This window comes from Streptomyces sp. NPDC058308, from assembly GCF_042880275.1.
GTDB lineage: Bacteria > Actinomycetota > Actinomycetes > Streptomycetales > Streptomycetaceae > Streptomyces.
Genome location: NZ_JBHVZA010000010.1, coordinates 1 through 56,978 on the forward strand (window position 1 = coordinate 1; position 56,978 = coordinate 56,978).

At 71.6% G+C, this 56,978-nt stretch carries 52 protein-coding genes and 4 tRNA genes (1 of these 56 running past the window's edge); 25 read left to right on the forward strand and 31 right to left on the reverse strand.

Features of this window, described 5'->3' with window-relative positions; all coding sequences use genetic code 11:
• Positions 1-179: 179 nt before the first annotated feature.
• Complete coding sequence (locus ACFVYL_RS15575; RefSeq protein ID WP_389716380.1) at positions 180-1,709, reverse strand: helicase HerA-like domain-containing protein; 1,530 nt, start codon at positions 1,707-1,709, stop codon at positions 180-182.
• Positions 1,710-2,045: 336 nt separating this feature from the next.
• Here ACFVYL_RS15575 and ACFVYL_RS15580 point away from each other — a divergent pair, with 336 nt between their 5' ends.
• A complete protein-coding gene (locus tag ACFVYL_RS15580; RefSeq protein WP_003955420.1) occupies positions 2,046-2,342 on the forward strand; it encodes a type II toxin-antitoxin system VapB family antitoxin in 297 nt (98 codons plus the stop codon).
• Between the two features lie 209 nt (positions 2,343-2,551).
• Positions 2,552-3,190: a LytR C-terminal domain-containing protein gene (locus ACFVYL_RS15585; RefSeq protein ID WP_389716381.1), complete on the forward strand. Its 639-nt coding sequence runs from the start codon at positions 2,552-2,554 to the stop codon at positions 3,188-3,190.
• 51 nt (positions 3,191-3,241) lie between these two features.
• Here the strand turns inward: ACFVYL_RS15585 and upp are convergent, their stop codons facing one another.
• On the reverse strand, positions 3,242-3,877 hold the full coding sequence (gene upp, locus ACFVYL_RS15590; protein WP_362375107.1) for a uracil phosphoribosyltransferase: 636 nt from the start codon (positions 3,875-3,877) through the stop codon (positions 3,242-3,244).
• A gap of 117 nt (positions 3,878-3,994) precedes the next feature.
• On the opposite strand from upp, the gene ACFVYL_RS15595 reads away from it, so the two are divergent.
• The 9 genes from ACFVYL_RS15595 to ACFVYL_RS15635 all read left to right on the forward strand — a co-directional run bounded on the left by ACFVYL_RS15595 (position 3,995) and on the right by ACFVYL_RS15635 (position 9,867).
• A complete protein-coding gene (locus tag ACFVYL_RS15595) occupies positions 3,995-4,165 on the forward strand; it encodes a hypothetical protein (RefSeq protein WP_389715902.1) in 171 nt (56 codons plus the stop codon).
• A gap of 216 nt (positions 4,166-4,381) precedes the next feature.
• Positions 4,382-4,936, forward strand: a complete 555-nt coding sequence (locus tag ACFVYL_RS15600) for a hypothetical protein (RefSeq protein WP_389716384.1) — start codon at positions 4,382-4,384, stop codon at positions 4,934-4,936.
• A 195-nt stretch (positions 4,937-5,131) separates the two neighbouring features.
• On the forward strand, positions 5,132-5,563 hold the full coding sequence (tadA, locus tag ACFVYL_RS15605; protein WP_389716386.1) for a tRNA adenosine(34) deaminase TadA: 432 nt from the start codon (positions 5,132-5,134) through the stop codon (positions 5,561-5,563).
• A gap of 84 nt (positions 5,564-5,647) precedes the next feature.
• A tRNA-Ser gene (locus ACFVYL_RS15610) sits at positions 5,648-5,735 on the forward strand.
• A gap of 507 nt (positions 5,736-6,242) precedes the next feature.
• Positions 6,243-6,422 carry a hypothetical protein gene (locus tag ACFVYL_RS15615; RefSeq protein WP_150169725.1) on the forward strand — a complete coding sequence of 60 codons (180 nt, stop codon included), beginning with the start codon at positions 6,243-6,245 and terminating at the stop codon, positions 6,420-6,422.
• A gap of 47 nt (positions 6,423-6,469) precedes the next feature.
• Complete coding sequence (locus ACFVYL_RS15620; RefSeq protein ID WP_389715905.1) at positions 6,470-6,763, forward strand: Dabb family protein; 294 nt, start codon at positions 6,470-6,472, stop codon at positions 6,761-6,763.
• A gap of 301 nt (positions 6,764-7,064) precedes the next feature.
• On the forward strand, positions 7,065-7,889 hold the full coding sequence (locus ACFVYL_RS15625; RefSeq protein WP_389715907.1) for an RNA polymerase sigma factor SigF: 825 nt from the start codon (positions 7,065-7,067) through the stop codon (positions 7,887-7,889).
• Between the two features lie 244 nt (positions 7,890-8,133).
• A complete protein-coding gene (locus ACFVYL_RS15630; protein WP_389715909.1) occupies positions 8,134-8,997 on the forward strand; it encodes an RNA polymerase sigma factor SigF in 864 nt (287 codons plus the stop codon).
• 78 nt (positions 8,998-9,075) lie between these two features.
• Positions 9,076-9,867 (forward strand): hypothetical protein, encoded by a 792-nt coding sequence (locus tag ACFVYL_RS15635; protein ID WP_389715912.1) that lies wholly within the window; start codon positions 9,076-9,078, stop codon positions 9,865-9,867.
• A gap of 303 nt (positions 9,868-10,170) precedes the next feature.
• On the opposite strand, the gene ACFVYL_RS15640 is transcribed toward ACFVYL_RS15635, so the two are convergent.
• Together ACFVYL_RS15640 and ACFVYL_RS15645 are read right to left on the reverse strand one after the other, a co-directional pair.
• On the reverse strand, positions 10,171-10,635 hold the full coding sequence (locus tag ACFVYL_RS15640; protein ID WP_389715914.1) for a hypothetical protein: 465 nt from the start codon (positions 10,633-10,635) through the stop codon (positions 10,171-10,173).
• Positions 10,636-10,708: 73 nt separating this feature from the next.
• Positions 10,709-11,812 (reverse strand): hypothetical protein, encoded by a 1,104-nt coding sequence (locus ACFVYL_RS15645; protein ID WP_389715916.1) that lies wholly within the window; start codon positions 11,810-11,812, stop codon positions 10,709-10,711.
• A gap of 676 nt (positions 11,813-12,488) precedes the next feature.
• On the opposite strand from ACFVYL_RS15645, the gene ACFVYL_RS15650 reads away from it, so the two are divergent.
• The gene (locus ACFVYL_RS15650) at positions 12,489-13,538 is read left to right on the forward strand and encodes an ArsR/SmtB family transcription factor (protein WP_389715918.1); all 1,050 of its coding nucleotides are present in this window, start codon (positions 12,489-12,491) and stop codon (positions 13,536-13,538) included.
• A gap of 84 nt (positions 13,539-13,622) precedes the next feature.
• Positions 13,623-13,988: a DUF6624 domain-containing protein gene (locus tag ACFVYL_RS15655; RefSeq protein WP_389715921.1), complete on the forward strand. Its 366-nt coding sequence runs from the start codon at positions 13,623-13,625 to the stop codon at positions 13,986-13,988.
• Between the two features lie 209 nt (positions 13,989-14,197).
• Here the strand turns inward: ACFVYL_RS15655 and ACFVYL_RS15660 are convergent, their stop codons facing one another.
• Positions 14,198-14,398 carry a hypothetical protein gene (locus ACFVYL_RS15660; RefSeq protein ID WP_389715924.1) on the reverse strand — a complete coding sequence of 67 codons (201 nt, stop codon included), beginning with the start codon at positions 14,396-14,398 and terminating at the stop codon, positions 14,198-14,200.
• A gap of 172 nt (positions 14,399-14,570) precedes the next feature.
• On the opposite strand from ACFVYL_RS15660, the gene ACFVYL_RS15665 reads away from it, so the two are divergent.
• From ACFVYL_RS15665 to ACFVYL_RS15675, 3 genes are all read left to right on the forward strand, one after another.
• On the forward strand, positions 14,571-15,071 hold the full coding sequence (locus ACFVYL_RS15665; RefSeq protein ID WP_389715927.1) for a MarR family winged helix-turn-helix transcriptional regulator: 501 nt from the start codon (positions 14,571-14,573) through the stop codon (positions 15,069-15,071).
• A 13-nt stretch (positions 15,072-15,084) separates the two neighbouring features.
• Positions 15,085-17,637, forward strand: coding sequence for an MFS transporter (locus ACFVYL_RS15670; RefSeq protein WP_389715928.1), 2,553 nt, complete (start codon positions 15,085-15,087; stop codon positions 17,635-17,637).
• A 246-nt stretch (positions 17,638-17,883) separates the two neighbouring features.
• Positions 17,884-18,705, forward strand: coding sequence for a YceI family protein (locus ACFVYL_RS15675; RefSeq protein WP_389715929.1), 822 nt, complete (start codon positions 17,884-17,886; stop codon positions 18,703-18,705).
• A 65-nt stretch (positions 18,706-18,770) separates the two neighbouring features.
• Here ACFVYL_RS15675 and ACFVYL_RS15680 read toward each other — a convergent pair whose 3' ends face one another.
• From ACFVYL_RS15680 to ACFVYL_RS15730, 11 genes are all read right to left on the reverse strand, one after another.
• Entirely contained in the window at positions 18,771-19,544 is a 774-nt protein-coding gene (locus tag ACFVYL_RS15680) for a TetR/AcrR family transcriptional regulator (protein ID WP_389715930.1), read from the reverse strand.
• 112 nt (positions 19,545-19,656) lie between these two features.
• Positions 19,657-21,159, reverse strand: coding sequence for an MFS transporter (locus ACFVYL_RS15685; protein WP_389715932.1), 1,503 nt, complete (start codon positions 21,157-21,159; stop codon positions 19,657-19,659).
• 113 nt (positions 21,160-21,272) lie between these two features.
• Entirely contained in the window at positions 21,273-23,360 is a 2,088-nt protein-coding gene (locus ACFVYL_RS15690; protein WP_389715933.1) for an ArnT family glycosyltransferase, read from the reverse strand.
• The gene (locus ACFVYL_RS15695; protein WP_389715934.1) at positions 23,357-24,697 is read right to left on the reverse strand and encodes a glycosyltransferase; all 1,341 of its coding nucleotides are present in this window, start codon (positions 24,695-24,697) and stop codon (positions 23,357-23,359) included. Before ACFVYL_RS15695 ends, ACFVYL_RS15690 begins: the two co-directional genes overlap by 4 nt.
• 26 nt (positions 24,698-24,723) lie before the next feature.
• A complete protein-coding gene (locus ACFVYL_RS15700; protein ID WP_389715935.1) occupies positions 24,724-26,391 on the reverse strand; it encodes a sensor histidine kinase in 1,668 nt (555 codons plus the stop codon).
• An 18-nt stretch (positions 26,392-26,409) separates the two neighbouring features.
• A complete protein-coding gene (locus tag ACFVYL_RS15705) occupies positions 26,410-27,159 on the reverse strand; it encodes a response regulator transcription factor (protein ID WP_389715936.1) in 750 nt (249 codons plus the stop codon).
• 105 nt (positions 27,160-27,264) lie between these two features.
• On the reverse strand, positions 27,265-28,182 hold the full coding sequence (locus ACFVYL_RS15710; RefSeq protein ID WP_389715938.1) for an amidohydrolase family protein: 918 nt from the start codon (positions 28,180-28,182) through the stop codon (positions 27,265-27,267).
• Complete coding sequence (locus ACFVYL_RS15715) at positions 28,169-28,513, reverse strand: antibiotic biosynthesis monooxygenase family protein (RefSeq protein ID WP_389715939.1); 345 nt, start codon at positions 28,511-28,513, stop codon at positions 28,169-28,171. Before ACFVYL_RS15715 ends, ACFVYL_RS15710 begins: the two co-directional genes overlap by 14 nt.
• A 128-nt stretch (positions 28,514-28,641) precedes the next feature.
• Positions 28,642-29,526 (reverse strand): DUF2797 domain-containing protein, encoded by an 885-nt coding sequence (locus tag ACFVYL_RS15720; protein WP_389715941.1) that lies wholly within the window; start codon positions 29,524-29,526, stop codon positions 28,642-28,644.
• A gap of 107 nt (positions 29,527-29,633) precedes the next feature.
• Positions 29,634-29,706, reverse strand: a tRNA-Arg gene (locus ACFVYL_RS15725).
• Between the two features lie 174 nt (positions 29,707-29,880).
• Positions 29,881-29,971 (reverse strand) — tRNA-Ser (locus ACFVYL_RS15730).
• A 219-nt stretch (positions 29,972-30,190) separates the two neighbouring features.
• Here ACFVYL_RS15730 and ACFVYL_RS15735 point away from each other — a divergent pair.
• Both ACFVYL_RS15735 and ACFVYL_RS15740 read left to right on the forward strand, forming a co-directional pair.
• Positions 30,191-30,613, forward strand: a complete 423-nt coding sequence (locus ACFVYL_RS15735; RefSeq protein ID WP_389715942.1) for an SSI family serine proteinase inhibitor — start codon at positions 30,191-30,193, stop codon at positions 30,611-30,613.
• Between the two features lie 167 nt (positions 30,614-30,780).
• Complete coding sequence (locus ACFVYL_RS15740; RefSeq protein ID WP_389715944.1) at positions 30,781-35,241, forward strand: PAS domain-containing protein; 4,461 nt, start codon at positions 30,781-30,783, stop codon at positions 35,239-35,241.
• Positions 35,242-35,358: 117 nt separating this feature from the next.
• On the opposite strand, the gene ACFVYL_RS15745 is transcribed toward ACFVYL_RS15740, so the two are convergent.
• The gene (locus ACFVYL_RS15745; RefSeq protein ID WP_389715945.1) at positions 35,359-35,934 is read right to left on the reverse strand and encodes a TetR family transcriptional regulator; all 576 of its coding nucleotides are present in this window, start codon (positions 35,932-35,934) and stop codon (positions 35,359-35,361) included.
• 141 nt (positions 35,935-36,075) lie between these two features.
• On the opposite strand from ACFVYL_RS15745, the gene ACFVYL_RS15750 reads away from it, so the two are divergent.
• Complete coding sequence (locus ACFVYL_RS15750; protein ID WP_389715948.1) at positions 36,076-37,413, forward strand: MFS transporter; 1,338 nt, start codon at positions 36,076-36,078, stop codon at positions 37,411-37,413.
• On the opposite strand, the gene ACFVYL_RS15755 is transcribed toward ACFVYL_RS15750, so the two are convergent.
• From ACFVYL_RS15755 to ACFVYL_RS15795, 9 genes are all read right to left on the reverse strand, one after another.
• On the reverse strand, positions 37,400-39,049 hold the full coding sequence (locus ACFVYL_RS15755) for a long-chain fatty acid--CoA ligase (RefSeq protein WP_389715950.1): 1,650 nt from the start codon (positions 39,047-39,049) through the stop codon (positions 37,400-37,402). The genes ACFVYL_RS15750 and ACFVYL_RS15755 overlap by 14 nt on opposite strands.
• Positions 39,050-39,245: 196 nt before the next feature.
• The gene (locus ACFVYL_RS15760; RefSeq protein ID WP_389715953.1) at positions 39,246-39,827 is read right to left on the reverse strand and encodes a SigE family RNA polymerase sigma factor; all 582 of its coding nucleotides are present in this window, start codon (positions 39,825-39,827) and stop codon (positions 39,246-39,248) included.
• 195 nt (positions 39,828-40,022) lie between these two features.
• The gene (locus ACFVYL_RS15765; RefSeq protein ID WP_389715955.1) at positions 40,023-40,889 is read right to left on the reverse strand and encodes a DUF1906 domain-containing protein; all 867 of its coding nucleotides are present in this window, start codon (positions 40,887-40,889) and stop codon (positions 40,023-40,025) included.
• 52 nt (positions 40,890-40,941) lie between these two features.
• On the reverse strand, positions 40,942-42,108 hold the full coding sequence (locus ACFVYL_RS15770) for a lipid-transfer protein (protein WP_389715958.1): 1,167 nt from the start codon (positions 42,106-42,108) through the stop codon (positions 40,942-40,944).
• The gene (locus tag ACFVYL_RS15775; RefSeq protein ID WP_389716388.1) at positions 42,105-42,512 is read right to left on the reverse strand and encodes a MaoC family dehydratase; all 408 of its coding nucleotides are present in this window, start codon (positions 42,510-42,512) and stop codon (positions 42,105-42,107) included. The genes ACFVYL_RS15770 and ACFVYL_RS15775 overlap by 4 nt, the downstream gene beginning before the upstream one ends.
• Positions 42,513-42,556: 44 nt before the next feature.
• Positions 42,557-43,744, reverse strand: coding sequence for an acyl-CoA dehydrogenase family protein (locus ACFVYL_RS15780; protein WP_389715961.1), 1,188 nt, complete (start codon positions 43,742-43,744; stop codon positions 42,557-42,559).
• Position 43,745: 1 nt separating this feature from the next.
• The gene (locus tag ACFVYL_RS15785; protein WP_389715963.1) at positions 43,746-44,696 is read right to left on the reverse strand and encodes a bifunctional MaoC family dehydratase N-terminal/OB-fold nucleic acid binding domain-containing protein; all 951 of its coding nucleotides are present in this window, start codon (positions 44,694-44,696) and stop codon (positions 43,746-43,748) included.
• Positions 44,693-45,946 carry an acyl-CoA dehydrogenase family protein gene (locus ACFVYL_RS15790; protein WP_389715966.1) on the reverse strand — a complete coding sequence of 418 codons (1,254 nt, stop codon included), beginning with the start codon at positions 45,944-45,946 and terminating at the stop codon, positions 44,693-44,695. The genes ACFVYL_RS15785 and ACFVYL_RS15790 overlap by 4 nt, the downstream gene beginning before the upstream one ends.
• A gap of 309 nt (positions 45,947-46,255) precedes the next feature.
• Positions 46,256-46,567, reverse strand: a complete 312-nt coding sequence (locus ACFVYL_RS15795; protein WP_389715969.1) for a hypothetical protein — start codon at positions 46,565-46,567, stop codon at positions 46,256-46,258.
• A gap of 721 nt (positions 46,568-47,288) precedes the next feature.
• Here ACFVYL_RS15795 and ACFVYL_RS15800 point away from each other — a divergent pair.
• Both ACFVYL_RS15800 and ACFVYL_RS15805 read left to right on the forward strand, forming a co-directional pair.
• Positions 47,289-48,146: a bifunctional DNA primase/polymerase gene (locus tag ACFVYL_RS15800; RefSeq protein ID WP_389716391.1), complete on the forward strand. Its 858-nt coding sequence runs from the start codon at positions 47,289-47,291 to the stop codon at positions 48,144-48,146.
• 162 nt (positions 48,147-48,308) lie between these two features.
• Positions 48,309-48,548, forward strand: coding sequence for a chaplin (locus tag ACFVYL_RS15805; protein ID WP_389715972.1), 240 nt, complete (start codon positions 48,309-48,311; stop codon positions 48,546-48,548).
• Positions 48,549-48,690: 142 nt separating this feature from the next.
• Here the strand turns inward: ACFVYL_RS15805 and ACFVYL_RS15810 are convergent, their stop codons facing one another.
• From ACFVYL_RS15810 to ACFVYL_RS15820, 3 genes are all read right to left on the reverse strand, one after another.
• Positions 48,691-49,563 (reverse strand): polysaccharide deacetylase family protein, encoded by an 873-nt coding sequence (locus ACFVYL_RS15810; RefSeq protein ID WP_389715975.1) that lies wholly within the window; start codon positions 49,561-49,563, stop codon positions 48,691-48,693.
• Between the two features lie 117 nt (positions 49,564-49,680).
• Positions 49,681-49,765: transfer RNA gene (locus ACFVYL_RS15815), tRNA-Ser, on the reverse strand.
• A gap of 55 nt (positions 49,766-49,820) precedes the next feature.
• On the reverse strand, positions 49,821-51,314 hold the full coding sequence (locus ACFVYL_RS15820) for a S1C family serine protease (protein ID WP_389715978.1): 1,494 nt from the start codon (positions 51,312-51,314) through the stop codon (positions 49,821-49,823).
• Between the two features lie 211 nt (positions 51,315-51,525).
• On the opposite strand from ACFVYL_RS15820, the gene ACFVYL_RS15825 reads away from it, so the two are divergent.
• From ACFVYL_RS15825 to ACFVYL_RS15835, 3 genes are all read left to right on the forward strand, one after another.
• Positions 51,526-52,362 (forward strand): glycerophosphodiester phosphodiesterase, encoded by an 837-nt coding sequence (locus ACFVYL_RS15825; RefSeq protein WP_389715980.1) that lies wholly within the window; start codon positions 51,526-51,528, stop codon positions 52,360-52,362.
• Between the two features lie 53 nt (positions 52,363-52,415).
• Positions 52,416-53,033, forward strand: coding sequence for an ATP-binding protein (locus ACFVYL_RS15830; RefSeq protein WP_389715983.1), 618 nt, complete (start codon positions 52,416-52,418; stop codon positions 53,031-53,033).
• Positions 53,034-53,180: 147 nt separating this feature from the next.
• A complete protein-coding gene (locus ACFVYL_RS15835) occupies positions 53,181-54,152 on the forward strand; it encodes a DUF5926 family protein (RefSeq protein ID WP_389715985.1) in 972 nt (323 codons plus the stop codon).
• A 292-nt stretch (positions 54,153-54,444) separates the two neighbouring features.
• On the opposite strand, the gene ACFVYL_RS15840 is transcribed toward ACFVYL_RS15835, so the two are convergent.
• Positions 54,445-54,984, reverse strand: coding sequence for a hypothetical protein (locus ACFVYL_RS15840; RefSeq protein WP_389715988.1), 540 nt, complete (start codon positions 54,982-54,984; stop codon positions 54,445-54,447).
• A 55-nt stretch (positions 54,985-55,039) separates the two neighbouring features.
• The gene (locus ACFVYL_RS15845) at positions 55,040-55,717 is read right to left on the reverse strand and encodes a bifunctional DNA primase/polymerase (protein WP_389715990.1); all 678 of its coding nucleotides are present in this window, start codon (positions 55,715-55,717) and stop codon (positions 55,040-55,042) included.
• A gap of 453 nt (positions 55,718-56,170) precedes the next feature.
• On the opposite strand from ACFVYL_RS15845, the gene ACFVYL_RS15850 reads away from it, so the two are divergent.
• On the forward strand, positions 56,171-56,978 hold the 5' portion of the coding sequence (locus ACFVYL_RS15850; RefSeq protein ID WP_389715993.1) for a PP2C family protein-serine/threonine phosphatase. 728 nt of this gene lie beyond the right edge of the window; the window shows 808 of its 1,536 coding nt (coding positions 1-808); its start codon is at positions 56,171-56,173; its stop codon lies beyond the right edge, outside the window.

Here is a 56,978-nt window from a genome sequence, read left to right on the forward strand (position 1 = left end):
AGCCGACGTCCTCTTCGCGATGCTCCGCGACGGCACCTTCTACGAAGCTCAACCCGCCCCAACCCCTTGACCAAAGTCATAGGGGCACCCCCCCGTCGCGCCGGGCGACGGGGCCGCCCTCAAGACACCCCCTCAAGGCACCCCCTCAGGACACCCCCCCCAAGGCGCCCCCGCCAGAATCAGCGTCTGCGCCGAGCCGTCCCGAACACCGACCGCGAGATCTCCCGTCCGATCTGCGTCCCCATGGACCGCAGCAACGACTTGAACATCCCGCTCCCCACCACCTGCTCCACCACGGACCCGTCCCCCCGAGGCTTCGCCCGGGCCCGCGCACGCGCCGTCTTCTCCGCCTCGGCGGCCCGCGTCCCGGCCTCCCGGGCCGTCAGCTTCTCGTACGCCGACTCACGGTCGACCGCGTCCGCGTACCGCGCGTACAGCGGCGACGCACGCACCGCCTGTTCCAGCGCCCCGGCCTCCACCGGACCCATCAGCGACTCGGGCGCCCGCAGCCGGGTCGCCGCGACCGGCGTCGGCGCGCCCCTCTCACTCAGTACTGTCACCACGGCCTCGCCGGTGCCGAGCCCGGTGAGCACCTCCGCCAGGTCGTACGCCGAGTCCGGAAACGTCCGTACGGTCGCCTTCAGCGCCTTCTGGTCGTCGGGGGTGAACGCCCGCAGCGCGTGCTGCACGCGGTTGCCGAGCTGCCCGAGGACGTCCGCGGGCACGTCCTTCGGCGTCTGCGTCACGAAGAAGACGCCGACGCCCTTGGACCGGATCAGCCGCACGGTCTGCGTGATCGCTTCGAGGAACGCCTTCGACGCCCCGCTGAAAAGCAGGTGGGCCTCGTCGAAGAAGAACACGAGCCCCGGCTTGTCGACGTCGCCCACTTCCGGCAGGCCGTTGTAGAGGTCGGCGAGGAGCCACATCAGGAAGGTCGAGAAGAGCTGCGGCTTGTCCTGGACGCCGGCCAGTTCCAGGACGGACACGAGCCCCCGCCCGTCCGGCGCGAGCCGCAGGAACTCGCTCGTGTCGAACTCCGGCTCTCCGAAGAAGTCCGCCATGCCCTGCGCCTCGAAGGCGGTGAGCGCCCGCAGGATGACGCCCGCCGTCGCGGTCGAGAGGCCGCCGATGCCCTTGAGCTCCGGCTTGCCCTCGTCCGAGGTCAGGAAGGTGACGACGGCCCGCAGATCCTTCAGGTCGACCAGTTCGAGCCCCTTCTGGTCGGCGTAGTGGAAGATCAGCGCGAGCGACTGCTCCTGGGTCTGGTTGAGCCGCAGCACCTTGGAGAGCAGGACGGGCCCGAAGCTGGTGATCGTGGCGCGGACCGGGATCCCGGTCCCGATGCCCCCGAGCGCGTAGAACTCGCTCGGGAACCCCGTCGCCGCCCACTCCTGCCCGACGTCCCTGGCGCGCTCGGCGACCTTGTCGCCCGCTTCGCCGGGGGCCGAGATCCCCGAGATGTCGCCCTTGATGTCCGCGAGGAATACGGGGACGCCCTGGGCGGCGAGCTGTTCAGCGATGAGTTGCAGCGTCTTGGTCTTGCCCGTGCCGGTGGCGCCTGCGACCAGGCCGTGCCGGTTGAGCATGGGCAGCGGGATGCGGATCCGCGCGTCGGCGAGGCACTCCCCGCCCCAGAGGAGCGCACCCAGGTCGAGGGCGGGCCCGGCGAAGGCGTACCCGGCGGCGATCTCCCCCGCTTCCCGGGGCAGCGCCCGCCCCGTACCGCCGTCTCCGGCGCCGCCCCCAGCGTCTCTCTCAGCGCCGCCCCCAGCGTCTCTCTCAGCGCCGCCTCCAGCGGCTCCCTCAGCGCCGCCCCCAGCGGCTCCGGAATCCTCGCTTCCGCCCGTCACTCCGACGGCCGTCGCAGACTCGTTCGGGCGGTTCGCACGGCCCGAGGTGGACGGCTTCGGCTGGCTTTCGCTCACTTCGGCCCCTGTTCCCGGCTGGTGCGTTTCCGGTTTGCCCCGCTTTACAGCGTCATTTCCCAGGGTCGCACTCCGTCGCCATGGCTGCGCCCGGAGAGCCTTGACCGGTAGGCTTTCCGTGTGATCTTCAAGCGCATCGGAAACGGCCGGCCGTACCCCGACCACGGCCGGGAAAGCACCCGGCAGTGGGCGGATGTCGCGCCGCGCCCGGTCCGCCTCGATCAGCTCGTGACGACCAAGGGGCAGCTCGACCTCGAGACCCTGCTCGCCGAGGACTCCACGTTCTACGGCGACCTCTTCGCGCACGTCGTGAAGTGGCAGGGCGACCTCTATCTGGAGGACGGGCTGCACCGCGCGGTCCGCGCCGCGCTCCAGCAGCGCCAGGTGCTCCACGCGCGCGTACTCGAACTGGGCTGACGCACCCGGCCTGGGCTGACGCACCCGTTCTGGGGCGACGCACCCGGCCTGGGCCGACGCACCCGTTCCCCGCCCGAACCGGCCCAGGGCCCCATTGCGACCCCATTGACCCTTTCGGGTTGGACTGGGCCCCGGGCAATGATCATTTAGTAGGCATCGCCGCCCCGCCGCACTACGCTGCGCCCATGAGCATGCTCACTCCCCCCGGCATGGGCGGCGAATACCGCATCACGGGGGACAAATATCCACGGATGCGCCGCCCCGACGGGCGCCGCAGGATCGTGCTCGCGGTCATCGCGTCCGCCGCCGTCGTCGGCCTGATCGGCTGGGGCACGCTGCAGCTCATCGACGTCTTCACGGGCGGCCACAAGGCATCCGCCGCGGGCGCCGCGACCGGAGACTGCGACCGCAGGACCGCCGCCTCCTCCGCCCGCGTCCCGGACTCCGCCGCGCAGCCGAAACCGCTGCCGAGGCCGGGCCAGATCACCGTCAACGTCTTCAACGCCACGCCCCGCGGCGGCCTCGCCAAGAGCACCGCGGACGAGCTCAAGAAGCGCGGCTTCGCCATCGGCAAGGTGGGCAACGCGACGAAGGAGTTCGACAAGAAGGTCAAGGGCACCGGGATACTGCTCGGCGCCAGGGCTGCCGCCGACACCGCGCTCCCCGTCCTCGGCACGCAGCTCGCGGGCGCCGAGCGCAAGTCCGACGGCCGCAAGGGCGACGAGGTCGACCTCGTCATCGGGACGCGGTTCAAGAACCTGGCCAAGAAAGAGGACGCCGACAAGGCCCTGGCCGCACTGGCCAAGCCCAAGTCGACGTCCACGCCGTCAGGCAAGAAGAACTGCTAGGACCCGTCGGCCCAGGACCCCGGCACCCCGAGGCCCCGAGGTCCGGGGCTGCTACTCCGCCGCCCCGTACATCCGGTCGCCCGCGTCTCCGAGGCCCGGCACGATGTACCCCTGCTCGTTGAGCCGCTCGTCGACCGAGGCCGTCACGACCGTCACCGGCGTCCCCGCCAGCTCGCGCTCCATGATCTCGACGCCCTCGGGGGCGGCGAGCAGCACCACGGCGGTCACGTCGTCGGCGCCGCGCTTGATGAGCTCCTGGATCGCCGCGACCAGCGTGCCGCCGGTGGCGAGCATCGGGTCCAGGACATAGACCTGGCGACCGGAGAGGTCGTCCGGCATGCGCGTCGCGTACGTCGAGGCCTGCAGGGTCTCCTCGTTGCGCACCATGCCGAGGAAGCCCACCTCGGCGGTCGGCAGCAGGCGCACCATGCCGTCGAGCATGCCGAGACCGGCCCGCAGGATCGGCACGACCAGCGGCCGCGGGTGGGAGAGCTTGACGCCCGTGGTCCGCGAGACCGGGGTGTCGATGTCGACCTGCTCGGTGCGCACGTCCCTGGTGGCCTCGTACGCGAGCAGGGTGACCAGCTCGTCGGCGAGGCGCCGGAAGGTCGGGGAGTCGGTGCGCTTGTCGCGCAGCGTGGTGAGTTTGTGCGCCACCAGCGGGTGGTCGACGACGTGGATCCGCATGACATCAACAGTAACCGGGCCCGGGCCCCGCGCCGCTCCCCGGCCGCATCCTCTCGCTGGCATCAACACCGCCGTCCGAGGGAAGGTGGGGTCGTACGGACTGAGGTGGTGTGGGCCATGGCGGAGCGCAAACCGGAAGACGAGACGGACACCGAGCGCCGCAGGCGGCGCGCTCAGTTCCTGCGCGAACGCGCCGAGGCCATCGAGCTCCGCGACCGCGTGAAGCCGCGCCGCGCCCGGGCGGCACGCATGCGACAGCAGATGCGGATGCGCACGTTCCGCTGGTAGCGGGGCCCGGCGCGACGGCCCTGCGAAAGGCCCGGCGAAGGCCGCCCGGAAACGCGACGCGGAACACAGCGCGCGGAAGACCTCTCCTGACGGCGCCGTTTCTGCCACGATTCCGAATGGGCGGGGCTTGGCAGCAGCATTCCCCGCCCCCCGACCTCGCCGGGGGGATCCCAAAACCGCCAACCGGCACTGCCTATGACCAGTGGGAGAGTCACGGTGTACTTCGCCGCACTGCTCGCGCGCACCGAAGACGGGTGGGAAGCGAGCGACACGGAGCTCGACGATGTGGAGACCCTGTCGGATCTGGCCGACCTGGCCCGTGAGGCCACAGCCGAATACGACGACGACACAGTGCTCGTCTTCATCGAACAGGAAGGCGCCTGGTTCGGCGTCGTCCGGGTGGACGGTGAGGAGGACCCTCGTATCTACGTCTCGGACGCCGCCGCGGCCGCCCGCAGCTCGTACGGGGAGATCCTGCTCACCGACGAGATGCTCGGCCGCGACCCGGACGACGACGAAGGGGTGGTCGATCTGGACGCCCTGGACCTCGACGGCACGGAGGACGGCGAACCCGAGGCGTCCGAAGCCGACCCGGAGCCGGACGGAGACCCCAGCGCTTCGGGGGTGCCGTCCGGGCCGGTGGGCGACCTGAGGATCCTCGCCGACCTGGGCGTGCCCGAGAAGGATCTGCTCGGTCTGGAGAGCGGTGAGGCGCTCAACGAGATCGCCGAGATCCTCGGGGCGGCGGAGGTGCTGGAGACCGTCCGCTAGGTTCCCCGTGTGACCGACCCGAACGACCCGAACGACCCGACTGATCCGACTGATCCGACTGATCCGACTGATCCGACTGATCCGACTGATCCGACTGATCCGAACGACCCGACCGCCCCCACCGACCCTCGCACCGAGACCGGGACCGCCGCCGGTCTCGGACCCGATCCCGTACGCGACCGCTGGCGGGCGCCCATGCGGCTCGCTCTGGCCGAGGCCGGGCTGGCCGCGGCGGGCGGCGACGTCCCCGTCGGCGCCGTCGTGCTGTCCCCGGACGGCACGACGGTGCTCGCGTCGGGGCACAACGAACGCGAGGCGACCGGCGACCCCACCGCGCACGCCGAGGTGCTCGCCCTCCGCAGGGCCGCCGCAGAGATCGGCGCCTGGCGGCTGACCGGCTGCACCCTCGTCGTGACGCTGGAGCCCTGCACGATGTGCGCCGGCGCGCTCGTGCAGTCCCGGGTGGACCGGGTCGTCTACGGAGCCCTCGACGAGAAGGCCGGAGCGGCGGGCTCGCTCTGGGACGTCGTACGCGACAGAAGGCTCAACCACCGCCCCGAGGTGATCCACGGGGTGCTCGCGGACGAGTGCGCCGCGCAGCTGACGGAGTTCTTCCGGAAACGGTGATACGAGCGGCGCCCCGGACGGTGATCCCGGGGGCAGGCCAAACGGATTTCAGAACACGGGCCACTTTGGGCTAGAGTTCCTCTCGGTAGCGTGTCCGAGCGGCCGAAGGAGCTCGCCTCGAAAGCGAGTGAAGGGTAACCCCCTTCCGTGGGTTCAAATCCCACCGCTACCGCTCTTGATACGAAGGGCCCGTCCAGCTGGACGGGCCCTTCGTCGTGTCTACGGGGCTCGGTCGTACCTACGGGACTCGTTCGCGCCTACGGGCTCGGGGGGTGGCGCGGGCGCATGACCGCCCACGAGCTGCGGAAAGCCCGCCGAGCATGCGGAAAGCCCCGGCGCCCACCAGGGCGCCGGGGCTCTCTCCCGCCAGGACGGGGGAAGCGACATCGGGGGGACAAGTCGCTCCCCCCGACGAGGACCGGGCCCTCAAGCCAGCGCCGCCGTCAGGGGGGAAGCAGACGGCGCGGACCCCGCAGTAGGGCCGGTCCCTCGCCCGTGGATTCCTGCCAGATCCGCCGGGCTCACCACCCATCCTGCGCCGCGCGCCGACCCCCCGGCGCAGGCAAAGGGCCTCTGCTGTCGGGCCGTTGGTCCCTAAAAGCCCCATCAGTACGGTCCGGGTTAGACTCACCGCCGTCACAGGGGTCACACGGGGCGCGGGCAAGGGGAGGCCAGGATCGTGGCAGTGCAGTGGAAGAAGCTCGGCCTCTTCGCGGTGGTCGTCTTCGTGCTCTATGTGATCATCACCGACCCGGCCAAGGCCGCGGACTACGTCCAGATAGGGTTCGAAGGCATCTCGAGCGCCGCTCAGAGCATCGGTGACTTCATGACGTGGGTCGCCAACGGAGGCAAGGACTGAGCGGCCGCCAAGGCCGTCAAGCCCCCACCCCTCTCCAAGGAGTGCCCGTGATCCGCCATCTGGTCCTCTTCAAGCTCAACGACGGCGTGCAGCGCGACGAGCCGCGCGTGGTCGAGGGCGTCAAGGCCTTCCGCGCCCTCGGCGAGCAGATCCCGGAGCTCACGTTCTGGGAGTGCGCCTGGAACATCTCCGACCGCCCCATCGCGTACGACTTCGCCATCAACTCGGCGGTCGAGGACACCGATGCGCTGAAGAAGTACCTGGAGCACCCGGCCCACCAGGCGGGCGTCGCCCTGTGGCGCGAGTTCGCCACGTGGGTGATCGCGGACTACGAGTTCTGACCCTCTCCCTCACGGCCCCGCACCGGAACGAACGGTGCGGGGCCGTTTCGCGTCGTGCGCGGGCCTGTCACCCGGTGGCGCCGACCGACTTGACAAGCGACTTGACCCTCAACACGTAGTTATCAGGTGCTTGCACACAGTGCACATGTCTTGTGATGCTATGACCGCTTTTGACGGATGAGTTGACCGAGGTCGACCGAGCTTGACTGTGCCTGTCTGAGAAGGGGTGGCGTTGCCCGTGCCGGCCAGTACTGCGCCCGAAGCTCCACCCGCGAAGGCCCCACCCGTGAAGGCGGCATCCGTGAAGGCGGCATCCGAGGGGACGCCGCCGCCCGCGAAGGTCGCACCCGGCTCCGGAAGCACCCGCGGCGCCGACACCCGCGCCCTCACGCAGGTGCTCTTCGGCCAGCTCAAGGAGCTGGAGCCCGGCAGCCCCGAGCACGGCCGGGTGCGCGGCGCCCTCATCGAGGCCAACCTCCCCCTGGTCCGGTACGCCGCCGCGCGCTTCCGCAGCCGCAACGAGCCGATGGAGGATGTCGTCCAGGTCGGCACCATCGGGCTGATCAACGCCATCGACCGGTTCGACCCGGAGCGCGGGGTGCAGTTCCCGACCTTCGCGATGCCGACCGTGGTCGGCGAGATCAAGCGGTACTTCCGCGACAACGTCCGTACCGTCCACGTACCGCGGCGGCTGCACGAGCTGTGGGTACAGGTGACCGGGGCGACCGAGGACCTCACCACCGCCTTCGGGCGCTCGCCGACGACCTCGGAGATCGCCGAACGGCTGCGCATCACCGAGGACGAGGTGCTCGCCTGCATCGAGGCCGGACGCTCGTACCACGCGACGTCGCTGGAGGCGGCCCAGGAGGGCGACGGGCTGCCCGGACTGCTCGACCGGCTCGGCTACGAGGACCCCGCGCTCGACGGCGTCGAGCACCGCGATCTCGTACGCCACCTCCTGGTCCAACTGCCCGAGCGCGAGCAGCGGATCCTGCTCCTGCGCTACTACAGCAATCTGACGCAGTCACAGATCAGCGCCGAACTGGGCGTTTCCCAGATGCATGTGTCGAGACTCCTGGCCAGGAGCTTCGCACGGCTTCGGTCCGCAAATCGGATCGAGGCGTAACCGTAACGAGTGGAGTGCCGTCGGGGCTGTTCCCGACGGCACTCTCTGTCGAAAAGCCCCAGACCCCCTCTTTCCTGCACGGATGTCACCCTCGTTTGTCGACAAGTAACTACAGCGTGTTGCCGACATGTGACATTCTGCTGGAACCGCGTTTGCCGTAGCCCCACCTCCGGTATTCAGGTGGAGGCTGCGTTCCTCCGACGGGAGCGCCCGCCGCGACCGTCCGCGACCTCAAGGGGGTGGCATGTCCGTAGACCAGGGCAGCTCGAAGGTGCTCACGCTCACGCTCGTCAAGAGCCCGAGCGGATCCGCGCCCGACGCGCTTCACAGCTCACCGAGCTCGGAAGCCATCGACACCCGGACCCTGTCCCGCTCCCTCTTCCTGCGGCTCGCCACGCTCGCCCAGGACAGCCCGGAGCGCGTCTATGTACGCGACACGCTCATCGAGCTCAACCTCCCGCTCGTGCGGTACGCGGCAGCCCGCTTCCGCAGCCGCAACGAGCCGATGGAGGACATCGTCCAGGTCGGCACGATCGGTCTGATCAAGGCGATCGACCGTTTCGACTGCGAACGCGGCGTGGAGTTCCCGACGTTCGCGATGCCGACGGTCGTCGGTGAGATCAAGCGCTTCTTCCGGGACACCAGTTGGTCGGTGCGGGTCCCGCGCCGCCTCCAGGAGCTGCGGCTCGCGCTGACCAAGACCAGCGACGAGCTCGCCCAGCGGCTCGACCGCTCGCCGACCGTGCCCGAACTCGCCGCGGCCCTCGGGGTCTCCGAGGAGGACGTGGTCGACGGCCTCGCGGTGGGCAACGCCTACACCGCCTCCTCGCTCGACTCGCCGACCCCCGAGGACGACGGCGGCGAGGGCTCCCTCGCGGACCGCCTCGGGTACGAGGACACGGCCCTGGAAGGCGTGGAGTACCGCGAGTCCCTCAAGCCGCTGCTCGCCAAGCTGCCGCCGCGCGAGCGCCGCATCATCATGCTGCGCTTCTTCGCCAACATGACGCAGTCGCAGATCGGCGAGGAGGTCGGCATCTCGCAGATGCACGTCTCCCGACTGCTCACGCGGACGCTGGCGCAGCTGCGGGACGGGCTCATTTCGGACTGACCGGCCTCAACGGCGCTGTGCGGGGCCGGTGTTGCTGACGGGGTTCCTAATTGACGGACCGTCAGCCACACTGGCGCGATGCGACGTGGTGTGCGGAACGTGCTCGGCGCGGGTGCCGCCGTGCTGTGTCTCGGCGGCCTGCTGTCCGCCTGCGGCGGTGACAGCGGCGACGGGTACGTGGCGACCGGTGCGGTCCCGGAGCGGGCTCCGGGGAAGACCGTGGGGCCGACCGGCGAGGTGAAGCTGGTGCCGCTCGACGGTCCCGACGGTCCTGGCGGTGCGGATGCGAAGGCGAATGCGGGTGCGCGTACCGAGGGCCGTCGCGGGGGCGGCGCGGGTGGCTCGGAGGGGAAGTCACCTGCCGCTGGGGGAAGTTCGAGCCGTACGGGCAGGACGCCCGGCGGGGGCGCGGGCCCCGGCACGGGCACGGGCACGGGCGCCGGTTCGGGTATTGGTACGGGTACAGGTACAGGTACGGGGTCGAGCCCTGGGAGTCATCCGGGCGGCCCCTCCTCACCGGGTACGCACGAGCCGCCCGGAAACAGCACGCCGCCGCCCAGTGGGCCCGCCGTACTCCGCGTCGGCGACCCGGAACGGGCTCCTGCGGACAAGCGCTGGTGCGAGAAGGTGACCGTCGCCTTCCACAACACCGGGGGGTCCCCGGTGCGCTCCGGGGCGGTGACCTTCGGTACGCACATCATTGGGGCGCTCGGGGTCGACTGGGCCACGATCGAGTCGACCGTGAAGCTGCCGGTTCCGATCGCGTCCGGTCAGAGGAGGGTGAAGACCTGGCCGGTGTGTGTGGAGGCGTGGCGGGTGCCGCTCGGTATGCACGTCGAGACGCGGGACGTGTCGGTGAAGTGGGCGTAGTGGTGGGGCGGGGTGGGGTGGGGCGGGGCGGTGCTCGTCTCCGCTCTTCCGCCTGCGCCGCCGCGGGGGTTGAGCGCGCAGTTCCCCGCGCCCCTGGGCGGAGCCTGAGGTCGTCACTCCACCGCGGGTACACCGCGGTTGCCCGCGCAGTTCCCCGTGCCCCAGCAGCAGCTGGACCACCCGGCCGACCAGGCCACGCCCTCCAGCCAGCGGACACTCACACGGAAACCCGACGCGACCGCCCTGCCACGCACCAGAGGTCGACGTCGATACGCCCTGTGCCCCTGAGGCTGGTTGACGCCTCTATGCCCATGGGCTGCACGCCACCACCTGGTTGGCGTTGTTGACGGTGCAGGCACGGATTTTGACGCCCTTGACGTTCACGTCGGTCTTGGAATGTGCGCTGCTGGACTTGGAGTCGCCTTTTCCTCCCTCGGCCTTGCCGAGAATGCGGGTGGTCCACTCCCAGGTGGCGCCGTTCTGCCAGTTGTAGCCCACCTCCATCCGCACGCCGTAGGTGTCGGCGGCACGGTCCCAGACAGTGCCCGAGAGGCTCGCTTTGTAGCCTTCCCATTCCACGCCGACCGCAGCGTAAGCGCCGAACGTGGCGTCCGTTTCGACATAACGGCTGTTGGCGTACGGGACGTATCCGTTGTCCCAGTGATCCGGGCGCTCCTCCGCTGAGGCTGGGGAGGCAGTCAATGTGAGGGAGAGCGCCGCACTGAGAGCGGCGCCGGCGAGTGTCGGGACTAAGCGGGTCTTCACCATTGTTCCCTTTCCGTGAGGTTCCTGACGGCTAGTACGGGCCACCGAGCGTTCCCTACGCCTTCTGTGCAAGGGTTCAGATATCGGTGAGACGTGCCTTGTAGATCTTTCTCTGCTTGCTTGTTTGCTCTTGGTCTGTGCCCAGTTGGACGGTCAACATCTGCTGCTCCCCCCAGATGAAATTGACCTTGTTGGTGCCAAATCCGTTGTTGGCGGGGTCTGTGGTGAAGATGCCGATGCCGGAGCGGTGCCGGGAAAATGACTTGGCGTGCACTGACGGATAGTCCCAGGTTTTGGATGGATGATCCGCAGCCTTTTCGATTTTGAGCAGATGGCGCGTGCCTGTCGCCCACAAGGTCTGGAGTTCCAGCGGGTCGGGCTGGAGGTCGTGCCCGTTCTCGTAGAAATCCCACCGTATGTCGATTGCCCCATCGACTGGTTCGAGCTTAGTGAACTTCCCGGATCCCTGGACCTCGAAACCCTGGATCTTTTCGCCGCCGTAGATCCACACCCGTTTCTTATTGTTCTGGTCCAGGGTGACGCCATGTGCCTGCCGGAAAGGGAACGGGCCGGGGGCGTTGACCTTCTCGAACCGCTGCAAGCCGTTGGGGGCCGTGAACAGCATGTAACTTCCCCCCGGGGTAATTTCATGACCGGGGGGCGGCATATTCGGCGGTTTTGGCAGACCTTGTGTCTCCAGACCTCGCGTGCCGACGACGATGATGGCGTCTGCCGTCGGCAGGTACTCCAGGGAGTGCGGGAAAAAGTCCGGGATTCCGCTGATGGCTCCTAGCCCTGCCGCATCACTTTGGCGGTGAATCGTCACACGCCCATTCGCGCCGTCTCCGCCGCAAACCATGAAGACGGTCTCACCGGATAGGAGTTTACGAACCTTGCACTCCAGAGGCCTCCAAGCTTCATCTCCAACTCCAGTCGAGAATACAGCCTTCGGCTTCCCGAAATAATTCCTGCCGCCTTCTGCGTTGTATTTTATTTCTCCGGTCGAGTAGTTTTCGACCGTTTTGGTTTGCGCGTCTACCAGGGCCAAAGTGAAGTCCGGGAGCGCGGTCGGGCGGGCAGCTTCAGCACTGTGCGCTGGAACGGTCAGCGCGCCGAGCGGTATGGCCGCAGCGCCGATCCCTAGTGAGTTGCGCAGCAACTTCCGCCTGTCTATGCTCATATTTTTTTCCCTCCCGGAATTTTAGTGTTTTGCCGAAGGCAGCCGGGCGGCGCCCGGGTTGTTCATGCGCGGTATCCCTGCGCGTGAGGCGTTTGAGTGATATCCCTGGAACCGGGTTGCAGATGAAGGGGCGGCTGGAAACTGCCGTTCGGCTGGAACGCAGGGCCACTCCAGATCACCCGGCGAGAGGGTCTCGGCGTCGCCTTCAGGGCCAGGCACACCCACCCGGCGGCAGGGTGCCCCCAGTACCGGCCGAGCAGGAGATAGCGGCTCTACGACAACCAGGACTCTGGGCAGCCGCGGCCGATCCGGCCCGGAAGTCAGCCCGCGCCGGGCAGCTTGCGCTTCAGCAGGCGGGTCTTCCGTGTGCCGACCGGAGCCGCTTCGACCGCCGCAGCGGTGGTCTTAGCCTCGTGCCCCATAGGGGCGACGGCGCCCCGCGGTTCCTCAAAAACCACGGCCTCGAGCGCGCCTCGCAACGAGCGGCCCCTGGTAATTCCCATGTTTCCCCCTGCCACCGGTTCACCGATTGGTGTCGCGCCACCCCCCGCCAGGAACCCGCCAAGTTAAGGGCGATACCTGCGCCGACGCAGCAATGGCACCGCGACAGGTGCCATGCTCACCGCCTCGGCCCCAGCGCCACAATGCTTTCGGTGCTGCCCGAAAGGTGGAGAGGGTGGCGATCACGCCGCACCAGGAGGAAACGATGCTGCGCATACGCTTCACCGCAGAGGATCTGCTGCAGGTCACCGTCGCTGCCCGCCCGGCACCGCTCATGGAAATGGTGCTGGCCTTGGCCACCTCGCGACGCAAGGACCTGCCAGCCTTCTACAGCAAGTGGCAGCGCCACACCCAGCACTCCCTTCCCCGTGCCGCGTATCCTCTGGGCGAACTAGTGGCCGCGACCGGCCGAGGACCTCTGTTTCTCGACCCCATTACCCACGCGCTGGAGGAAGGCGTGGATTTGGTCCGCGGGGCCCCACCCGACTTCGTCCGCGCGGAACTGCGACGCGTATGCACACCCAAAGTCCCGTCGTCATGGGTCCGCGGCCTGGCCGACCAGGACAACGACGCCTGGAAGGTCCTGAGCAAGTCCATCAGCACCGCCCACCACAGCCTCCTGGCACCACACTGGGACCGCATCCGGTCCGGCTTCGATACCGAACGCGCCTGGCGAGTCCGGCAGATGACCGATCACGGCATCCGGTCCGCCTTGACGAGCCTGGTGCCCGGAGCGCACTGGCAGGGCACCAACCTCCTCTTTCCCGCCCCCTACGATTGGGAGGCCAGACTCAACGGACAGGGCCTGCTCCTTTTACCCTCCCTGTTCTGGCACGGCTGGCCCCTGCTCGGAGGGCACCCCGACGCTTCCAGGGTCCTCGTGTACCCGGCCACCACGCCGCTCCCCCTCCTGCACGAGCAGCCCGCGGCAGATCCGCTTGTCGCCCTGCTGGGGCGCACTCGCGCGGCGGCCCTGACCGTCCTCGCCCAGCCACACACCACCAGTGCCCTGGCCCGAGAGCTGAACATCAGCCAGTCCTCGGCATCGGAACACGCCAAGGCCCTGCGCAACGCCCACCTCGTCACCACGACCCGCGACGGCAAAGCCGTCTGGCACTCCTGCACGCTGCTCGGTCGGGATCTTCTCGGCGCCCCCCGCCCCCAGAAGCGCGCCGACCTGCCCGCTCCCGCGCCTTCGCCCGTGGCCTCGGCCTGGCCGACCTGATGTACAGGTGCCCGGCGCGTACGCAATGAGCTCGACGCCGTCCGCCTCGGACAGGGACGGCATACCGACCACGCCAACACCAAGGTGCTGCGCCGCATCCTGGCCGAACACGACTGGCCCGGCCACAGCGACCACGCCCCGGCCTTCCAAGGCGCCGCCACCACCCTGCTGGGACGTGCGGTCCAGGCCGGTGACGCCCCGGTCCAGCACTGGGCGCACCTGCACGATCGCGCCCTCATCACCAGCGGGCGCGACCAGGAGTACGGCACCCAGCCCCTGCTGTGCGCCGACGGCATCGAGCTGTGCCCGCAGCGCACGCCGGAATCCGTCGACGCGCGCAGAGCCACCGTGGGCCTAAGACCGGTCGCCGTCCCTCTGCAGGCCGTGCGCCGCCGGTACACGCCAGACGGCTTTGCCAAGGAAGCCCCAACCCTCGTCCGGGGGGCCTGAGACCGTCACTCCACCGCGGGTGCGTCGTGGTTGCCCGCGCAGTTCCCCGCGCCCCTAAGGGGCGCCCCAGGGCGGCCTCGCAGCTAACGCTCCGGCGCCGGGGCCCACCCAAGGGGCGCGGGGAACTGCGCGACCAGCCCCCACCGCGCCGCGGAAACACCACACCCCGCCCCGCCCAAGGCGCCCAAGGCGCCCCCGCCAGCCCCCGCTCAGGCCAGCGCCAGCCACGCGACCCCCGCCACCACCGCGATCGCCAACACGATGCCGACGATCAGTCCGACCCGCGGCCCGGAAGAAGCCGCCGCCTGCTGCTGACGGCCCTGTGGAGCCTCGTCCACGAACGCGCGGAACATCTGCGTGTTGCCGGCGGGATCGGGGTTGCCCTGGTTGCCCTGCGGGTTGTGTGCCATGGAGCAGGACCCTAGCGAATCCTGCGCTCTCGGCCCAACCCCCTCTGGCCAGGGACTTTACGAGGGGGTCCCCAGAGCTTTGCCGACTCTTTAGTCCGATGGTTCCGTTTTAGTTTGCCTGCGGCAACCAACCGCTTCTATCGTTGCCCTAAGCAACAAAAAAGGAGGTGCCGTGGCCGCGCAGCGTCAGTACGAGGAGCTGGCCCGACAGCTCAGCGCCATCGGTGCCGTGAAGCGCGGCCTCGGCCGGGGCCTGCCGCACGACTGCCCCGCCGGATCCGCCGCCGTACTCATCCTGCTCGACCGCCACGGTGCGATGCGGATGAGCAGGCTCGCGGAGCTGCTCGCCGTCGACACGTCGGTGACCAGCCGGCACGTCGCCCATGTCGCGGAGAGGGAGTGGATCGTCCGCGATCCCGACCCCGCGGACAAGCGCTCCCGGATCCTGCGGCTCACGCCCGAGGGCAAGGCCAAGGTCGACGAGCTCTCCGAGCTCTCCATCCGGACGCTCACCCACTACTTGCATGACTGGAGCGACGAAGAGGTCGTCCAGCTCAGCACGCTGCTCGCGCGCCTGCGCGACAGCTTCGGGGACTGCCGCGCGGCTTCGGCCCGGCTCTCCTCCCCCCACGACGTGCAGACCACGTCAGAGACCACCCGTACACCCGCGTAAGAAAAGGAAGCCCATGGCAACAACCACACCAGCCGGTGTGCGGGGCAGCCATGCCAAGCACGGAGCGCCTCACGGTCACCCCGCCGAGAACGCTCCGATGACGCACCGGCAGATCATGGAAGCGCTGTCCGGGCTGCTGCTCGGCATGTTCGTGGCGATCCTGTCGTCGACGATCGTCTCCAACGCCCTGCCCGAAATCATCGGCGACCTCGGCGGCGGCCAGTCCGCCTACACCTGGGTCGTCACCGCGTCGCTGCTCGCCATGACCGCGACGACGCCCCTGTGGGGCAAGCTCTCGGACCTCTTCAGCAAGAAGGCCCTGGTCCAGATAGCCCTGATCATCTACGTCGGCGGATCGGTCGTCGCCGGTCTCTCACAGAGCGCCGGAATGCTGATCGCCTGCCGCGTCGTGCAGGGCGTCGGCGTGGGTGGTCTCTCCGCCCTCGCGCAGATCGTCATGGCCGCGATGATCTCCCCGCGCGAGCGCGGGCGTTACTCCGGCTACCTCGGTGCCACCTTCGCCGTCGCCACCGTCGGCGGACCGCTGCTCGGCGGTGTCATCACCGACACCTCGTGGCTCGGCTGGCGCTGGTGCTTCTACGTCGGCGTGCCCTTCGCGATCATCGCGCTGATCGTCCTGCAGAAGACCCTGAAGCTCCCCGTCGTCAAGCGCGACGTGAAGGTCGACTGGGGCGGCGCGTTCTTCATCAGCGCCGCGGTCTGCCTGCTGCTCGTCTGGGTCACCTTCGCCGGTGACAAGTACGACTGGATGTCGTGGCAGACGGCCGCCATGGTCGGCGGCTCGGTCGTCCTCGGACTCCTCTTCGTGCTCGTCGAGACGAAGGCCAAGGAGCCGATCATCCCGCTGCGGCTCTTCCGCAACCGCACCATCACCCTCGCCTCGCTCGCCTCGCTCTTCGTGGGTGTCGCGATGTTCGCGGGCACGGTCTTCTTCAGCCAGTACTTCCAGCTGGCCCGGGGCGAGTCCCCGACGATGTCCGGCGTGATGACGATCCCGATGATCGGTGGTCTGTTCGTCTCGTCGACCGTCTCCGGGCAGGTCATCACCAAGACGGGCAAGTGGAAGGCGTGGCTGGTCAGCGGTGGCGCGCTGGTGACGGCGGGCCTCGGCCTGCTCGGCACCATCCGGTACGACACCGAGTACTGGCACATCGCGATCTTCATGGCCCTGATGGGTCTCGGCATCGGCATGATGATGCAGAACCTGGTCCTCTGCACGCAGAACCAGGTCGCCCCCGAGGACCTCGGCTCCGCCAGCTCCACGGTCACCTTCTTCCGCTCGCTGGGCGGTGCGATGGGTGTCTCGGCGCTCGGCGCGATCATGGCCACGCGGATCACCGACTACGTCAAGGACGGCATCACCGACCTCGGCCCGAAGGCGGCCGCGCAGTTCGGCCACGGCGGCACCGGTGGCGGCGGCATCCCGGACCTGGACAAGATCCCGGAGCCGTTCCGCACGGTGATGGAGAGCGCGTACGGGCACGGCATCGCCGACGTCTTCCTGATCGCCGCGCCGCTGGCGCTGCTCGCCTTCCTGATCACGATCTTCATCAAGGAGGTTCCGCTGCGTACGACGGGCGCCCTCGCCCAGGCCGCATCCGAGACCACGGGCGCGACGGCTCCGGCCGCCGCCCCGGCCGGCGCGGCCACCCCGGACACCACCGAGCAGCCCGTGCTCGCCTCCGTCGCCTCGCACACCGAGGCCGGGCCCGAGGGCACGCAGCGGCTCGCCGCCGTGGCCTCCGCAGCGGAGTCCGGAGCGGGCGCCCTGCCCCCGGTCACCGGTGGCATCCCGGTACGCGGCCACGTCCGCGGCGCCGAGGGCGTGCCCGTTCCGCAGGCCGCCGTCACGCTGATCTCCCTCGGGGGACGGCAGCTGGGCCGTGCGGTCGCGCAGGGCGACGGTGCCTACACCGTCGACGCGCCCGGCGCGGGCTCGTACGTGCTCATCGCCTCCGCCGACGGGTTCCAGCCGCAGGCCTCGACGGTCGTCGTGGGCGAGGACGCCCTCGCGTACGACATCCTGCTCAGCGGCACCAGCGGGCTCAGCGGGCTCGTGCGGGACGCGGACAGCAAGCTGCCCGTCAGCGGCGCCATGGTCATCGTGACCGATGTGCGCGGTGACGTCCTCGCCACCGGACTCTCCGGTGAGCAGGGCGAGTTCACCTTCGCCGAGCTGGTCCCCGGCACCGTCACCATCGCGGTGAACGCCGCCGGTCACCGGCCGATGGCCCTGCCCGTCGAGGTGGGCGGCGCCGGGGTCACCCGGGTCGAGGTCGAGCTCAACTCCGGCGCGCAGGTGCTCGGCACCGTGCGGGCGGGGAACGCGCCGCTGAACGACGCGCGGGTCACGCTCGTCGACGCGGCAGGCAACGTCGTCGCCACCGCGACCACCGGGGCGGACGGGGCGTACGCCTTCACCGACCTGGACAGCGGGGAGTACACGGTCATCGCGACCGGGTACCCGCCGGTGGCCACGGGCCTGACGGTGGCCGGCAGCGGCATCGACGGCCACGACATCGAACTCGCCCACCCGGGCGAGTGACGGCCCCGGCCCGAGGCCGCGCCCCGAGCGGAGGCGCGGCCCCGGGCCGGTTGCGGAAAGGGCCCCCGGGCCGGCGGTGGCGTTCATGGCAGGGGACGGCCGGTCACCGCCGCCGGGGGCCGTCCGCTTCTCGGCTGTATCTGACTGCGTCCAGCCGTATCCGACGTACGGCTGGCGCATGAAGTGTGTACTTGAGCTTGAACTTTGGGGCTTCCGGCTCGGGAAGCCCGGCAAGGAGAAAACGGGATGGCACTCAACGCTCGGATCCGCACGCGTGACGGCTGGGCCGTGCCCCACGCCGTCGTCACGGTGACCGACATGACCGGGACGCAGGTACTGCGGGCCGCCGCGGACGAGGAAGGCGTCGTACGGGACGGGACCGGCCTCGCGGCCGGGCCCTACACCGTCATCGTCACCGCCGTCGGGTACGCGCCCGTCGCCTCCACCGCGCTCGTCACCGCCAGCGGACGGGCCGAGGTCGGCAACGTCGTTCTCGCCCGCCAGGGCGGCACGGAGCTGCCGCCGCCCGGACCGTGGACCGTCGACCCGGCGCACTCGACCGTGGGCGCGGTCGCCCAGCACCTCGGGATCACCAGCGTGCACGGGCGGTTCACGGAGTTCGGAGGCCGGATCGAGATCGCCGAGGACGTGGAGAAGTCCCGCGTCGAGGCCGTCATCCGGTCCGCCTCGATCGACACGGGCAATGGCATGCGGGACGGGCACCTGAAGTCGGCGGACTTCCTGGACGTCGAGCAGTACCCGGAGATCACGTACCGCTCGAACGGGATCACTCCGGCCGGGACCGACCGGTGGACCGTCCACGGCGAGCTGGGCATGCACGGGGTCGTACGGCCGGTGGACCTGGACCTGAGCTACCTGGGCACCGGCGCGGACCCCTGGGGCGGCACGCGGGCCGCCTTCCGTGCCACGGCGGAGCTGCGCCGCGAGGACTTCGCCATGAACTACAACCAGGTGGTCCAGGCGGGCATCTCGGCGATCGGCACCACGCTCAAGGTCTCCCTGGACATCCAGGCCGTACAGGGGGACGGCCTGCCGCAGGCGGGCTAGCCGGGCGGTGGGGGCGGGACGGGGTCACGTCGCGGTCGGGGGCACGGACCCGGGCACGCTCGGAGTCACGGACGCGGGAGCAGCGACTCGATGCCCGCGATCATCAGGTCGAGGGCGATCGTGAAGTCCCGTTCCCACATCTCCTCGACCGTGTCCCCGTCCCGCGCCGCCATCAGCTCGTCCGCGCTCTCCAGCAGCCCGTGCGTCGCGAGCTCGTCGCGGACGGTCCCGGCCGCCTCCCGGTAGTACTCCTCCTGCGACATCCCCGCCTCCGCGCAGCGCGAGATGTAGTGGCCCTCGATCGTCCCGAAGCCGTACACGAACTGGAAGACCGCCGAGATCACCCCGTTCTGCGTGTACGCGGGAAGGCCGGTGCTCCGGACCGTGGACTGGATGGCCTTCGCGAACGCCAGCCAGTTGGGGCCGATGTTGAGGTACCTGCCGACCAGCGGGGAGATCCACGGGTGGCGGATCAGCGACGCGCGGTACTCGTCCGCCAGCGCGCGCAGCTGTTCGCGCCAGGCATCCGGCGCCGCCTCCGTGTCGGGCAGGCGCATCTCGCCGCAGACCGCGTCGAGGGCGAGCTCAAGGAGGTCGTCCTTGGTGTCCACGTACCAGTAGACCGACATCGCCGTGACGTTCAGCTCCCCGGCGAGCCTGCGCATGGAGAACTTGTCGAGGCCTTCCGCGTCCAGGAGGCGGACCGTGGCCTCGGTGATGCGGTCCCGGTCGAGGCCGCTCGGCTGGTCGCCCTTGCGGCCGGCGCCGCGCGGGGCCTTGGCCTGCAGCCAGACGCTCGTCCGCGCCGTGTTCTTCGTGCGGCCGGCTGCCTTCGCCATGGCGCACCTTCCTCGTCGGTCCTGGGGAGCCTGGAGCGGTTGTCTCCGGGTGGGCGGCGCGGGGAGGGCGGACGGTCCGTGACGGAACCGGGCGGCCCGCCCCTCCCCGATGCTATGCCGACGTCTTACCCACGGAGTCTGCCCTCTCCGCCCTGCGCAGCAACGCGGCCGCCAGGACGCCTCCGGCGAACACCGCGGCCGCGCCCACCAGCTGGCTCGTCTCCAGGCCCGAGGAGAACGCGTCGGCGATCCGTTCGCGCTCGCCCGCCGACTTCGCCGCCGCCATGGCCGCGGGGAACGACGCGGCGGAGACCGCCACGAGCGAGGCGAAACGGGAGTTGAGGACCGCGCCGAGCACGGCGACGCCCAGGCCGTTGCCGAACTCCGCGAGCGTGCCGTTGATGCCCGCGCCGACACCCGCCTTCTCCGGCGGTATGGCACTCATGATGGCGTTGGCCATCGCGGGCATGGCGAGCGCGATGCCCGCGCCCATGACGATCAGGCCGAACAGCAGCCCGTTGTAGTTGTCGCCGCCGAGCAGGGCGATGGCCGCGAGGCCCGCGGCGAGCAGGCTCATGCCGGAGACGATCGTGAGGGGCGTGCCCATCCTGGCGTGCAGCCGCGCGCCGATGCCCGCGAGGTTCAGGGCGACGATGGTCACCGCGAGCGGCGCCGTGCGCAGCCCCGCCTCCAACGGCTCGTACCCGAGCACGAACTGGAGGTGCTGGGTGAGGAGGAAGAGGGAGCCGCTGAGGCCGAAGGCGACCAGGATGGCGCCCGCGACGGCGCCCACGAAGCGCTGGTTGCGGAAGAAGTGCATGTCCAGCATCGGGTACGGAACGCGCAGCTCCCAGAGCGCGAACGCGGCGAGGACCAGGACTCCGACGGCGGCGGACATGAGGACCTGTCCCGACGTCCAGCCGTGTCCGGGGCCGGAGATGATCGCGTAGACCACCGCGGCCATGCCGATGGTCGAGAGCAGCGCGCCGAGCAGGTCGGGGCGGTCGCCCTGGGGGTTCTTGGACTCGGGCACCAGCTTCAGGACCGCGGCGAGGCCGAGCGCCGCCACGGGGATGTTGATCAGGAAGATCGAGCCCCACCAGAAGTGGTCGAGCATGAAGCCGCCGAGCAGCGGTCCTGCCGCGAATCCGAGGGAGTTGATGGTGGCCCAGAGGCCGATCGCCTTCACGCGTTCCGCGTCGTCGAAGATCTGCACGACGACCGCGAGCGTGGTGGTCATGAGCAGCGCACCGCCGATGCCCATGCCCGCGCGGGCGGCGATGAGCTGCCCGGAGCCCTGCGCGAGACCCGCCGCGAGCGAGCCGATGCCGAACAGGGCGAGGCCCGCGGCGAGCATCTTCTTACGGCCGTAGCGGTCGGCGGCGCTGCCCGCGGTGAGCAGCAGGCCCGACTGGACGAGCGAGTACGCGTTGATCATCCACTGGATGTCGGACGTGGACGCGTCCAGCTCCCGGGTGAGGGAGGGGATCGCGACGCTGAGGACGGTGTTGTCGAGCAGCACGGTGAGCTGCGCCAGGCAGATGACGCCGAGGATCAGCCAGCGCTGCGGGTGCCTCTGTGAGGCGGTGGGGTTCTCGGCGGTCGTTGCCGTCATACAGCCCTCCCTCTCCGGTTCTACGGTTATACGGTGTACGGGGCGTGTGCGATGTACACCGTAGAACAACTCTCGTACGGCGTACAAGAGATTTACCGGAGAGGGATCCGGGCCTAACTCCTCGGCTGTGTCAGGTCGTAGAACGTCGCGCCGCCCACCGTCACCTTCTTGAAGCCCGCCTCGACCCAGGACGTGATCGCGGAGGAGGCGCCGTCGCCGCCGCCCGGGCCGCCGCCCATGCCCCCGCCCCCGACGAAGTAGTGGATCTCGCCGTCCGCCACGTACTGCTTGAACCGCGCGAGTGTCGGCGACGGGTCGCTGCCGTTGAAGCCGCCGATCGCCATCACCGGTTCACCGGTGGACAGTTGGTAGCTCGCCGCGTTCTGGGAACCGATGGCCGCCGCGGCCCACGTGTACTCCCCGGCATCCGCCTCCAGGAGCTTCCCGGCCTCGGCGGACACCTGCGCGCCGTTCAGCAGGCCGCCCATGCCGCCGCCGTGTCCGGCACGCTCTCCGGTGGCGCCGCCCCCGGGCATCCCGCCGCCCGGCATCCCGCCACCGGGGCGGCCCTGAGGCGCTGCGCCCCGCGGAGCATTGCCCTGGCCACCCGGGCCACCCTGGCCACCCGGACCTCCGCCCCCGGGCCCCCCGCCCCTGCCTCCCATGCCGCCCGCCGACGCCGGGCCCGCCGTCACGATCGACCCCGTGTGCGCGCTGTCCACGGTCGACAGGGTGTACGCCAGCGGGCCCGCCACGGACGCCGCGAGGCTCAACCCGAGCGTGGCGAGGGCGAGTCGGCGGCCCAGGCGGCCCGCCACCAGCAGCCCCACCGCCCCCACCAGTCCCACGACGAGCACCGCCCACCGCAGCCACGGCAGGTAGTCCGCGGCCCGGCCGAGCAGCACGTACGCCCAGACCGCCGTGCCCGCGACCGTCCCGCCGAGCACCGCGCCCACCCACCGCGCGGCGCGCTCCTCCCACAGGACCGTGGCGCCCATGCCGACGAGCGCGGCGATGTAGGGGGCCAGGGCCACCGTGTAGTACTGGTGGAAGATGCCCGCCATGAAGCTGAAGACCGCGGCGGTCATCAGGAGCGAGCCGCCCCACGCCACGAACGCCGCCCGCGCGGTGTCCGTGCGGCGCGCCTTGCGGGTGAGGACGAGCCCCGCCACCAGGAGGACGAGGGCCGCGGGCAGCAGCCAGGAGATCTGGGCGCCGGTCTCGGAGTCGAACATCCGGCCGATGCCGGTCTCGCCCCACTGACCGCCACCTCCGCCGCCACGTGGGCCGCCGCCACCGCCCACGCTGCCGGTCTCCTCGCCGCTGATGCGGCCGAGGCCGTTGTAGCCGAAGGTCAGCTCCAGGAAGGAGTTGTTCTGCGAGCCACCGATGTAGGGGCGTGAGGACGCGGGCCACAGTTCGACGATCGCGACCCACCAGCCGCCGGACACTGCCATCGCGCCTGCGGAGAGGACCAGTTGGCCGAAACGCCTGCGCGGGCGCACCGGCGCGCACACCGCGTACAGGACCGCGAGCGGCGGCAGGATCAGGAACGCCTGCAGCGTCTTGGTGAGGAAGGCGAAGCCGACCGCGACGCCCGCCCAGACCAGCCACACCGTGCGGCCGTGCTCCAGGGCGCGCAGGACGCAGTAGACCGTGACGGTCATCAGGAGCGCGAGCAGCGCGTCGGGGTTGTTGAAGCGGAACATCAGCGCGGCGACGGGCGTCAGCGCGAGGACCGCGCCCGCGAGCAGCCCGGCCGCGGGGCTGAACCGGCGCCGTACGGCCGCGTGGAGCACGCCGACCGTCGCGACCCCCATCACGGCCTGCGGGGCGAGCACCGCCCAGGAGTTGAGCCCGAAGAGGCGTACGGAGAGTGCCATCGGCCAGAGCGACGCCGGTGGCTTGTCGACGGTGATCGCGTTGCCCGCGTCGAGCGAGCCCAAGAAGAGGGCCTTCCAGCTCTGGCTGCCGGCCTGGACGGCAGCGGAGTAGAAGGAGTTGGCGTAGCCGGACGCGCTCAGGTTCCAGAGGTAGAGGAGCGCGGTGGCGAGCAGCAGGCCGAGGAGCGCGGGGCGCGCCCAGCGGGGGTCGTCGGGGCGGCCGCGCCACAGCCGCGCGGTCAGGGCGCCGGGCCACCGGCGCGCGGTCCCGCCCCGCGCCGCCCGGAGTGGCGCCGGTGTGGGGGAGGTCGTCGTCATCGTGCGGTCCTCGGGTCGTGGGGTGCGGTGGTGTCGTGCGCGTGCGTGCTGCCGTACGCGGGGGTGGGCGCCGGAGCCGTCACTTCCAAAGTGGTCTCACGGCGGTCCGGGAACACCCACGCCCGCAGCAGCAGGAACCGCAGCACCGTCGCCGCGAGGTTCGCCGCGATCAGCACCGCGAGCTCCGTGGAGTGCGCGGGGGCGCCCGAGGCCGCGCCGAGCGCCGCGAGGGAGCCGCTGGTCAGGGCGAGGCCGATGCCGAAGACGACGAGGCCCTGCGCCTGGTGGCGGACCGCGCGGTCCCGGCCGCGTACTCCGAAGGTGAGCCTCCGGTTCGCTGCCGTGTTGGCCAGCGCCGACACCAGGAGGGCGAGCGCGTTGGCCGCCTGCGACCCGGTGAACGTACGGAAACCGCTGTAGAGCAGCAGGTAGAAGAGGGTCGAGAGGGCGCCGACCACGCAGAAGCCGACGAGTTGGCGGGCCAGGCCGCCGGGGACTCCGGCGAGCTGTCTGTCGCGCGGGTCGTCGCCGAAGGGGCGGGCGAGGCGGTCGAGCGGCAGCGCGCCGACGGTGAGCGCGCGCCCCACCCGCCACACGCCCTTGAGGTCGTCCGTGGCCGTCCGCACCAGCTGGACCGTGGAGTGCGGGTCGTCGACCCAGTCCACCGGCACCTCGTGGATGCGCAGCCCGGCGCGCTCGGCGAGGACCAGCATCTCGGTGTCGAAGAACCAGCCGGTGTCCTCGACCAGCGGCAGCAGCACCCGCGCCACATCACCGCGGATGGCCTTGAACCCGCACTGGGCGTCGGAGAAGCGGGCGTGCAGCGAGCCGCGCAGGATGAGGTTGTACGCCCGCGAGATGAACTCCCGCTTGGGGCCGCGCACCACCCGCGAACTGCGCGCGAGGCGCGAGCCGATCGCGAGGTCCGAGTGGCCGGAGATCAGCGGGGCGACCAGCGGGAGCAGTGCGTTGAGGTCGGTGGAGAGGTCGGCGTCCATGTAGGCGAGGACCGGCGCGTCGGAGGCGGACCAGACGGCGCGCAGCGCCCGGCCCCGGCCCTTCCGGTCGAGCCGTACGTGCCGCACCTCCCGTACGGAGGCGGCGAGCCCGGCGGCGACCTGCGGGGTGCCGTCGGTGGACGCGTTGTCCGCGACGGTGATGCGGAAGGGGTAGGGGAAGGTGCGGGCGAGGTGGTCGTGCAGCCGCAGGACGCACGGCCCGAGGTCCTTCTCCTCGTTGTAGACCGGAATTGCGACGTCCAGGACGGGCACGTCACGCCACGCGGCGGGAAGGTGGTCCCGCGACGGCAGGACACCCGGGGAAGAGTCGGTTCGCATGCGGCCGACACTCGCCAAGTGGTCTGTCAGGGCTGTGTGGTGAGGCTGTGGCCCGGCTGTGAGGTGGGACCGGAGGCCGCGCGGAGGGCGGCGGGACGCTCGCCCGGCACGGTCGGGGGGACGGCGGGGAGCCCGGTCGAGGACGCGGCGGGGAGCCCGGTCGGGGACGCGGCGGGGAGCGCAGCCGGCGGCTCGGCGGGGAGCTCGACGGCGAACACGGTCCGGCCCGGCACGCTCTCGACGGTCACCGTGCCCCCGTGCGCGCTCACGATGGCGCGTACGAGGGCGAGGCCGAGGCCCGTGGAGCCCGCCTGGCGCGAGCGGGACGCGTCGCCGCGCGCGAACCGCTCGAAGACGGTGGGCAGCAGGTCGGGGGCGATGCCGGGGCCGTCGTCCCGGACCTCCAGGCACACCCGCGGCCCGTCCGCGCGCACCCGGGCGGTGACCGTGGTGCCCGCGGGCGTGTGGGTCCGTGCGTTGGCGAGGAGGTTGACGACGACCTGGTGCAGGCGGGCGGCGTCGGCGTGGACGAGGGCGGGCTCGTCGGGGAGTTCGAGGCGCCAGTGGTGATCGGGGCCCGCGGCCCGCGCATCGCTGACGGCGTCGACGACGAGCGGCGCGAGATCACTGCTCCGGTACGAGAGCGGCTGTTCCGCGTCGAGCCGCGCGAGCAGCAGCAGATCCTCGACGAGCCCGGTCATCCGCTCGGCCTCGGACTCGATCCGGCCGAGCGCGTGCCGCGTGTCGGGGCCGGTGGACTCCCGCCCGCGGCGCGTCAGTTCGGCGTATCCGCGGATCGAGGCGAGCGGCGTGCGCAGCTCGTGGCTGGCGTCCGCGACGAACTGACGTACCCGTGTCTCGCTGTGCTGGCGCGCGTCGAGAGCGGAGTGGACGTGGTCGAGCATGCGGTTGAGCGCGGCGCCCACCTGCCCGGCCTCCGTCCGCGGGTCGGCGTCGGGGGCGCGCTCGTGCAGCGCCACCTCGCCGCTGTGCAGGGGGAGTTCGGCGACGCGCGTCGCGGTCGCCGCGATCCTGCGCAGCGGCCGCAGCGCGACACCGACCATGACGGCCCCGGCGAGCGAGGCGGCGACGAGACCGGCCGCGGTGACACAGACCTCGACGACGATCAGCGTGTTGAGCGTGTTCTGCGCCTCGGCCGTCGGGATGCCGACGAGGAAGTCGCCGCGTACGCCGGTCGTGTACCGCACGCGGTACTCGCCGCGCCCCGGGACCTCGACGTCGTGCGCCTCGCCGTCCCTCGGGACGCCGGCCAGCGCGGCGGTCCCGTCGTCGCCGAGCGGCGTCGCGTCCGGCAACGGACTGCCGCTGTCGCCGTCCGCCTCGGTGCTGACGAGGGCGCGCCCGACCGAGCCGTCCTGCCCCACCTCCGCGCCGATGGTGCCGAGCTCCTGCGGGCCCCGTGAGACGAACTCCAGCGGGTCGTCGTGCGCGCCGGGACCGTCGCCGCCACCACCCGGCAGCCCGCCGCCGCCCGGCAGGACGGCGGGCCCGGACGCCCGCTTCGCCACGTCGCCGAGCACGCCGTCCAACTGGTCGTACAGATGTGACTTGAGGGCGATGGTGGTGACCGTGCCGATCACCGCGCACACGACGGCGATCAGCGCGACGGCGGACAGGACGAGCCGGGTGCGCAGGGTGCGCGGCCGCCGCCGGGGTGTCGGGAGGCGTCTCACACGGAGCTCACGCGGAGCTCACACGGATACGGGCACGGGGGCCTTGATCAGGTACCCCGCCCCGCGCCGCGTGTGGATCATCGGCTCGCGGCCGGCGTCGATCTTCCTGCGCAGGTACGAGATGTAGAGCTCGACGACGTTGGCCTGGCCCCCGAAGTCGTAGTTCCACACCCGGTCGAGTATCTGCGCCTTGCTGAGCACGCGCCGCGGATTGCGCATGAGGTAGCGAAGCAGCTCGAACTCGGTGGCGGTGAGGTGGATGGAGTCCCCGCCGCGCGTCACCTCGTGGCTGTCCTCGTCGAGGGTCAGGTCCCCCACCACCAGGGTGGCTTCGCCGCGCTTGCCGGCGGCGCCCGCGCGCCGGATGAGCCCGCGCAGCCGCGCCACCACTTCCTCCAGGCTGAACGGCTTGGTGACGTAGTCGTCGCCGCCGGCCGTGAGCCCGGCGATCCGGTCCTCCACCGCGTCCTTCGCGGTCAGGAAGAGCACCGGCACGTCCGGCATCTCGCGGCGCAGCCTGCCGAGCAGGGCGAGGCCGTCCATGTCGGGCAGCATCATGTCGAGCACCACGGCGTCGGGCCGGAACGCGCGGGCGGCCCGCACCGCCTCCGCGCCGTCGCCCGCGCTGCGGATCTCCCAGCCCTCGTAGCGCAGGGCCATGGACAACAGGTCGGTGAGCGACACCTCGTCGTCCACGACGAGTACACGGACGGGGCTCCCGTCCGGCCTGAGCAGTTCGGTACGTGCCTGGGGCGAGGTCGTGGTCATACGCGACACCCTGCGCCGCGCCTCTGAGAGCACTCTTGCGCGAACCTGTGAATTCCCTGAGAAACCCCGCCCTGCCCCCGTCCCCGCCCCCGCGATCCGGCCCTCTCAGCCGATGCCGAAGAGCCGGGCGCCGTTCCCGTACACGACCCCCCGCAGCCACGCGTCGCCGAGCCCCAGCCGCTCAAGGGAGCGCAGTTGGTGCAGGTAGGAGTAGGGGATGTTGGGGAAGTCGCTGCCGAGGAGCACCTTCGCGCCCAGGTCCGCCAGCCTCCCCGACTCCTCCTCCGGGAACGGCATCAGCGCCTCGCTGAAGTCGGTGAACGCCATCGTCGTGTCGAGGCGGACCTCCGCGTACCGCTCCGCGAGGCCGAAGAACTCGGCGTACTCGGGCATCCCCATGTGCGCCACGACGAGCGGCAGCCGCGGATGGCGCGCGAGGAGCCGGGCGATCGGCTCGGGCCCGGTGTGCTTGCCGGGCTCGGGCCCGGACCCGCAGTGCACGACCACCGGCACACCGGCCTCGGCGAGCAGGCCCCACACCGGTTCGAGCAGCGGATCGTTGGGGTCGTAACCCCCCACCTGCACATGCGACTTGAAGACCCGGGCGCCCGCCTCGACGGCCTCCCGCACATACCGGTCCACGCCCGGCTCCGGGAAGAACGTCGCGGTGTGCAGACACCCGGGCGTGCGCCGCGCGAAGTCGCGGGCCCACCCGTTGAGCCACTCCGCCATCCCCGCCTTGTGCGGATAGATCATCGAGGTGAAGGCCCGCACCCCGAACTCCCCGAGCAGCGCGACCCGCCGCTCCTCCTCGTGCCGGTAGGTGATGGGCCACTCCACCTCGCCCGTCGTGGCGTAGGAGTCGAAGTACGCCCAGACCTTCTTGAGCACCCGCTCCGGCATGAAGTGCGTGTGTACGTCGATGAGTCCGGGCACCCCGACCCGCTCCCGGAACCGCCGCACCTCGGCGGCCTCCGCACCCCCGCTCCCCTCACCTCCGTTGCCGCCGCTACTCCCGCTCAAAACCGTGGCTCCTCTCGACCTTGGCGACGTGCAGGACGTACGTCTCGTACCAGTCCTCGCGCCCCCGCCGCTGTGCCGCACGGTGCTCCAGATCGCTCCGCCAGGCCCTGATGGCCTCCTCGTCACGGAAGTACGAGACGGTGACGCCGAGGCCGCCCGGCGTCCGGGCCGAGTCGGTGCCGAGGTACCCCGGCACCTCCGCGACCAGCTCGTCCATCCGGTCGGCGGTCTCTCCGTACCCGTGGTCCCCCTCGGTGCGCACGGAGGAGAAGACGACGGCGTAGTAAGGCGGTTCGAAGGGCCCGGCAGGTCTTGTCGCGTGATCACTCATGCCGCCACACTCGGCCCGTCATCCCACCCGCGTCCACCCCTGATCGCCGTCTCTTGCCCAACGGTCGCGCAGACTTGACCATTCGGTCAGCGAACGGTCCCCTCGGCACGACAGGGCGCCGCGAACCGTCAGAAGAGCCCGTCCTGCTCGGCGCCCCCACCGCTCCCGCCACTCCCCGCCGCGACGGCCCGGACCGGCACCGTCACGCCCGCCCCCGCGTCGGCCGCCACCAGCTCCCACCCCACGAGCATCCGCGTGTCGACCACCAGCACGCCCCCGTCCGCGAGCGCCAGATGCAGATCGGGCCCGGCCGCCGCGACAAGGCGCCCGGCGACGACCCCACCGTCGACCAGCTCCCGCACCACCGCGTCCGACGCCCCGCCGCCCGAGTCGAGCCCGAACGCCCCGGAGTGGTCCACGGCCTCGAACGCCACCCGCTCCAAGGCCTCGGCCCACCCGTCGAGCCCCACGGCCCGCCCGTACAGCTCCGCCAGCTCCCGCGCCCGCTCCGCCCACCCGGGCAGCGCCCCGCGCACCTCCCGCTTGCGCGCGTACGGCACCCGGTCCGGCACCCCCAGCGCCGCCCGCAACAGCTCCTCCGTACGCCGCGCCGCCATCAACGGCCCCCGCCCCAGCCAGCAGAAGGCCATTGCCCCCTGCTCCAGGAGCCGCGCCCCGCCCCGCTGCTCCGCCGTGATCCCGGCCTTGACCAGTCCGGGCCCGAACCACGCCAGGTACACCCGGTACGTACGCGGATCGTCGGGCACGCCGTCCGCCGCCACCGAGAACGCCCGGTCGAGCCGCGCGCACTCCGGACAGCGCGCCTGCGTGGCCCGCCCCGGCACAACGGCCCGCAGCGGACACGGATTCCCCCGGGCCCCGACGCATCGCCGCTCACCGACGGCCCGGAACCCGATGTCCGTCCCGTACGCGAGGGCGCTGTCCCGGCCCCCCGCCCACCGCAGCACGGGCTTCCCACTCGGCCACCCGAGCCCCGCGCAACGCCACTCCACTCCCGCGACCCCGATCCCGATCCTGATCCCGATCTTCCCGCCGAGTTTCCTTGTGCACGGACAACGCAAAAGGCCCCCGGATCATCTCCGGGGGCCTCTTGGCTGTGTGCACTCGGCAGGATTCGAACCTGCAACCTTCTGATCCGTAGTCAGATGCTCTATCCGTTAAGCTACGAGTGCTTGTTTTTTCTTTTGTTCTCGTCTCCGCTTCCCGGCCCTTCGGCCCGTTCGCGGCGACAGGAAGAACATTACATGACTGCCGCCGCCATGTGAAATCCGTTCGGTGGACCCCTTGTGAGCTGCGAAAACGCACCGGAGCCCCGGTCCAGTGGACCGGGGCTCCAGGTCGAGCTGCGGAGGCGGAGGGATTTGAACCCTCGATGGGATTTAAGTCCCAAACCGCATTAGCAGTGCGGCGCCATAGACCGGACTAGGCGACGCCTCCAGCTTGCACACCTGCGCGAGCGCGGGTGGTTGCGTGCAGATGATGACACAGCCGGGTGGCTCGTCACCAATCGCGGCCCCCACGGTACTAGCCCCGCGGTCCGCAGGGCAAAGCGATACGCGCCACCGCAACGTCGGGGGGCGTACGGCGTTAGAGCGGTAGAGCCACCCGTCCCAGGACGGCCACCGTCCCCCTTCCCTCTTCTCCGTGGAGCCCGAAATGCTGCGTCGTCTCGCCCTCACCGCCGCCGCCTCCGCCGCCGCGCTGTCCGCCGTCCCCGCCACCGCCCACGCCGGCTCGCCCCTCACACCCCCCACCGACCGGCTCACCGTGACGGTCGCCGACTCCGGGGGCCCGAGCGACGGGACGTACGTACTGAATTGCCACCCGACGGGGGGCACGCACCCGGACGCGGCCGACGCGTGCGCGCGGCTCGACGACGTCACGGTCTACGGCAAGGACCCCTTCGCGCCCGTGCCGCGCGACGCGATGTGCACGATGCAGTACGGCGGACCCGCCACCGCGCACATCAAGGGGACCTGGCAGGGGCGGCCCGTCGACGCCACGTACGACCGCAGCAACGGCTGCGAGATCGGGCGGTGGAACGGTCTCGTGCCGGTGCTGCCCGCGACCTCGCCGTGACCAGGCAGTACGGAAAACTCACACGTTCTGCGTGCGACCTCCCTCTCATCCGGCATCGCGCGCACGACCTCTCCCCGTAGACTCCCTCCCGTGACACGCCACGGGCCGGCGGGCAAGATGGCCTGAGCGAGTCGGCAAGAAGCGGTAATCAGGGAGGAAGCGTCGTCGTGAGCAGCAGGCCATCCCGAGGCGCTGCTCGCCTCGCAGCCATACTCGACGCCCTCCCGGACGCGCTGGTGCTCGTCAACGCCAACGGCACGGTCGTGAACGCCAACGCCATCGCGCTCGAGGCGTTCGAGGCACCCGGCACCGCGCTCGTGGGGCGCGGTCTGCTCGATCTGCTGCCGGGGTTCGACTCCCGGCTCATCCCCGGATCCATGCGGCGCCCGGACACCATCGACGAGCGCGGGCGCACCAAACCCACGCGGATGACCGCACGGCGCACGGACGGCAACGAGTTCCCCGTCGAGGTCACCAGCTCCCCGCTGGAGGACGGCAGGGCCGCGTACGACGCCCATGGGTACACCGGCGACGAACTCCTGATGCTCGTCGTGAGGGACCTTTCGGGCACGGTGGACACCGAGGCCGAACTCGCCCGCTCGCAGCGGCAGACCGAGATGATCCTGCGCGCCGCGGCCGAGGGCGTCGTCGGGACGGACACCGACGGACGGGTCGTCCTCGTCAATCCGGCGGCCGCCCAGATACTCGGTTTCCGCGCCAGCGACCTCGGCGGGCAGGAACTGCACCCGCTGGTCCTGCACTCGCGCGCCGACGGCGAGCCCTTCCCGTACGACGAGTCCCCGCTCGCCGACACCCTGCGCTCGGGACGCAAGCACCGGGTGCGCGGGCAGGTCCTGTGGTCCAAGAGCGGCGCCAAGGTGCCCGTCGACCTGACGACCTCGCCGGTGCGCGACGGGGACCAGCTGGTCGGCGCCGTGATGACCTTCACCGACCGCAGGCCCTACGACGAGCTGGCCGAGAAGTACGAGGCAGCGCTCGCCCAGCACGCGGAGGAGCTCAGGGCCGCCGCGGAGGAGCGCGCCGCGGAGATCAAGGCCGCCGAGGAGCAGCGGGCCGAGGCCCTCGCCGCCGAGCAGGAGCGGTACGCGGCGCTCGCCGAGCGCGAGAAGGACCGCTTCGAAGAGCTGGCCGAACGCGAGAAGGGGCGTTACGAGTCCCTGGCCGCGCGGCACGAGCAGCTGCTCGCCGTCCTCGGCTCGTCCCTGCGCGGCCCCCTCGACGAGCTGCGCCGCGAACTGGCCGCGCTCGCCTCCGACGACGCCGGCCAGCTGTGGCCCGAGGCCAACCAGGTCCTGCACCACCTGTCCGCCGGATACGCCCGGATGACCACGCTCGTCGACAACGTCCTCGGCTTCCAGCGCCTCGACGCGGGCGACGCACAGCTTTCCCGTACGACGGTCATGCTCGACGCGGTCGTCGCCGCCGGTGTGGAGGGCGCGGTCGAGCTGATCGGCCCCGGGCGCGCGCAGTTCGCGGTGCACGCGCCGCCGATAGAGCTCACGGTCGACGCGGAACAGCTCGCCACGGCGCTCGCGCATCTCGTCGCTGACGTCGCGGGGATCGACGCGACCGGCAACGCACGCGCGGGAGTCGGCGCCGCCGCCGCGGCCGGTTACGTCGACTCGACCATCGTGGTGGCCGCGGCCCAGCGCGGCGAGGTGGTCCGCATCGAGGTGCGCGGGCCGTACGCCGGGGGAGACCCGGTGCACGAGCCGATCGTGCGGGGCATCGTGCGGGCCCACGGAGGCGTACTGCAGACGCACGAGGTGCCGGGCATGGGCGGCAGTGCGTACGTTCTCGAAGTACCGATGGGGTCGCGGTCGGGGACGGGAACGAGGACGGGGACAGGGACGGGGACGGGGACGGTCTCTACGGAGATGGTGGTTTCGTCCGCTCCTGGGGCGGGGGCCGTTGCCGGGGCGGGGGCCGTTCCCGGTAGTTCGGTCGTGGTGCCTGAGCAGGCTTCGGCCACGTCGGGTGGCGGGCGTCGGCGGGCTCGGCGCGCGTCGGTGGACTCCTTCCTGGAGACCGGTGCTTCGGAGGCCTCGGATACTTCCGCCGGGGCATCGGATTCCGCCGGGGGTTCTTCCGCCGGTGATACGGAAGGGGGCGCTGCCACCTCCCCGACCGGTACGGGGCGGCGCAGGGGCCGGCGCGCGACGGAGGCCTCTCCGGAGACGTTCGGTGGGCCGGTGCCCACCGATGCGGTGGCCGGCCCTTCGGCTGCCGGCCCCGTGAGTGGCCCCGGTGCGGGGGCGCAGGCTCCGGAGACGTCCGGTGGCGCTTCCGGTGGCGCTTCTGGCGGCACGGGACGGCGCCGCGGGCGGCCGAGTGCCGCCGAGGGTACGGAAGGCGCCGTGATGACGGCGGCCGAACACGCGGCCGGATCCGCCGCTTTGGGCGAGACGGTGCCGCCGCAGGGTGTGCCCGTCGGGGAAGCATCGACCGGGCGCCGCGCCCGGCGCGCCGGTGAGCAGCACGCGCTGCCCGCGCTGGCTTCGGGGCCGTCCGGCACGTCCGGCGCCGACCCGGGTGTCGGCACAGGTGTCGGCACAGGTGTCGAGCTCGCCGCCGTCGAGGCCGGGGCCGGACACGGCGACGCGGGTGCGCGGCCCACGGGTCGGCGGGCGCGACGGGCGCTGGCGGCCGCCAAGGAGCGTGCCACCGCGGAGGAGGCGAACAGCGGGCGCGTCTTCGCGCTGCCGCCCGCCGCGGCCGACCGCACGCCGGGCCAGGACGTCGCGGGGTACGCCCCCGCGGGGCACGCGGCGGGCCAGGAGTACGCGGCCGCGCAGGAGATCACCGGCCAGCACGCGGCGGCCGCGCGTCGCGGGGACGACGACCACACGCCGCCGCAGCCTCACCCGGCACAGGCCCCGACGGGCCGCCGCTCCCGCCGGACGGGCGCCCCGCAGGCGCCTGGGGTGCCTGGGGTGCCTGGTCAGGGGGCTCCTGGTCAGGGGGCTCCCGCTGAGGGTGCCCAGGCTCCGGAGAAGGCGCAGCCCCAGCAGGGCGTTCGGGGCGCCGGTCCCGGGCCGCTGCCCGCGCCGCAGCCGTGGCCCGACGGCACCACTCCGCCCGGCGGCGTGCCCGCCCAGGGCACTCCACACTCCGCGGGCACCCCGCACTCCGCGGGCACTCCACACTCCGCGGGCACTCCGGCGCACGGCATCCCGTCGCCGAACCGGGCGGCCCAGCCGCTGCCCGCCGAGGCCCCGTCCGGGGACCCCCACTCGACGCAGGGGCGCTCGATCAGCGTGCGGACCCTCGGGCAGGGCGTGCCGTTCGGCCGGCAGATCGGCCAGCAGCGCGGTGGTCCGCAGGCAGCCGGTCCGCAGGGCGGCCCGCAGCCCGGTGCAGCCGTACCCGGTGCGGCCGTACCCGGCCAGGGTCAGCAGCCGCCGCGCAACGCCCGGATCTCCCCGTCGCCCCAGGCAACGCAGTCCCCGCAGCCCCCGCAGCCCCCGCTGCCGCCCCAGGCACCGCAGCCCGGGCAGCCAGCAGCCGCCGCGGCGGGACCGATGCCGGCACCGGAGACCCCTGCCGACCCGCAGGCGCCGCAGACCGGTCCGGGTCAGCCGCAGGCGGGCGCCGCGCAGTCGCACACGCTCGGTGGCTCCGGGCGGCGGCGTCGGCTCGGCACGCCCCCCGACCCCGCGGCCGACGAGCGTCCCGAGACCTCCGCGCGCCCGCACCCGCAGCCCCAGCCGCACGCCCCGGCGCACCCCCAGTCCCGTATCGCTTCCACCACCGAGGGCGCCGGACGTTCGTACGCGATCGGCGCTCCGGACGAGGACGCCGACGAGGGTCCCGAGCCGCTGGACGGCCCCGGCGGCGCCGTCGAGGTCGCGAACCGGCCCCAGCCCCAGCCGATGGACGACGAGCTGCCGCCCGAGCCGCTCGACAACCCGCGCCGTCTCCTGGTGTGGCCCGCGCCCGACGTCGCCACGCAGCAGGCGCTGAGCGACCGCGGCTACCGCCCGGTGATCGTGCATTCCCGGGAGGAGGTCGACGCGCAGATCGCGGCGTTCCCCGCAGCGCTGTTCGTCGACCCGCTGACCGGGCCGATCACGCGCACGGCGCTGCAGTCGCTGCGGCAGGCGGCCGTGGCCGCCGAGGTGCCCGTGCTCGTGACGGCGGGCCTCGGCCAGGCGACGCGCGAGGCGGCGTACGGCGCCGACCCCGCCGTACTCCTGAAGGCCCTCGCGCCGCGCGACAGCGAGCAGCACCCGCCGCGGGTCCTCCTCATCGAGGAGCACGAGGAGATCGCGCTCGCCCTGACCGCCACGCTGGAGCGGCGCGGCATGCAGGTCGCGCGGGCCGAGAGCGACGCGGACGCGGTGACGCTCGCGGCGCAGATGCGGCCGAACCTCGTGGTGATGGACCTGCTCCAGGTGCGCCGCCGCAGGGCCGGGATCGTCGACTGGCTGCGCGCGAACGGCCAGTTGAACCGCACGCCGCTGGTCGTCTACACCGCGGCCGTCGACGAGACGGAACTGCCGAAGCTCGCGGCGGGCGAGACCGTGCTGTTCCTCGCGGAGCGCTCCACCAGCAGTGAGGTGCAGGGCCGGATCGTGGACCTGCTGGCGAAGATCGGCACGAACTAGCGGCGCGTACTAGCGGCGCGTACTAGCGGCGCGTACTAGCGGCGCGAACGGACGGTCTGAACCGGCGGTTCGCACCGCCGGTTCGCACCGCCGGTTCGCACCGGCGGTGTGAACGGTTCAGGCCGTTATGCGCCGCATCGCCGCCTTGATGGAGGCGCGCAACCTCTCGCGGTCCGCGTCCTCGTCGCCGACGAGGATCCGCCGCATCTGCGGCACGGCCGTCGACCAGCCGGCCAGCGCGACCACCATGAAGAGCAGGTGGGACGCGGGGATCTCGTCCCCGATGACGCCCCGGGCCTGGGCGTCGGCGAGCACGGCGACCTTGCGGTCGTAGTGGTCGCGGCGCTCCCGCTCGTCGGGGAGCTCGTCCGTGCCGTACTCGATGCCCTCCCAGAAGAGCAGGCGCAGCAGCTCGGGATGGGCGGCGTGGTAGTCCATCAGCCGGTCCATCCAACCGTCCATGTCGTCGGCGCCGACGGGGTTGGCGACGGCCATCTCCAGCATGCGCGCCTCGAGAACCTGCGTGAACAGCTCCGCCTTGTTGCCGAAATACGCGTAGATGAGCTGCTTGTTGGCCTTCGCCTGACTCGCGATGCGGTCGATGCGGGCGCCCGCGATGCCGTACCGCGCGAACTCGGCGACCGCCGCATCGAAGATCCGCGCCTTGGTGGCCTCGGGGTCTCTCACTGCCATGCGGACAGGGTAGGCCAACCCATTCGGGTAACCAACTGGTTGGTTGCTTGACATGGCGACTCGTGCAGGCGCAGACTTTTTTCCAACCAACCAGTTGGTTGCCACATTCGTCGCGGAGACGCGAAGGAGCACAGCCCTCTCATGCCTTCAGCACCACCACCGTCCCCGACCTTCTCCACCTCCACCCTCACCTCCACCTCCACTTCCACCTCCAGTCCCACCCCCGCATCCATCCGGGAAGGCACAGGCGCGGCGCCGCGCCCTCTCCCCGTCCCGCACGGGGTCTTCCTCGGTCTCATCGCCGTCTGCACCGCGGTGACGGCCGCCAACATTTATCTGGCCGCGCCGCTGCTCCCTCTGATGGCCCACGACTTCGGGTCCACCCCGTCGGCCGTGGCGTGGATCGCGTCGGTGGCCCAGTTCGGGTATGCGGCGGGACTGCTCTTCTTCGCCCCGCTCGGTGACAGGGTGAACCGCCGCAGACTCGTCGCCGCGCTCTCCCTCGTCACGGCGGTGGCGCTCGCCCTGGGCGCGACCGCCTCGGGGCCCACCGCGCTCGCCGCCGCCGTCCTGGTGGCCTCCGCGGCGACGGTCGTGCCGCAGCTGCTCGTGCCGCTGGTCGCCGAGCGGGCGCCCGCGCACCGGCGGGCCAGCCATGTCGCGGCGGTCATAGCCGGCCTCTTCACAGGGGTCGTCGCGGCCCGCGTGCTCGGCGGCCTCGTCGGCCAGGCCTTCGGATGGCGCTTTGTCTTCGTGGGCGCCGCCGCCCTCACCGCGCTGCTCGGTCTGGCCTCCGCCGCCGTACTGCCCGCCGAGCACCGCCGCCGGACGGGTCCGCTCTTCGCCGGTCTCGCCCAACTGCCCGGTGTCGTGCGGGGCTCCGCCGACCTGCGGCGCGCCTGTGTCCGTCAGGGCGGGATGTACGGGGCGTGGAGCGCGCTGTGGACGTCCCTGGCCCTGCTGCTCACCGGCGACGGCGACGGGGGGTACGGCATGACGACCGCCACCGCGGGCCTCTTCGGTCTCTTCGGCCTCGCGGCAGCCGTTGTGGCACCGCTCGCGGGTGGCCTGGTCGACCGTTTCGGCGCGGCCAAGGTCGTCTCGTACGCGTACGGCACGGCGGCCGTCTCCGTGCCGCTCTTCTGGCTGGGCGGCGGCGCTCTGTGGGCCCTGTGCGCGGCGGCGGTCGCCCTGCACACGGCGTTGGTCGCCAACCACGTCGCCAACCAGACCCTGGCGCTGACGACCACTTCCACCCCGGCGGTCGCCAACACCGCCTATGTGGTGGCCGGTTTCGCGGGCGGCGCGCTGGCCTCGGCCCTCGCGGGCACCGCGTTCACCCACTGGGGGTGGACGGGCGTGTGCGCGGTCGCCGCCCTCTGGCTCGCGCTCGGCTGGGCGAGCACGGCGATACCGGCCCGGCGTGGACGCGGCGGCGGCCGTGACACCCTCGGCGCCGGTCGCGTCAGAGCTTCGTGACGTCCAGCTCGCCCTCCGCGTACTGCCTGCGCAGCACCTTCTTGTCGAACTTGCCGACGCTGGTCTTCGGGACCGCGGGAATGATCGCCCAGCGCTCGGGGAGCTGCCACTTGGCGACGGTTCCGGCGAGGAAGTCGCGGAGGGTGGCGTAGTCGGCGGTCGCGTTCTCCTTCAGCACGACCGTGGCGAGCGGGCGTTCGCCCCACTTCTCGTCGGGGACGGCCACGACGGCGGCCTCGGCGACGTCCGGGTGCGACATCAGGGCGTTCTCCAGGTCGACCGACGAGATCCACTCGCCGCCCGACTTGATGACGTCCTTGGCCCGGTCGGTGAGGGTCAGGAAGCCGTCCGCGGTGATCACGCCGACGTCGCCCGTCTTCAGCCAGCCGTCCTCGCTGAACTTGTCCTCGGGCCTGAGGACGTCGCAGCCCGCGCCGCCGAAGTAGGCGCCCGCGATCCAGGGGCCGCGCACCTCCAGCTCGCCGGCCGACTCGCCGTCCCACGGCAGGTGTTCGCCATCGGGGCCGACCAGCCTGGCCTCGACCGAGGCGGGGAAGCGGCCCTGCGTGAGCCGGTAGCCGAACTCCTCGTCGGTGCCGGCGGCGTGGGCCGGCGGGCGGGCGACGGTGCCGAGCGGGGACGTCTCCGTCATGCCCCAGGCGTGGCAGACCCGCATGCCGAGCCGGTCGAAGGCCTCCATCAGGGACGGCGGGCAGGCCGAGCCCCCGATGGTGACCTGGCCGAGCGAGCCGACGTCGCGCGGCTTCGCGGTGAGCTCGGCGAGCAGGCCCTGCCAGATGGTGGGGACGGCGGCCGCGTGGGTGGGCCGCTCCGCCTCGATCATCTCGGCGAGCGGGGCGGGCTGCAGGAAGCGGTCCGGCATCAGCATGTTCACGCCGGTCATGAAGGTGGCGTGCGGCAGGCCCCAGGCGTTGACGTGGAACTGCGGGACGACGACCAGTGAGGTGTCCGCGTCCGTAAGGCCCATCGACTGCGCCATGTTGACCTGCATGGAGTGCAGGTAGATGGAGCGGTGGGAGTACACGACGCCCTTGGGTTCGCCCGTGGTGCCGGAGGTGTAGCACATGGCGGCCGCGGCGCGCTCGTCCAGCTCGGGCCAGTCGTAGACGGTGGGCTTGCCGGCGATCAGCTCCTCGTACTCGTGCACCCGGGGGTGGGCGCCCGCAAGGAGGGAGCGGTCGCCGGGGCCCGAGACGACCAGGTGTTCGACGGTCGTCAGCTGCGGAAGCAGCGGCGCGAGCAGACCGAGGAGGGAGCCGTTGACGATGATGACGCGGTCGGCGGCGTGGTTCACGATCCACGTCAGCTGGTCCGCGGGCAGCCGCAGGTTGAGGGTGTGCAGGATGGCGCCCATACAGGGCACCGCGAAGTAGGCCTCGACGTGTTCGCCGTTGTTCCACATGAAGGTGGCCACGCGCTCGTCGTCCGTGACGCCGAGTTCCTCGCGCAGGGCGTGGGCGAGCTGTGCCGTGCGCTCGCCGACCTCGCGGTAGCTGCGTCGCTGCGGGGCGCCCTCGCCGGTCCAGGTCGTGACCTGCGATGTCCCGTGCACGGTCATGCCGTGCCGGAGGATGCGGGTGACGGTCAGCGGTACGTCCTGCATCGTGCTCAGCACGGCGTCCTCCTGGGGCGACATCGCCTACGCGGCAGTAAGGGCTGCGCTGATTCTGCGCGCATACCGTTCGGTATGTCACTACTCCAGGGGATGATCGATCAGATCGGCCGCACCCCTGGCGGCGCTCCGTCCGCCCCACGCTCCGTCCGCCCCGCGCGCCCCCTGCGTCCCACCCCGCTCGGCCGCTACCGCAGACTCAGCGGACGGGCGTGAGCTCCGGGTCCTCACGGAGCTTGCCGAGCGCACGTGACACCGCGCTCTTGACCGTGCCGATGGACACCCCGAGCACCTCGGCGGTCTGCGCCTCGCTGAGGTCCTCGTAATACCTGAGGACGACCATCGCCCGCTGCCGCGCCGGCAGCTTCATGATGGCGTGCCACATCGCGTCACGGAGCACCTGCTGCTCGGCCGGGTCCCCGGCCGGCGCGGCCTCGGGCTCCGGCAGCTCGTCGCACGCGAACTCGTCGACCTTGCGCTTGCGCCACTGCGACGTACGCGTGTTCAGCAGGGCACGGCGCACATAGCCGTCGAGCGCACGGTGGTCCTCGATCCGGTCCCACGCGACATACGTCTTGGTGAGCGCGGTCTGCAGCAGGTCCTCGGCATCGCTCGGATTCGCGGTCAGCGAGCGGGCGGTGCGCAGCAGTACGGACTGGCGTGCCCGTACGTAGGACGCGAACGACGGGTACGAGGCGGGCCCGTTGGCCCGGGTCGGACCTGAGCGCCGCGTCGCGGCCTGCGATGCGCTGGTGCACACGGACACCATGGATGCGGTCATGGCTCCACGCTAGAAGCGCCCCCTACTTCTGCGGATCGGCCGCAGGTCCCGAAGCGGTGTCCGCCTCAGGTTGTACGAGTGGGGTTGCCTCCACCTCCTACAGGTGGAGGCGGCGGAGCGCCCCTGTGAGGGTTCACCCCCGAGAGCCGCCCCGGCGCATCCTGTCACCGGGGCAGCGGGTGGCCCGGCGGCGAGCTAGCCGATGCGCGCCACGGGAGCGTGCACGTAATTGCGGTCGATCAGCAGTGTGCGCCCGCCGTGGCGCTCCTTCACGTTCCCCGCGTACTGGTGGATACGCCGGGCCGGACGCCATGCCTGGCTGCTCAGCATGGGCTCCCGGTACAGGGCCGGCTCGGTGTGCCAGCGCGCGAACCACATCACCGCCGGCAGGTCCCGCGCACCTGCCCGCCGAGCCAGCTCCATGTGCCGCACTCCGGCGCTGGCGCTGCTGTAGAACCCGGGGACGTAGCCCTGCCTGCGCACTTCGCGGTCCCAGGACCTCACGAAGGAGAGCGTGGGGTCGGCGCAGCTCCTCGTGCGGTAGGTGTAGGCCTCCATGTCCAGGTAGAGGGGGCTCTGCTGCCGGATGCCGATGGCCTTCGCCGCGCGTACCGCGTCGCGCGCCTCGCTCCTTCCCCGGCCCCAGGGGTCCCGTCCGATGCTCACGTGCTTCTTGTTCTTGGCGACGACGCACGGCGACTGCGAGCCGACGTACACCGGGAGGACCCGCCAGCCCATCCGCTTCATCGCGCGCATCCAGCCGTGGTTCAGCTGCGACTGGTTCTTGCAGGCCCGGCCGCGGCCCGCGTAGTAGATGCCGACGGCGCCGTAGCCGGACCCCTTCCAGCGCCGCATGGTGTCGGTGGACGGGGTGATGCAGGTGTCGAAGGCCCGGCCGCGGAAGGTCGACATCTTGGCGGCCGCCTGCGCGCCCGGCCGGGCCGCACCGCCCGCGGTCGCCGTGGTGTGCTCGGCCGCGATGCCCGGTGGTGACGCCGACAGGTCCGCGGTCAGGGCGGTCAGGACCAGGGCCAGTCCAATGATCAGCTTTCTCAGACGCATAAGGCGAGGGAACGTCCCGAACCGCGCCACAGACCGGGGACACGCGCTGCGTTCAGCCGTCTGACCCCAGAATCAGCCCCGATGTGGGGACACCCGTGCCTGCCGTCACCAGAATCCGCGCGGCGTCGGGTATCTGATTCGCGGATGTGCCGCGCACCTGCCGGACGGCCTCCGCTATGCCGTTCATGCCGTGCAGATACGCCTCGCCCAGCTGGCCGCCGTGCGTGTTCAGGGGGAGCCGCTCCTCGGCGACGAAGCCCGTCGCCTCACCGGGCGGGCAGAACCCGAACTCCTCCAGCTGCATCAGCACGAACGGGGTGAAGTGGTCGTAGAGGATCCCGACGTCGATGTCGGCCGGAGCCAGACCCGAGGTCCGCCACAGCTGCCGGGCCACCACCCCCATCTCGGGCAGCCCGCTCAGGTCGTCGCGGTAGAAGCTGGTCATCTGCTCCTGCGCCCGGCCCGCGCCCTGGGCCGCCGCCGCGATGACGGCAGGCGGGCGGGGCAGGCCGCGGGCCCGCTCCACGCTCGTCACCACGATCGCCTGGCCGCCGTCCGTCTCCTGGCAGCAGTCCAGAAGGCGCAGGGGCTCGACGATCCAGCGCGAGGCGGCGTGGTCCTCCAGCGTGATCGGCTTGCCGTGGAAGTACGCCGCGGGGTTGGTGGCCGCGTACTTCCTGTCCATGACGGCCACGTGGCCGAAGGCGTCCGGCGTCAGGCCGTACGTGTGGAGGTAGCGCTGGGCTGCCATCGCCACCCAGGAGGCGGGGGTGAGCAGGCCGAAGGGCAGGGACCAGCCGAGCGCGGCGCCTTCGGCGGAGGGCTCGCGCCGCTGTACGCCGGAGCCGAATCTGCGGCCCGAGCGTTCGTTGAACGCGCGGTAGCAGACGACGACCTCGGCGACCCCCGTCGCCACGGCGAGCGCCGCCTGCTGGACGGTGGCGCAGGCCGCGCCGCCGCCGTAGTGGATGCGGGAGAAGAAGGACAGCTCCCCGACGCCGGCCGCCTGGGCGACGGTGATCTCGGGGTTGGTGTCCATGGTGAACGTGACCATGCCGTCGACGTCGGCCGGGGTCAGTCCCGCGTCGTCGAGCGCGGCGCCCACCGCCTCGACGGCCAGCTTGAGCTCACTGCGCCCGGAGTCCTTGGAGAACTCCGTCGCCCCGATGCCGACGATCGCGGCCTTGCCGCCGAGAGCGTCGCGCCGCCGGACACTCATGCGGCACCTCCCGCGGGGACGGTCACCGTGACCGTGCCGGTGACGTGGCTGCCGATGCCGTTGGCCCCGACGACCCTGACGGTGGCCGTCTCGCCCCCGGGCGCGGGGTCGACCCGCTCGACGGTCCCCGTCAACACCATCGTGTCTCCCGGATAGTTGGGCGCCCCGAGCCGGATCGCCACCTTGCGCAGGACGGCGGCGGGGCCGAAGTGGTCGGTGATGTACCGGCCGACCAGGCCGTTCGTGGTGAGGATGTTCATGAAGATGTCGGGGGAGCCCTTGGCCCGCGCCAGCTCCGCGTCGTGGTGCACGTCCTGGTAGTCGCGGGAGGCGATGGCGCCGGCGACGATCAGTGTGCGGGTGATCGGGATCTCCAGCGGCGGCAGCTCTTCGCCCTGCCTGATGCCTTGCTCCCCGCCCTGTTTCGGGTTCTGTCCCCTGTTCTGCGTCATGCCGACTCCCCTACCGAGTCCCCCATGGCGATCAACTCACCCAACTCCTCCAGGACTTCGCCGCCACAGCCCAGATACGCGTCCAGCTGCCGCCCCCACAGGAAGTGCCGGTGGACGGGATGGTCGAGGTCGGCCCCCGTGCCGCCGTGCAGATGCTGGCCCGCGTGCACGACGCGGGTCCCTGCCTCCGACGCCCACCAGGCCGCGGTGAGCGCGTGCGTGGCGTACGGGAGGCCCGCGTCGCGGCGCCAGGCCGCCTCGTAGGCCGTGACTCTGATCGCCTCCGTGTCCATATGCGCGTCGGCGGCGCGCAGTTGGACGCCCTGCTTGGCGGCGAGGGGGCGGCCGAACTGCTCCCGCTCGTTCGTGTGGGCCACCGCGCGGGCCAGCGCCCCCGCGCACACCCCGGCCTGCAGCCCGGCGAAGGCGGTGCGCGCACCGGCCCGTACGTCCTCGTACGCCGCGGGGCCGCCGAGACGCTCCCCGGGGGTCCGGTCGAGGACGAGCCGCCCCGCCGCCCAGGGCGCGGTCAGCTCGACCGGCTCCACCCGCGCGTCGGCCGCCCGCACCAGCCACAGGCTCCGGTCACCCGCCGCCACCAGGACGTGCGTCGCGTCCCGCAGCCAGGGCACCCACGGCACCACACCGCTCAGCGCCCCGTGCGTGGGCCCTCCGGCCCCGTCCGCGGCTGCCCCGACCCCGCCCGTGGCCTCCTCACCCCTGACCCTGGACGCCTCGGCCTCGTCCATGGCTGCCCCGCCCCCACCCGCGGCCGCCTCACCCCTGACCATGGACGCCTCGGCCCCACCCGTGGACACCTCGACCCCGACCCGGGCGGGCAGCGCCCCCGTGGCGACCGCGCTCCCCTGCCGCAGCGCGGGCAGCAGGCGGTCCCGCTGCTCGGACGTGCCGTGCGCGGCCACCGCCAGCAGGCCGTAGACACAGCTCGCCGCGAACGGCACCTGCGCGGTGACCCGGCCCTGTTCCTCAAGGAGCAGCACGAGGCCGAGAAGCCCGACGTCCTCCACCGCGCCCGGCAGCCCCGCCGCGCACAGCGCCTTGAACAGCTCGGCGTCCGAACCGGCCCCCGCCGCCGCGAGCCGCTCCGGGGTGGCCAAGTCGGCGAAGATCTCCCCGGCGAGATCGCGCGCGGCCGCCTGCTCCTGCGTAGGCGTGAAGTCCATGTCAGCCCGCGCCTCCCGCCACGTCCACGGCCCGGAACACCGGCAGTTCCAACTCCGTGTCCACCCGCCGGAATTCGAGCCGCACCGACATCCCGATGCGCACTTTGTCGTACGGCACTCCGACGATGTTGCTGACGATCCGCACACCCTCCGCCAGCTCTACGAGGCCCACGGCATAGGGCGGATCGAAGGCCGGGAAGGGCGGATGGTGCATCACGACGTACGAATAGACCGTGCCGTCACCGCTCGCCTCGACCGCATCCCACACGGGCGATCCGCAGGCGTTGCACCCCGGAAGCCAGGGGAAGCGGAGCTCGCCGCAGCCGTCACAGCGCTGGATCAGCAGGCGGTGTTCGGCGACGCCCGCCCAGAACCCGGCGTTGTCGCGATTGACGACCGGTCGGGGCCGCTCACCCTTGGGCTGCCCGCCCTTGGGCTGCTCACCCGTGGGCCGCTCGCCCTTCGGCCGCTGTTTCACCGGCGCGTACTTGAGGATGCGGAAGCGGTGGGTCCCGGCGAGGTCGTCGCCGACGCGGACGTCCATCCGCGTGGTGACGAAGTGGCCCGTCCCCAGCTTGGTCGTCTTGCGCTCCGAGACCGACTCGATCACCGCGTCGAAGGTGATCTCGTCGCCGGGCCGCAGGGCCCGCAGATACTCCTGCTCGCAGTCGGTGGCGACCACCGAGGTGTACCCCGCGCCGTCGAGCAGCGCGAACAGCTCGTCGTGGGCACGGAAGCGGCCGCCGTTCGCGGAGAGGCCGCCCATCGTCCAGGCCTGCAGCATCGTCGCCGGAGCCACCGGGTCCGCGCCCCCGTACGCGGGGTTGCCGTCGCCCATCGCCTCGCACCAGTGCCTGATCATCGGCCGGTTGACCGGGTCCTTGCCGCGCCCCGCCTCTTCCGCCGCCCTGCCCTCGAACGCCTGCAACTCCTCGTACGCGATGTCCTTCACCGCCGTCCCCTCCGCATGCCGAGCCGCATCGTCGCGACGATCTCGCGCTGCACCTCGCTCACCCCGCCCCCGAACGTGTTGATCTGCGCGGCCCTGTTCATCCGCTCCAGCTCCCCGTCCCCGAACCCGCCCGGCGAACCGGCCCGGACCAGCCCCGCCTCACCCGTGATCTCCTGACACATGCGGTACACCGCCACCGCTGATTCGGTTCCCATGAACTTCACGCCGCTCGCGTCGCCCGGCGCCGGCGCACCCGCGCCCACATCACCCACCAGACGCCAGCTGAGCAGGCGCGTTGCCGCCAGCCGGGCATGCGCCTCGGCCAACCTCGACCGCACCCACGCCGCGTCGATCCGGCGCTCGCCCGTCACCGGATCGGGTGTCCGCGCAGCGTCCAGGGCCGCCGCGTAGAAGTCCTCCGCCTGCATGCCGACCGCGGCGAGGGCCACCCGTTCGTGGTTGAGCTGGTTGGTGATGAGGCCCCAGCCGCCGTTCTCCACGCCGACGAGATTCGCGGCGGGCACGCGGACCCCGTCGTAGTAGGTCGCCGTCGTCGTCAGGCCGCCCACCGTCTCGATCGGCGTCCAGGAGAAGCCGGGGTCGTCGGTCGGCACGAGCAGGATCGAGATGCCCTGGTGCTTGGGGGCGTCGGGGTCGGTGCGGCAGGCCAGCCAGATCCAGTCGGCGTTCTGCGCGTTCGAGGTGAAGATCTTCTGGCCGTCGATGACCCAGGCGTCGCCGCGGCGGTCGCCACCACTGCCATCACCGGCACCAGTAGCCCCACCAGCCCCACCAGCCCCACCAGCGCTACCGACATCACCCGCACCGGCGACGCGCACCGCCCTGGTCCGCAGTGACGCCAGATCCGTCCCGGCGGAAGGCTCGCTGTAGCCGATCGCGAAAACGAGGTCGCCGCTGAGGATGCGGGGCAGGAAGGCGGCCTTCTGCTCCTGCGTGCCGTACTTCATGAGCGTCGGCCCGACGGTGTTCAGGGTGACCATCGACACCGGCGCGCCCGCCCGGTAGGCCTCGTCGAAGAAGATGAACTGCTCGTCGGCGCCGCATCCTTGGCCGCCGTACTCGACGGGCCAGCCGAGGCCGAGCATCCTGTCGGCGCCGATGCGCCGCAGCAGGCGGCGCTGGGCCCGCCCGTCCGTCGCGGCGGGCGGCCCCTCGGGCATCACGTCCCGGAAGTACGTGCGCAGTTCGGCGCGGAGTCGGCGCTGGCGTTCGGTGGGGGCGAGGTGCACGGTGGCGGCCTCTCCGTCTCGGGTCTATCTCGTACCGACAGGGTTTCTGACTGTCCGTCAGATACCGTCCCGGTGTCAAGAGATCACCCGCCGCCGACGCGTAGGGACGTGGGCCGCCGAAGCCGGACCTGGACGCCTGACCTGAACGCCGGGCCTGGACGCCTTCTGAAGGCGACGCCCCCCGAGCACGCCTGCGCGGTACCCCCAAACACGCCTGTGCGGCGACGCCGAAGCACCGCCGCACAGGACGTCACACCCCACAGCGCACGCCCCTTGGAGTCGTCCCGAGCGACTCCGGGGGCCGTCGGCTCACCAGAGTTCGGTGAAGTTGACCGCGATGTTCTCGTTCGACTGGTCGATCGCCGTGAACGCGGAACCGTTCACCTGGGCGGTGTTGCTCTGGTTGGAGGCGCCGTTGCCGACGGCCTGCTGCTGCGTCGTGGACGAGTTGCCGTTGTTGTTGTGGCCGACGCCGCTGCCGTTCACGGTCGCCACGCCCGCATTGGATCCGTTGTTCGCGAAGGCTCCGTTGTCGGCCATCGCGACGCCCGAGAAGAGCGCCGCAGCCAGCGGTACGGCAGCGGCGGCGGCGATGATGCGGGCGGTACGGATGCTTGCCATGTCAATTCCTCCAGAGCAGGAGGTACACACCGGCTTTCAGCCGGGCGTACCCGAAGTGCGGCTTTTCCCAAGGCAGTTGGCCGACCGCCTTGGAGTTCTGTGCGGCGTCGCGACTCCAGAGTTGCCCACCGAATCCCCGGCGAACCACCCAGGAAGCCCCGATTCCCCCGCAAGCGTGATGACATGCCGATAAACGTGCCGCGCGCCCCCTGAGTCCGGACCGCGTCACGGACCGGCCCCGCGCCGCCCTCGCCGAACCGCAGCTCACACCAGGCGCCGCACGGGGTGAAGCGTTACGGCAGCACCCCGCAGAGCCACCCGCCGAGGCCCGCGCGAGGGGGCGCCGCCCCTCCGGAAACGCACCACCCCCGCCATCTCCGGACCACCCCCTCTTCCCTTCTTCGAACGTGTGTACGAACATGAAGTCATGGCCCCCATCGACCGCCATGCCGCCGAACACCCCTCCACCGAGCCTCGATCCGCCGGGCGCCCCACCGCCGACAGCTCCGCCTCCGAACACCCTGCCGACGAACACCGGAACGGCGACCGCCCGTACGGCGACAGCCAGTACGGCGACAGCCAGTACGGCGACAGCCAGGACATCGAGCGCCAGGCCGCCGCCCACCACCCCGCCACCCAAAATGCCCACAACGCCCACAGCGCCCACAGCGCCCGCAACGCCCCCGACCGCCGGACCAGCACCCTCGCGCTCGCCCACGCCCTGTCCGCCGCCGAGCGCGGCCTCGCGGTCATCCCGCTGTCCCGCACAAAGCTCCCCGCCCTGCGCTCCCCTCACCACGACGAGCCCCACCCGGCCCTCTGCCACGGTGAATGCGGCCGCCTCGGACATGGCGTGTACGACGCGTCGACCGACCCGCGGCGCATCCGAGAACTCTTCGCCGCCGCCCCCTGGACCACCGGTTACGGCATCGCCTGCGGACTGCCGCCGCACCATCTGATCGGCATCGACCTGGACACCAAGTCCGGTACGGACGCTCCGGCGGCCCTGCGCGAACTCGCCCTGCGCCACCTCTTCACGATCCCCGACACCGTCGTCGTGACGACGCCGAGCGGCGGCCGCCACCTCTGGCTGGCGGGCCCCCCGGGCGCCGTGGTCCCCAACTCGGCGGGCCGGCTCGCGCCCGGCATCGACATCAGGGGCGCGGGCGGCTACCTCGTCGGCCCCGGCTCCCGCACCGAACACGGCGTCTACAACACAGTTCCCGGCACGGCCCACCTCCCGCCGGCCCCCTGCCCGCCCGCCCTGCTGCGCCTGCTCGTACCCCCGCCGCACGCCGCTCACCAACCGCCCCACCAGCCGCCCCACCAGCCGTCCCACCCGGCCGGGCACGCCTCTGCGGAGACCCAACGTGGCCATGGCCTCGTGCAGTTCGTGCTCGCGGCGCACGAGGGCCAGCGCAACACGCGTCTCTTCTGGGCCGCCTGCCGTGCCTACGAGAACGGCATCGGCGAGGCCCTGGCCCCACAGCTCACCGACGCCGCCCTCCGCGTCGGCCTCACCGAGCGGGAGGCCCACTCGACGATCGCCTCGGCAGCACGCCTGACGGGCCGCGCCTGACCCCGGCGTGCCCCGAATGGAGGGCAGGAACGTGTCCGAGGGCGCGGTGAAGCGTTGGTCACGCGGGCGCCCGACAGGTGTGCTGCTCCTCTGCCGGAGCGACGTCGTGTTGTGGCCCGGCGGGGCGCCTTTCGACTGGCACGTACTCAAGGAGAAACAAGCATGTCCGCAATGAAGAAGACCACCGCTGTCGTTCTGGGCACCGGTGCCCTCATCATGGGCGGCGCCGGCCTCGCCAGCGCCGACGCCGGAGCTCAGGGTGCTGCCGTGAACTCGCCGGGCGTCATCTCGGGCAACGCCATCCAGGTCCCGGTCCACGTCCCGATCAACCTCTGCGGCAACACCATTGACATCATCGGCCTGCTCAACCCGGCCTTCGGCAACACCTGCGTCAACGACTGACCAGTCACATCACGCCGTAAGGGCCCCAGCCCGCCCCACACGGCCCCAGCCGAGCGCGCCACCGCCCTTCCTTCTCGGTGGCGCGCTCGCGCGTTGCGCGGGAAGCGGAGGGCGGTCGCAATCCAGCCGCCCACCAGCCGCCCTATGACCGTGCCCGTTCCCCTGCCCGTCCCCGTGCCGGTGCCGGTCGGGTGAGGAGCGTACGGAGATCGATGACCCGGTAGCCGCGAGCGACAGCGCCATCGAGAATCCGTGGCAGGGCCCCCGCGTCGATCACGATGCCGTTCTTCGTAGGCGTGCCGACATGCATCTGCAGGATGAGTCCCGGACGCAGGGCGTCCAGTGCTCTGCCCACCGCGCGCTCCACGGTCATGCCGCCCTCGGCGCCCTTCCAGCCGTTGGTGTCGGCGGTGAATTCGATGTCGGCGAATCCGAGCGCGTTGAGCTCCTTGATGTGAGCGGGGCTGGTGGCACTGTAGGGGAACCGGAAGAACGGGGGCAGGTTGCGCCCCGCCCCGGCCGTACGCAGAGCCTTGTCCGCTGCACGGACCTCCCGGGCCCTCCCCGCAGCGGTCAGGTCCTTGAAGTAGGGATGGCTGTAGGAGTGGTTGCCGAGGCCATGCCCTTCGAGCGCGATGCGCCGCACTGCTTCGGGATGCCGGTCGGCGAAGTCACCGGTCAGGAAGAACGTGGCGGGCAGGTGCCGTCGGGTCAGTTCGCCAAGGACGGTGCCAAGCCCGTCGACGCCCCAGGCCGCGTTGAACGTCACGGCCATGACGCGCTCGCGCGTACGCATCACACGGTTCTCGGACCCGAACAGCGACGGCAGCCCGGGCTGGTCCGAGCCGGCGTCCCGCCCACCCGAAGCAGCCTGGGCCGCGCTGTCGGGCAGCCCCGCCAGCACGGCCCCTGCCCCTGCGAAGCCGAAGAGCGCTGCGGCCAGCGTGCGCCGGCGGAAGGGGGCGGCACGGCTCAGACTCACGCGCGCGGCGGTCACCTCAAGTTCATCGTCCACCCGCCAGACCCTGCCCGACACCACCACGCCGCCCCGTCCACCACGCCGAACACACGAAAAAGGGGCGCCCCCTGTACGGGAGCACCCCTTACGACCGGCTCGTACGCCGACCAGCTGCGGTGGGTGTGGGATTTGAACCCACGGTGGCGTGAACCACGACGGTTTTCAAGACCGTTCCCTTAGGCCGCTCGGGCAACCCACCCCGCGCCGTCCCACCGGAAACGGAATCAGGACGGCGCGAGGACAAGACTAGCGGGTCAGCTGTCGCCCTTGCGCTGGCCCAGGGTCACGTCGACCGTGTGCTCCTTGCCGTCGCGCTGGTACGTGATCTTGACGGTGTCGCCCGGCTTGTGGGTCCAGATCTGGCCGATCAGGGTCGGGCCGCTGTCGACCGCCATGTCGTCCAGCTTCGTGATGACGTCGCCGGGCTTGAGGCCCGCCTTGTCCGCCGGGCCGTTCGGGGTGACCGGCTGCGTGGCGCCCACGCCCTCCCGGCTGATGGTCGCGCCGTTGCCCTCCTGCTGCAGGGAGACCGAGGCGCCGATCACCGGGTAGACGGGCCGGCCCGTCTTGATCAGCTGCTGGGCGACCTGCTTGGCCTGGTTGACCGGGATCGCGAAGCCCAGGCCGATCGAGCCGGACTGGCCGCCGCCACCGCCGAGGCCGCCGCCGCTCTCGGCGGGCTTGATCGCGGAGTTGATGCCGATGACCGCACCGCGCGCGTCGAGCAGCGGGCCGCCGGAGTTGCCGGGGTTGATGGACGCGTCGGTCTGCAGCGCGCTCATGTACGAGCTCTTGCCGCTCTGGCCGCCGTCGCTGGAGGTCACCGGGCGGTTCTTGGCGCTGATGATGCCGGTGGTGACGGTGTTCGACAGACCGAAGGGGGCGCCGATCGCGATGGTCGAGTCGCCGACGGCCACGCGGTCGGAGTTGCCGAGGGCGAGCGGCTTCAGGCCCTCGGGGGCGTTCTTGAGCTTGATGACCGCCACGTCGTAGCCCTCGGCGCGGCCGATGACCTCGGCGGCGTACTTCTTGCCGTTCGAGAACGTCACCTGGAGCTTGCCGCCCTCCGCGGCCGACGCCACCACGTGGTTGTTGGTGAGGATGTGGCCCTGCTTGTCGTAGACGAAGCCGGTGCCCGTGCCGCCCTCGCCACCGCCGCTCTGCGCCTCGATGGTCACGACGCTCGGCAGCGCGTCGTTCGCGGTCTTGGCGACGGAGCCGGGCTCACGCTTCAGGTCGGCGGGGGTGTCCGCGGCGGAGACCGTCGTGGAACCCGTGCTGTCGTCGTTCCGCTCGGCCGCCCAGTAGCCGACGCCGCCGCCGATACCGCCCGCGATCAGGGCGGCGGCGAGCACCGCGGCGACCAGGCCGCCGCGCCGGCCGCCGGGCTTCGGCTCCTGCGGGTGGTACGAGGCCCCCCAGCCCGATCCGGAACCGCCGGCCGTGGCGTACGAGGGAACGGCGGGCGGCGGCGGAGGAGGCGGCCAGTTCCCGGCGGCGGGAGCGGCCCCGGGGGCGTGCCCCGGAGCGGCCTGCGGAGCCCCCGCGTGGGCCGGAGCCGCGGCGCCGGGCTCGGCCCCGGCGACAGAACCGGCAGAACCGGCAGAACCGGCGGAACCGGCGGAACCGGCGGAACCGGCGGCAGGACCCGCGGCAGCGGAGTCGGCAGGAACAGCGGGAGCGTCCACCGGCGCAGGAGGCGCGGACGGGGCCTTGGGTACCTCGTTGCCCTCGTTCTCGGTGCTCACAGCTCTTCTCCTCGGTCCATGCTGTCGTTGCGTACGTTCTCGGTCACGGCCTGGCTGTGCCAACTGTGCAGCTGTCATCTCTGAACATCTGTCTGCGGTCAGCTTTTCCCATGGGCTGTCAGGGCACCATAAGCCGAGCCTGTGTGTCCGGCGCTCCCGGAGGGTGCCGTCCGGCGAGCCGTCGGGTACCCCGTGATGGCACCATGACGCGGTGACCCTCGCACGACAGCACCAGATCCAGGTCGTCGCCCACCGCGGAGCCTCCCAGGACGCTCCCGAACACACGCTGGCCGCCTACAAGAAGGCGGTCGAGGACGGTGCCGACGCCCTCGAATGCGATGTACGGCTCACCGCCGACGGGCACCTCGTGTGCGTCCACGACCGGCGCGTCAACCGTACGTCGAACGGCCGCGGGGCCGTCTCCGCCCTCGAACTCGCCGATCTCGCCGCGCTGGACTTCGGGTCCTGGAAGAAGCAGCACGGCGAGGCCGACGAAGGGCCCGACTGGGAGGGCTCCGCGGGCGAGGCCACGTCCGTGCTGACCCTGGAGCGGCTCCTTGAGCTGGTGGCCGAAAGTAATGCCTCTGGGCGTCGGGTGCGGCTGGCGATCGAGACCAAGCACCCCACGCGCTGGGCGGGCCAGGTCGAGGAGCGGCTGCTTCTGCTGCTCAAGCGCTTCGGTCTGGACGCCCCCTCCAGTGAGGCCGACTCGCCGATCCGGGTCATGAGCTTCTCCGCGCGTTCGCTGCACCGGGTGCGGGCCGCGTCGCCGATGCTGCCGACCGTCTACCTGATGCAGTTCGTCTCGCCGCGCCACCGTGACGGACGCCTCCCCGAAGGCGTCCGCATCGCAGGCCCGGGCATGCGCATCGTGCGCAACCACCCCGGATACGTGGCCAAGCTGAAGCGCGCGGGACACCAGGTGCACGTGTGGACGGTGGACGAGCCGGCGGACGTCGAACTCTGCGCCGAGCTCGGTGTCGACGCGATCATCACCAACCGCCCCAAGCAGGTTCTGTCCCATCTGGACCGTCTGGGACTCCATTAACTCCGGTTACAGGGAGTGCACCGGCGCGTTCAGCCCGTATTCGATCGTTACGAGTGCGTCACCGGACGGGGATTGGCCGGTTTCCGGTCCAGTCCATTGGGGCATCCACACCGTGGCGTGGGGTGAAGGAGGTCTCGGGGGTGGCGTTGGTGGTGGCACGGGAGGTGCCCACGTCGTCGAGCATGGCCGTTCCCCATGGCCCTGCGGGCGTGGGGGAAGCGAGACACCGTATGCGCAATCAGCTGCGCATGAGCGGGGTCCCGGAATCGGTGGTCGACGATGCCGTACTGATCCTGTCGGAGTTGCTCAGCAACGCCTGCCGGCACGGCAGGCCGCTGGGCCGCGGCATGGTGGGTGACGGCGACGTACGAGCGGCCTGGCACGTCGATCAGACGGGCCGGCTGACGGTCGAGGTGACGGACGGCGGCGGACCGACCCGCCCGGTCCCCGCCACCCCGTCGGTCACGGCGCACGGCGGCCGCGGGCTCAACATCATCACGGCGCTCTCCGACACCTGGGGAGTCCGCGACGACGTGCACGGTGAGGTCACCGTGTGGGTCGTCCTCCAAGCGGGGTACCACCGCGAGGATTTCGCTACGCGCGTCGCCGCGCCGACGGCGGCCGCGATATCCGACGTCGCCTTCGCGGACCCCTTCGATGACATGGACTGACCGGCCCGTTACAGACATGGACCGACCGGGCCGTCACACCGACCCGCGTACGGGCGACCGTCCCAGAGCGCGGCCCGACGGCCCCCGTGCCAACGGCTAGGCTCGCGCCCGTACGCATGAGAGAGCCGTAGCCGGGAGACACCCAAGATGGCCAAGAAGCGCCCGCAGACCAAGGGCAAGTCGCAGCAGCCGCAGCGGGGGGACGGGGAGATGCCTGTCGTCGGCGCCCGCGAACCCTGCCCCTGCGGTTCGGGCCGCCGGTACAAGGCCTGCCACGGCCGGGCCGCCGCCCACGCGGTGACCGAGCTGGTGCAGCGCCCCTTCGAGGGCCTGCCCGGCGAGTGCGACTGGGTCGCGCTGCGCGAACTGGTCCCCGCCGCCACGGTGGAGCTGACCCTCAAGGCCGGGCTTCCCGAGGGCGTCCCCTCGGTCTCCCTCGCCACCGTGCTGCCGATGGCCTGGCCTGCGCTGCGCCGCGACGACGGCTCGGTCCTGCTCGGCCTGCAGAACGACACCGCGTCCGGCGACATCAGCCGCGACCTGGCCGACACCCTGCAGCGCGCCCTCGAGGCCGAGCCGGGTACGCCGGTGAAGGGCCGCCGCGCCCCCGCCGACGGCCCGCGGCTGCAGGACCTGCTCGACCCGGCGGGCCCGTTCGCGCCGGTCGTGCACGCCGGCTTCGAGTTCTGGGTGCCGGACGCGGAGAACGCGACGCCGGAGGTCTCCGCCTCCCTGGAGCGGGCGAACGACGCCGCCATCCCGACCGCGAAACTGACCGGCGTGGACGCCGCGTACTGGTGCGAGACCCCGGACAAGAACCACCTGCGCTGGGTCATGCCGCACCCCGAGGAGCAGCTCCTGGACGCGCTGGCCCGGCTGCACGCGGCCGGCACGTCGAGCCTCGGCGAGGGCGCCCGCCTGGTCGGCTCCTTCCGGGCGCACGGTCTGACCGTGCCGGTGTGGGACCTGCCGAGCGAGGTCGGCGCCGCGGACATCGAGAAGCCGGCGGCGGAGTTCGCCGAGCGGCTCGCGGCGGCGCTCGCCTCGGACGCCCCGCTGACCGCGGATGAGCGCCGGGCGCGCGGCGGCCTCACCAACCGCCAGGTCACGCTCAGCTGAAGCCGCGTGCCGCGCCGCTGAAGCCGTGTGCCGCGCTGCTGAAGCCGCGTCCCGCGCCACTGAAGCCATGTGCCGCGCCGCGCCACTGACGCGTCAGTCAGTCGGTGCGGCGGGGGAGGGACGGGTGACCCCCGTCACAACTCTCCGTGATCACACGTAAATCCCTGTCCGGATAACTGGGATCGAATTTGCCAAGAGCCGATCTCTTGTTACCGTTCAGGTAGCCCGGTTGCTGGTGCATCCCCCGTCGCCAGCAACCGGGCCTTTGCGTGCCCGCGAGCCGGTTCAGATCTCAACTGTCCTGCGGCGATGCGGAGTTGCTCCCCGAGCGCAGCAGCAGCCCGCCCGCCTCTCCCGCCGCGTACTCCGCCACCGCCGTGTACGCCGCCGCTTCGCCCGCCGACCGCTCGCGCGGAGTCTCGCAGGTCGCCGGTTCGTCCCCCGCACCCACCGCACAGTGCATCTGCACGGTGTGTGCCCCGGGGCCCATCAGGGTGAGTACGGCGGTCAGCTCCTCGCCGGTGGCATTGCGGTAATAGGTACGCGCCCACGTGTCGTGCCCCAGCGTGAGGACGCACGTCTGGGCTTCGATGCCGTCGGGCGAGGAGACTTCGGGGCCGCAGTGGGCGGCGGTGGTGGCGCCGAGGCCCGCGAGCGACGAGGGCTCCGCTCCGGCCCGCACCGACCGACGCGGCTCCGAAGGGACGTTCGAAGGGGCGGGGAGGGGCGACTTCGCGTCACCGTCACCCACCGGCCCCGCGGATGCGCCGGCGAGCGGCAGGAGAACCGTGAGGGCCGCGACGCCCAGGAGCACGATCAGGCGGGGTTGCATGAGCCGAAGATAACGACCATGGGCGCGCGGCCCGGTCGCCGCGCGCCCAATTCCCCTACAACTCGGGCGCGCTCACACCCGTACGAGTGAGGGCGTCCACGACGGCGTCCACCACCGCTTCGACGTCCGGCACCCAGGGGGCGGCGGAGCCGGGCAGCGGCGCGCGCTCCCAGCGGACCCGGCCCTGTCCCGTCTCTGACGGGGGCAGGGCGAGATAGCCGCCCTCGCCGTGAAAGCGCAGCGAGCCGGGGACGTAGTCCTTCGTATAGAGGAGCTCGCCCAACTGGGCCATGGAGTACGGCGCGACGAGCAGGTGGATCCTGGCCTCGGTGGCGACCACCGGGCCGAGCCTGATGTCCATGTCGTCGAGCGCGGCGAGGGCGCGCACGCCCGCGTCCACGGGGAGGCTCACGGCGCACGGGGCGCTGCCTCCGGTGGCGAGCACGACGGGTGCGCCGGGTCGGTTGGTCCACCACCAGCGGACCATCCGCTCGTCGGTGGTGGCGGCGAGAAGACCGGGGTCGAGGGGGTGCGCGCCCGGTACCGCGCAGTCGGGGTCGGGGCAGGCGCACCGGCTGCCGTCGCGTCGGTCGAGGCCGACTCCCGGCAGGACGGGCCACCGCCATGCGGTCGCGAAGGTCAGAGCCGCGCCGAGCTGTCCGGCACTCCGGCCGGGCTTTCTTCCGATTCGCCAGGACAGGAGCCTGCGTCGCCTTCCGAGGATCTCGCGCATGAGCGCTCGTTCCTTTCCGTTGCACGCCGGCGTTAGCCGGGGAGACTGCGGGCCACATCACACCATGTGTGGATCTCTTCGCTGTACGTACGAGCTGGCACATCCGACCCCAGCCTGCGGCATGGGGAACCACTCTGAACCGAGCGTTGACGTGGCGTGGGGTGGCGGCGCCTGGCGTTTGCCGTCCCGCGATATTTCTTGCCGCCTCCGCCACGGGAGGATGGGGCACGGTCGTCGTGAGTTAGGACGCCCGGGTCCTTGGTCAGGTTCCGGACGGGTCCCAACTGCCCCTGGCCATCACTGAGTACGTACCCAGCGCGACCACCGCAACGCTTTACCGAACAACGTCAGTCGACCCCAATATGCCCTAACCCGCCGCCATTTTCAGCCATCTTTTCAAGATCTTTTTCAGGTCACTCAATTCTCTCGGACACCAGGAATCCCAGCAGGACAATGCTGGACATCCCCTCATCAGTGCGTGTACATCTGGAGGCACTGCTAGCGGCGCAGAATGACATGGGGGTTTGCGATGCTATTGAGCATTACGCACCGGCCGGAAAGCCGTCAGCCATGAACGCCCCTCACCTTCCGAAAGTGGCCGGAATCGATTCCACAGTTCCGCCACCGGCCCATACTGTCGCGCCCACCGCGCAGGCCACGCCCGCCGCGGCACCCCCGGAGGGCACTTCCCTGCCGGGCGCACCGGGCGCCGTGCTCCAGGACCGCCTCGCGGGCTGGGTCTCCGACCTCACCACGCTCCACGAACTCACCGAGCGGATCGCCCGCACGACCACCCTCGACGACGCCCTGCGCGAGCTCCTGCGCGCCGGCGCGGCGCTGGTGGGTGCCCGGCGCGGGCTCGCCGTCGTGGAGCCCGCCGACGGGCTCGGCCCCGACACCACCGTGGGCCTGGGCCTCGGCCGCGCCGACCTCGGGCACATCGAGACGGTGCCGCGCGGCGCCACCTCGTACGGCAGGATCCTCGACGCCGCGGAGGGCCAGCCGGGTGGTGTGCCGGGTGAGATCGCGCAGCCCGATCTGCTCGCCGACGACGGCCTCGACCCGCGCCACCGCGAGGTGGCCGCCCGCCTCGGCTACGCCGCGAGTTACGCCCTGCCCCTTGCCACCGAGACGGCGGGCCGGATCGGCGCCGCGGTCTGGCTGTACGACGAGCCCGCCGAACCGGCCGAGCGCCGCCGCCACCTCGTCGGGCTCTACACCCGCCACGCCACCGAGCACGTCGCGCGGCTCATCGACCTGG

Excerpts from the sequence above, each read along its gene's own strand:
- ACFVYL_RS15585 (WP_389716381.1), top strand. The coding sequence starts at position 2,552 with ATGGGCGGCGAATACCGCATCACGGGGGACAAATATCCACGGATGCGC.
- upp (WP_362375107.1), bottom strand. The coding sequence starts at position 3,877 with ATGCGGATCCACGTCGTCGACCACCCGCTGGTGGCGCACAAACTCACC.
- ACFVYL_RS15595 (WP_389715902.1), top strand. The coding sequence starts at position 3,995 with ATGGCGGAGCGCAAACCGGAAGACGAGACGGACACCGAGCGCCGCAGG.
- tadA (WP_389716386.1), top strand. The coding sequence starts at position 5,132 with ATGCGGCTCGCTCTGGCCGAGGCCGGGCTGGCCGCGGCGGGCGGCGAC.
- ACFVYL_RS15630 (WP_389715909.1), top strand. The coding sequence starts at position 8,134 with ATGTCCGTAGACCAGGGCAGCTCGAAGGTGCTCACGCTCACGCTCGTC.
- ACFVYL_RS15635 (WP_389715912.1), top strand. The coding sequence starts at position 9,076 with ATGCGACGTGGTGTGCGGAACGTGCTCGGCGCGGGTGCCGCCGTGCTG.
- ACFVYL_RS15640 (WP_389715914.1), bottom strand. The coding sequence starts at position 10,635 with ATGGTGAAGACCCGCTTAGTCCCGACACTCGCCGGCGCCGCTCTCAGT.
- ACFVYL_RS15645 (WP_389715916.1), bottom strand. The coding sequence starts at position 11,812 with ATGAGCATAGACAGGCGGAAGTTGCTGCGCAACTCACTAGGGATCGGC.
- ACFVYL_RS15660 (WP_389715924.1), bottom strand. The coding sequence starts at position 14,398 with ATGGCACACAACCCGCAGGGCAACCAGGGCAACCCCGATCCCGCCGGC.
- ACFVYL_RS15670 (WP_389715928.1), top strand. The coding sequence starts at position 15,085 with ATGGCAACAACCACACCAGCCGGTGTGCGGGGCAGCCATGCCAAGCAC.
- ACFVYL_RS15675 (WP_389715929.1), top strand. The coding sequence starts at position 17,884 with ATGGCACTCAACGCTCGGATCCGCACGCGTGACGGCTGGGCCGTGCCC.
- ACFVYL_RS15680 (WP_389715930.1), bottom strand. The coding sequence starts at position 19,544 with ATGGCGAAGGCAGCCGGCCGCACGAAGAACACGGCGCGGACGAGCGTC.
- ACFVYL_RS15685 (WP_389715932.1), bottom strand. The coding sequence starts at position 21,159 with ATGACGGCAACGACCGCCGAGAACCCCACCGCCTCACAGAGGCACCCG.
- ACFVYL_RS15690 (WP_389715933.1), bottom strand. The coding sequence starts at position 23,360 with ATGACGACGACCTCCCCCACACCGGCGCCACTCCGGGCGGCGCGGGGC.
- ACFVYL_RS15695 (WP_389715934.1), bottom strand. The coding sequence starts at position 24,697 with ATGCGAACCGACTCTTCCCCGGGTGTCCTGCCGTCGCGGGACCACCTT.
- ACFVYL_RS15705 (WP_389715936.1), bottom strand. The coding sequence starts at position 27,159 with ATGACCACGACCTCGCCCCAGGCACGTACCGAACTGCTCAGGCCGGAC.
- ACFVYL_RS15715 (WP_389715939.1), bottom strand. The coding sequence starts at position 28,513 with ATGAGTGATCACGCGACAAGACCTGCCGGGCCCTTCGAACCGCCTTAC.
- ACFVYL_RS15735 (WP_389715942.1), top strand. The coding sequence starts at position 30,191 with ATGCTGCGTCGTCTCGCCCTCACCGCCGCCGCCTCCGCCGCCGCGCTG.
- ACFVYL_RS15745 (WP_389715945.1), bottom strand. The coding sequence starts at position 35,934 with ATGGCAGTGAGAGACCCCGAGGCCACCAAGGCGCGGATCTTCGATGCG.
- ACFVYL_RS15750 (WP_389715948.1), top strand. The coding sequence starts at position 36,076 with ATGCCTTCAGCACCACCACCGTCCCCGACCTTCTCCACCTCCACCCTC.
- ACFVYL_RS15760 (WP_389715953.1), bottom strand. The coding sequence starts at position 39,827 with ATGACCGCATCCATGGTGTCCGTGTGCACCAGCGCATCGCAGGCCGCG.
- ACFVYL_RS15765 (WP_389715955.1), bottom strand. The coding sequence starts at position 40,889 with ATGCGTCTGAGAAAGCTGATCATTGGACTGGCCCTGGTCCTGACCGCC.
- ACFVYL_RS15770 (WP_389715958.1), bottom strand. The coding sequence starts at position 42,108 with ATGAGTGTCCGGCGGCGCGACGCTCTCGGCGGCAAGGCCGCGATCGTC.
- ACFVYL_RS15780 (WP_389715961.1), bottom strand. The coding sequence starts at position 43,744 with ATGGACTTCACGCCTACGCAGGAGCAGGCGGCCGCGCGCGATCTCGCC.
- ACFVYL_RS15795 (WP_389715969.1), bottom strand. The coding sequence starts at position 46,567 with ATGGCAAGCATCCGTACCGCCCGCATCATCGCCGCCGCCGCTGCCGTA.
- ACFVYL_RS15805 (WP_389715972.1), top strand. The coding sequence starts at position 48,309 with ATGTCCGCAATGAAGAAGACCACCGCTGTCGTTCTGGGCACCGGTGCC.
- ACFVYL_RS15835 (WP_389715985.1), top strand. The coding sequence starts at position 53,181 with ATGGCCAAGAAGCGCCCGCAGACCAAGGGCAAGTCGCAGCAGCCGCAG.
- ACFVYL_RS15840 (WP_389715988.1), bottom strand. The coding sequence starts at position 54,984 with ATGCAACCCCGCCTGATCGTGCTCCTGGGCGTCGCGGCCCTCACGGTT.
- ACFVYL_RS15845 (WP_389715990.1), bottom strand. The coding sequence starts at position 55,717 with ATGCGCGAGATCCTCGGAAGGCGACGCAGGCTCCTGTCCTGGCGAATC.